28 protein-coding genes and 1 pseudogene (1 of these 29 running past the window's edge) are annotated in these 43401 nt (G+C 43.1%); 10 read left to right on the plus strand and 19 right to left on the minus strand.

The genetic code is table 11. The features are described 5' to 3' along the window. The 12 genes from galB to WFY05_RS19950 form a co-directional block, all read right to left on the minus strand. On the minus strand, positions 1-2304 hold the 5' portion of the coding sequence (galB, locus tag WFY05_RS19895) for a beta-galactosidase GalB (protein WP_340114684.1). The gene continues 135 nt to the left of window position 1, outside the view; the window shows 2304 of its 2439 coding nt (coding positions 1-2304); the start codon lies at positions 2302-2304; its stop codon lies beyond the left edge, outside the window. A gap of 144 nt (positions 2305-2448) precedes the next feature. Further along, a complete protein-coding gene (locus tag WFY05_RS19900; protein WP_340114685.1) occupies positions 2449-5265 on the minus strand; it encodes a glycoside hydrolase family 2 protein in 2817 nt (938 codons plus the stop codon). Between the two features lie 146 nt (positions 5266-5411). Next, positions 5412-6557, minus strand: coding sequence for a glycoside hydrolase family protein (locus WFY05_RS19905; RefSeq protein WP_340114686.1), 1146 nt, complete (start codon positions 6555-6557; stop codon positions 5412-5414). Between the two features lie 63 nt (positions 6558-6620). Continuing rightward, positions 6621-10163 (minus strand): malectin domain-containing carbohydrate-binding protein, encoded by a 3543-nt coding sequence (locus WFY05_RS19910; protein WP_340114687.1) that lies wholly within the window; start codon positions 10161-10163, stop codon positions 6621-6623. Then, positions 10160-11434 carry an MFS transporter gene (locus WFY05_RS19915; RefSeq protein ID WP_340114688.1) on the minus strand — a complete coding sequence of 425 codons (1275 nt, stop codon included), beginning with the start codon at positions 11432-11434 and terminating at the stop codon, positions 10160-10162. Before WFY05_RS19915 ends, WFY05_RS19910 begins: the two co-directional genes overlap by 4 nt. Further along, on the minus strand, positions 11435-12559 hold the full coding sequence (locus WFY05_RS19920) for a uroporphyrinogen decarboxylase family protein (protein WP_340114689.1): 1125 nt from the start codon (positions 12557-12559) through the stop codon (positions 11435-11437). Next, the gene (locus WFY05_RS19925) at positions 12556-13623 is read right to left on the minus strand and encodes a hypothetical protein (protein ID WP_340114690.1); all 1068 of its coding nucleotides are present in this window, start codon (positions 13621-13623) and stop codon (positions 12556-12558) included. The genes WFY05_RS19920 and WFY05_RS19925 overlap by 4 nt, the downstream gene beginning before the upstream one ends. 11 nt (positions 13624-13634) lie before the next feature. Continuing rightward, positions 13635-16367 (minus strand): alpha-d-galacturonidase, encoded by a 2733-nt coding sequence (locus WFY05_RS19930; protein ID WP_340114691.1) that lies wholly within the window; start codon positions 16365-16367, stop codon positions 13635-13637. Between the two features lie 311 nt (positions 16368-16678). Then, a complete protein-coding gene (locus WFY05_RS19935) occupies positions 16679-18262 on the minus strand; it encodes a RagB/SusD family nutrient uptake outer membrane protein (RefSeq protein WP_340114692.1) in 1584 nt (527 codons plus the stop codon). Between the two features lie 11 nt (positions 18263-18273). Next, on the minus strand, positions 18274-21546 hold the full coding sequence (locus WFY05_RS19940; RefSeq protein WP_340114693.1) for a TonB-dependent receptor: 3273 nt from the start codon (positions 21544-21546) through the stop codon (positions 18274-18276). A 151-nt stretch (positions 21547-21697) separates the two neighbouring features. Beyond that, a complete protein-coding gene (locus WFY05_RS19945; RefSeq protein ID WP_340114694.1) occupies positions 21698-22885 on the minus strand; it encodes a FecR family protein in 1188 nt (395 codons plus the stop codon). Positions 22886-22948: 63 nt separating this feature from the next. After that, a complete protein-coding gene (locus WFY05_RS19950) occupies positions 22949-23554 on the minus strand; it encodes an RNA polymerase sigma factor (protein ID WP_340114695.1) in 606 nt (201 codons plus the stop codon). 261 nt (positions 23555-23815) lie between these two features. Here WFY05_RS19950 and WFY05_RS19955 point away from each other — a divergent pair, with 261 nt between their 5' ends. From WFY05_RS19955 to WFY05_RS19995, 9 genes are all read left to right on the plus strand, one after another. Then, complete coding sequence (locus WFY05_RS19955; protein WP_340114696.1) at positions 23816-25324, plus strand: purine-cytosine permease family protein; 1509 nt, start codon at positions 23816-23818, stop codon at positions 25322-25324. Further along, on the plus strand, positions 25321-25512 hold the full coding sequence (locus WFY05_RS19960) for a hypothetical protein (protein ID WP_340114697.1): 192 nt from the start codon (positions 25321-25323) through the stop codon (positions 25510-25512). Before WFY05_RS19955 ends, WFY05_RS19960 begins: the two co-directional genes overlap by 4 nt. Positions 25513-25534: 22 nt before the next feature. After that, positions 25535-28189 carry a family 78 glycoside hydrolase catalytic domain gene (locus tag WFY05_RS19965; RefSeq protein WP_340114698.1) on the plus strand — a complete coding sequence of 885 codons (2655 nt, stop codon included), beginning with the start codon at positions 25535-25537 and terminating at the stop codon, positions 28187-28189. After that, positions 28179-30209 carry an aceric acid hydrolase gene (locus WFY05_RS19970; protein WP_340114699.1) on the plus strand — a complete coding sequence of 677 codons (2031 nt, stop codon included), beginning with the start codon at positions 28179-28181 and terminating at the stop codon, positions 30207-30209. Before WFY05_RS19965 ends, WFY05_RS19970 begins: the two co-directional genes overlap by 11 nt. Positions 30210-30548: 339 nt before the next feature. Further along, positions 30549-30755 (plus strand): hypothetical protein, encoded by a 207-nt coding sequence (locus WFY05_RS19975; RefSeq protein ID WP_340114700.1) that lies wholly within the window; start codon positions 30549-30551, stop codon positions 30753-30755. Positions 30756-30820: 65 nt separating this feature from the next. Further along, on the plus strand, positions 30821-31114 hold the full coding sequence (locus tag WFY05_RS19980) for an encapsulin-associated ferritin-like protein (RefSeq protein ID WP_340114701.1): 294 nt from the start codon (positions 30821-30823) through the stop codon (positions 31112-31114). 14 nt (positions 31115-31128) lie between these two features. Continuing rightward, a complete protein-coding gene (locus WFY05_RS19985; protein WP_340114702.1) occupies positions 31129-31938 on the plus strand; it encodes a family 1 encapsulin nanocompartment shell protein in 810 nt (269 codons plus the stop codon). Between the two features lie 13 nt (positions 31939-31951). Then, positions 31952-32308, plus strand: a complete 357-nt coding sequence (locus WFY05_RS19990; RefSeq protein WP_340114703.1) for a SpoIIAA family protein — start codon at positions 31952-31954, stop codon at positions 32306-32308. A 216-nt stretch (positions 32309-32524) separates the two neighbouring features. Next, on the plus strand, positions 32525-33943 hold the full coding sequence (locus WFY05_RS19995; protein ID WP_340114704.1) for an NAD-dependent succinate-semialdehyde dehydrogenase: 1419 nt from the start codon (positions 32525-32527) through the stop codon (positions 33941-33943). Positions 33944-33978: 35 nt separating this feature from the next. Here the strand turns inward: WFY05_RS19995 and WFY05_RS20000 are convergent, their stop codons facing one another. The 4 genes from WFY05_RS20000 to WFY05_RS20015 all read right to left on the minus strand — a co-directional run bounded on the left by WFY05_RS20000 (position 33979) and on the right by WFY05_RS20015 (position 37305). Continuing rightward, positions 33979-34644 (minus strand): ferredoxin reductase domain-containing protein, encoded by a 666-nt coding sequence (locus WFY05_RS20000; RefSeq protein ID WP_340114705.1) that lies wholly within the window; start codon positions 34642-34644, stop codon positions 33979-33981. An 18-nt stretch (positions 34645-34662) separates the two neighbouring features. After that, positions 34663-36075: a class II fumarate hydratase gene (fumC, locus tag WFY05_RS20005; protein ID WP_340114706.1), complete on the minus strand. Its 1413-nt coding sequence runs from the start codon at positions 36073-36075 to the stop codon at positions 34663-34665. Between the two features lie 39 nt (positions 36076-36114). After that, entirely contained in the window at positions 36115-36441 is a 327-nt protein-coding gene (locus WFY05_RS20010) for a 4a-hydroxytetrahydrobiopterin dehydratase (protein WP_340114707.1), read from the minus strand. Positions 36442-36711: 270 nt separating this feature from the next. Then, positions 36712-37305 carry a YceI family protein gene (locus tag WFY05_RS20015; protein WP_340114708.1) on the minus strand — a complete coding sequence of 198 codons (594 nt, stop codon included), beginning with the start codon at positions 37303-37305 and terminating at the stop codon, positions 36712-36714. A 476-nt stretch (positions 37306-37781) separates the two neighbouring features. On the opposite strand from WFY05_RS20015, the gene WFY05_RS20020 reads away from it, so the two are divergent. Beyond that, a complete protein-coding gene (locus WFY05_RS20020; RefSeq protein ID WP_340114709.1) occupies positions 37782-40598 on the plus strand; it encodes a UPF0182 family membrane protein in 2817 nt (938 codons plus the stop codon). A gap of 81 nt (positions 40599-40679) precedes the next feature. Here the strand turns inward: WFY05_RS20020 and WFY05_RS20025 are convergent. From WFY05_RS20025 to tal, 3 genes and pseudogenes are all read right to left on the minus strand, one after another. Next, positions 40680-41537, minus strand: a pseudogene (locus WFY05_RS20025) (NADP(+)-dependent, decarboxylating phosphogluconate dehydrogenase); the annotation flags it as partial. A 24-nt stretch (positions 41538-41561) separates the two neighbouring features. Next, positions 41562-42077, minus strand: coding sequence for an NAD(P)-binding domain-containing protein (locus WFY05_RS20030; RefSeq protein ID WP_340114710.1), 516 nt, complete (start codon positions 42075-42077; stop codon positions 41562-41564). Positions 42078-42173: 96 nt separating this feature from the next. Next, positions 42174-43307, minus strand: coding sequence for a transaldolase (gene tal, locus WFY05_RS20035; RefSeq protein WP_340114711.1), 1134 nt, complete (start codon positions 43305-43307; stop codon positions 42174-42176). Positions 43308-43401: the final 94 nt, after the last annotated feature.

Consider the following 43401-nt stretch of genomic DNA (forward strand, 5'->3'; position numbering starts at 1 on the left):
AAATGATTCCATGCTGGCCTGATAGCCATTGTCAACACCGGCATTAAAACCGGCTCCTGATACATCGAAATGCACCAGGTTATCGGCATAGGGAACCATGTTGCCATCCTTATCAAGGATTTTCACGGTTATGAATGACAGATCGCGACCGTCGGCAGTAATCGTTGAACGATCGGCAGTTAATTCAATTTTAGCAGATTCTCCGGCCGTTTTTATGGTCCTTTCAAGTACTTTTTCTCCGTCCTTCCAGGAAATGGTTTTCAAGGTTCCCGGTTCATAGTTCACCCGCCACATTACATGATACTTTCCATCCTCCTTACTTTTTTTGCCCAGTGATTTTCCGTTCAGGAACAATTCCACTTCATCGGCATTATTGTAATAAGCCCAAACGTCGATTTCCTGACCTTCCTGCCAGTTCCAGTGCGGAAAAACATGCAATACCGTATCGTTGGTCCAAAGACTTTTGTAGAAGTAATAAACATCCTTCGGGAAACCGCACAAGTCGATGATTCCGTAATATGAACTACGTGCAGGCCACTCATAAGGCACCGGCTCGCCAATAAAATCGAAACCCGACCAGATAAACATCCCTGCAATAAAATCGTGTTCCGAAACTACTTTCCAGGTATCCTCGTGATTCGATCCCCAGTAGGCATAAACATGGTCGTAAGCCGAAACCGTGTAATCCGGATTACCGACGAACTTCTGGTTATAGGCCGGTGGCCACAAACGATCCTCATCAGAAGGCATATCGTAATGTCCGCGGGTTGAAAGCGCCGACATATTTTCGGAGGCCAGCATCGCTTCGCCCGGATAGTTTTTTGGGAAATCGAGGTATTCCAAATGTTTGTAATTGAAGCTCAATACATCCAGCGCTCCCGACTGGTAAATAAAATTCTTTTCCGGGTCCTGTTCGGTCAGGCCACAGGTAACGGGCCGTGTATCGTCGATACTTTTTACAAGATCGGCCAGTTCGCGGGCAATCGTTGTTCCGGTACTATCGAACTGCTCACGGATCTCGTTACCAATGCTCCACATAAATACCGAAGGATGATTTCTGTCGCGCAGCACCATATCGGCCAGGTCAGCCTGGTGCCACTCTTCCCAATCGATGTTATAATCGTAGGTGTTTTTCTTTTTAGCCCACTGGTCGAAAGCCTCATCCATCACCAGAAATCCCATCTTGTCGCACAGATCAAGAAACTCGGGTGCTGGTGCATTGTGTGCTGTGCGAATGGCATTGCAGCCCATTTCTTTTAGAATTTCGAGTTGACGTTCGATAGCTCGAGTATTTACTGCGGCTCCCAAAGCTCCCATATCGTGGTGCTGGTTCACCCCATGAATTTTCAAGTGCTCGCCATTCAGGAAAAATCCTTTTTCGGGATCGAAATGAAATGTCCGGATCCCAAATTTGACTTCATAATTATCAGTAAGCTCTCCGTCAACAAAAACAGTAGTTTTTGCAGTGTAAAGATCGGGTTGATCAACCGACCATAGCTGTGGATTTTGAATATCAAATTGTTGTGTTACCGAATTACCTGAAGACAGATGTGATAACGTGGATTTTGCAAATGCAACTTCCTGCCCTTGTGGACCGGTAATTGTTGTTTTTAGCTGAACCTGCTTTGCATCAACCGTGGCCGACAACAACGAAACCTGCACCTGAACAGTGGCTTTATCGGCCGAAACTTCCGGAGTGGTAACAAACATTCCCCAATGATCGACATGTGTTTTCCCGGTTTTTATCAGCCATACATTGCGGAAAATCCCGGAACCTGTGTACCAGCGCGAATTAGGCTGAAGCGAGTTGTCCACCTTCACTGCCAGCACATTTTCTTCTTCACCAAAATTTAGAAATGGTGTGAGGTTGTAGCGGAACGAAGAATATCCATATGGCCTTTTACCCAAATATTTTCCGTTGATCCATACTTCGCTGTTGCGATACACTCCGTCAAAATCGATGTAGATCATTTTCGTGCTGTCGGCAGCCGGTATAGTAAAAGATTTGCGATACCAACCAATTCCCGTAGGCAGGGCACCTCCGGCTGTTCCTGCAGGATTATCATTGTTGAACTCGCCCTCAATACTCCAGTCGTGAGGCAGGATCAATGTTCTCCAGGCGGCATCGTCAAAATCGGGATTTTGCCAGGCCGGATCGTCGCCCAATGAAAATTTCCAGGCGGCATCAAAATCGAGTCGTTCCCGAATTGTTTCCTGTATCTCGCTGCAGGCAAACAATGATATCAGCATCAACAGTGATAATCCTGTTTTGAATAAGCGATATAGATATATTTGTTGTTTCATATTTTAACTATTGCTTTAAATCTCCATCTCCCCAACTCTCCCTCTTCTCCCTCTCTACGCGAAGAGAGGGACGATTGTGTCCCGATGGCTATCGGGATCGTAATCAGGGTGAGTAATTTTCTACAACACATATTTTTTCAACTTCTATTGATTGACACTAAAATCAAAATACAGTTCCATTATTTTACAACGCTTGCGCCAGTGATCGTAGGGACCAAAATCGAAAAACTGGTTCTTTCTTCCCGATGGTCCCATGTTCCACGGATCGTTGGTTTTACTTCCAATTGCCGGGATGCCCTGCATAAACGAGATATCACCATCCGGGAATGGCGGTGTTAATCGCGGATCGGCATCTTCCGGTTTATCCGGAGTGAAAAGTCGCAAGAACACATCTTCTGTTCCGGTAGCTACCGTAAACGACTGGTCTTTACTTTGAATTTTTGCCCAATACAGGTTTGAATGATAACCTTCGAATTCAGGATAAATCACCGGCGGAATTCCGGTCATGGTCGTATTGTAGTCTTTTTGGTAAACCCCCAGTTCAACACCCTGCGTGCGGTTTTTCCAAACACGGTATGGACCATGCCCCATCCATTTTACGCCTTCAACCAGTTCTTCGGGATACGAAAAATCAACACCCATATATTCATAATGAACATCATATTCTTCGGGCAGGTAGTAAATCCTGAGTTTTGCCCAGCCGTTTGGAAAGAAGGACCAGGTAAATTCTTTCATTCTTGAATCTTTCTCAAAAGTACTGGTGATTGTAAGTGTGTCTTCCACCATTTTTGCTGAAATTTCTTTAAAATCGGTTATTCCGGCTGAGATGACCGGTCCGTTGTTAAAAGGAATTTCGCCTTTCGCATTCTCCACTTTTTTCAGCATCCCATCTGATTTTCCGATGGTATATTTAATTCCACCTGCATTTACCTGATACTCGGAGCCGGATTCAGTAAAAGTTACGGCAGCACTCACTTTTGTTTTTGCCATCAATTCGTTAACCACATCTTCAGGCAGGGAAACCGGATAACTCCAGGTATACAATTCCTGTCCGTACTGATCGATTGCAGTGATGTAAAGCACATCGTAAGTCATCCAGTCCTTCGGCAAATCAAGTTGAATATGTCCCTTTTGCCGTGGTTCGAGATCAGGTGAAACAATAGTGCCCGACACTTCTTTTTCAATTTCGTTTTCAGCCGGAGTAGGTTCTTTCACGAGTTTCCAGCTAAACTTACAAGTGTTTAAATTCGTGTACAGATATCGGTTTTCAAGGTATATTTTCCCGTCAAACTTTTCGGTCAGGTTGCGTTCTTCGAGTTGCACCGGCGACCAAACTTCCTTGATGGCAAAATAGCTGCCTTCCGGTTCGTGATACGATCCCATAATTCCATCAGCACCTTTTGAATTGTAGGTATCCAGCTCGCCATTTTTATCCACACGAACCACTCCCTGATCGGCAAAATCCCAGATAAATCCGCCGGCTGCTACCGGTGTTTTCCAGATGAGTTCCCAGTAATCGTAAAGGCCGGCGCCTTGTCCGCCATCGTGCATTCCGTGTAAAAATTCGGTGGGCAGAACAATTTCGTGGCCATGCCAGAAAGTTCCGTTTCCGTAGTCGTAACTGCGGTAGTGCTCGGTAGAAAATCCATTAAACGTTTGCCAGGGTTGAAGGACTTCCCGTTTCTGAATATCGAATTTTGCATACAAAGGCAGCAATTCTTCGTTGTGCCCGCCTTCGTTGCCGTTGTCCCATAAAATTATGGAAGGATGGTTCACATCGCGGACGATCATTTCTTCAACCAGTTTTGTACCAACCTCGGTGTCGTATGCATCGTGCCAGCCGGTGAGTTCATCAAGAACGAAAAGTCCCAAAGAATCGCAGACATCAAGGAAATGCGAATCAGGCGGATAGTGCGCCATACGTACTCCGTTCATGTTCATGTCCTTAATAGTCAACACATCCTCAATGCTTCTTGCTTTGCTGGATGCACGCCCGGTTGTTGGCCAGAAAGTGTGGCGGTTTACGCCCTTGATTTTTATTTTGACACCGTTTACATAGATGCCATCGCGTTTACGAACATCGATTGTCCGGAATCCAAATCGTTCGGTAAACTGATGAACAATCTTCCCATCCTGCATCAGGTTAAAGTTGACTTTGTACAGATTCGGATATTCGGGATTCCACGATTTTATGTCGTTGATTTTACTTTTTAGAAAAACACTTTTATCGGATTTATTTACCGGGACGGAGAAACTTTCACCAACCGGTTCTCCGGCCAGCGTAATAACCTGGGCCACAATCTGGTCGGCATTTTTTATATTATTGAGAAAAACCTCAGCTGAGAAAGTACCGTCGCCTTTGGCGTCGATGGCTACACGTTTGATGTTTTCGTTGGGTTTTGCTTCAAGCCAAACCGGCCGGAAAATGCCACCAAAGATCCAGAAATCGGCATAACGTTCAGCTTTGTTTACCGATTCGTTAGCCGAATGTTTGTCGACCTTTACCTCCAAAAGGTTTTGTTTGTCAAATTTTAGCTGTGGAGTAATGTTGTATCTAAAGCGGTAATAAGCGCCCTGATGAATCGGGCCGGCCAGTTTGCCATTGATTTTTACTTCGGTGTCGGTCATCGAGCCATCGAAAACAATCTCAACCTGCTTTCCTTTCCATGCCGCAGGAACTTCAAATTCGTACTTGTACAAACCCGATTCCTTCCCTCGTTCTTCGTCTTTAGCATGCCCATAATTATACTTTCCAAATCCCTGTAATTCCCAGTTCGATGGCACCGGAATGGTGGTCCACTCGCCCGAGTTTCTTCCACCGGTACAGAAAAATTCCCAATCAACTGTGTTATCACTTCCTGTTCCGGAGAGGTAGATCTTCTGGGTTTGCTGCGCCGATATTGTCCCTGCAAATAATGCAAGAATGATGATCAGATATAGTTTTTTAAGCCTTTGAAGCATGGTCTTATTTTTAAATTTGATCCGATATTCTAGTTTAAATCTGAAAATTCATTAATTAAATTACCCCTAAATCCCCTAAAGGGGACTTTTCCGGCTCCCCTTTAGGGGCCGGGGGTATAATGAATAATTTTTTATCGCAGTCAACATTAATTTTTTAGTTGAAAACTTAACTCACTTTTGCCCAAATCTAAGGAAGTGGCCACTGCAATTCCACGTTGACTGTCTTTGTTTACAGCGCAGTAGAAATGGTACACTATACCGTCGTGTTTCACCACATACGATTTATGCGCGAACCAGTTGTCGTAAGATTCCGAAGGTGCGATCAGATCCACGCCGTCCCATTCTGTCCAGTTCACCAGGTCGTATGAACAGGCAAAACGGTTAAAGGCATCGTGATCTTTACGATCGGGCCAGAAAGCGCCAAAATAAAACATCACCCACACGTCACCCATTTTCTGGATAACGGCATCGCCTGAAATTCCCTTGTGATGATTGATCACCGGATTCTCGCCGAAACGCTGCCAGTTGACCATATCGTCAGAAACTGCCATACCAATGCGTTCAGCGCCATGCCCGGGATTGATGCTGTCGCCGCGCGCATTGTAGTACATCACGTATGGATACCCGGTAGTTTTACTCTCGTCGAGCAATACCCAGGTTTTATAAATCGTGCTGTTCTCCCACCAGCGGGCATCCTCATCAGTTGCTTTAAAAATTGGATGATCCAGACGATCCCACTCGTGCACCGTTGCCGGCGATTGGTCGGTGTAAGCCATTCCAATCGAAAGCAAACCATGTTCATAACCGGTAGAACTTCCGCCAAAATAAGGCATCCAGTATTTACCATCCACCTGATTTAACTCGTAACTACCTCCCCAGATCGGGTCCTGTAAACTTGGGTAACCAGCTTTTTGATTGGAATCCCAGTCAGTGGAATCCGAAAATGAAAGTACGCGCCCCATTTCTTCCCAATGAAGCAGGTCGTCGCTTTTGGCCAGCCAGGTCTCATAACCTCGACCATCGAAATAAAAATAGGTCATGTACCAACCGCCTTCGTACCGGAAAACCGTCGGACAGTCAATCATCAGCGAATCAACCGCCGGAGCCATAACAAGGCCATATTTAAAAGGCGTTTTCACCTCCTCGTAAACTTCCTGCATTTTTTCAGGCGAAACAGTTTTTGGTAATTCTGTTGTACAAGCCATAAGCAGGACCAATAACCAAAGGCCCCCTCTGACTCCCACGAGGGGGGAGGATAAGAACCTTAGAACATTATTCATTTCGTTTTTCATATTCTATTTCGTTTTTCTTTCTCTTTTTCTTCTCCCTCCCCTTTGGAGAGGCTAGGAGAGGCTTTACTGAACTTTTACCCAATCGAGGTATAATGGACCTTTCGATTTAGGAGTGATCTTTATCGTATAAGCTCCCGCATTGATCGTTGTTTGAGTATCGGTACGGAAGCTTTTCCATTTATTCGGAGTTGGCAGGAAGGTCCACTCACCCGTCCACATTTCACGACCATCGGCGGCAAGAATCTGAATATCGGCTTTTAACTCGCTACCCGACAGGTTGATATAGCGGAACTCCAGACCATATTTTGACGCCAGGCCGACTGAGAATTCAGGACCAATCGATCCCGTTTCGCCAGATGTCATCACACAAATTTTATCAAGATGATTTACCTGACGCGCACTGCCATAAAGTTTTCCGTCTTCGGCTTCCCAACGCGTCGACGTCCGCAAATCGATCGGATCATCAAGATTCGTTAGGGGCAAAACAGCTATCGGATACATTTTAAAATCAACCTCAGTAAGACGTTTCAATTGCACTTCAGTACTTTTATCAAAGCGTTTCTGATAAATTTGATATCCGGTTTTTCCTTCGAAAGTAGTAACCAGATATTTATTCAGTGGTTTCCATTCCTTTAGCCATGCTGGAAGATTGCTCAACATTGTATCGATTCCAATCCAAACATCAGCTTCAGCATTAATTTCAAAGGCAGGAATCTCCTCCCCTGCTTCGAGAACTGCAGGTGTTTGAATCCATTCAGCACCGTATAATTTAGGAGCAAGTTGGGCAAACTGACCTTTGGCATCAGTATATTGATCATTGCCGGTGTCCATCCATTTTTTTGCTGACCAACTGTTGTTGTTTGTATTTAATTTTGAAATGACACCTGAAGCAGCCGGAGCCGGTAGAATATCCTTGTTATCTGAAGAAATGGCGATTGCGGAGATCACTGCCTGTCCTGATAAGACCTGTGGAAAGGAGATCTTTAGTTCACCACCTTTCATTTCAGTTTCCACCGTTTTCTTAAGCAGCTTGTCATGACCGGCTTCGGCCCAGATATCCAGATCATCAATCAGCACTTTATCGTTGATGGCAACATCGAACACCCGCCAGTCAGTACAATTCAATCCGCCTCCGGTTCCGTACCAGGGTTCTGTAAAATAGAGTTCCACCTGGTATAAGCCATTGGGCAGCGGGAAATGATAGCTGAGTTTATTCCGTCCAAAACGGAAACTTTGCATTAACGGCCACTCGTTAGTTCCGGCAATAGGATCATGCGTTTGACGTTGGCTTCCGTAAAAGGCAGGGAGTCCGTCGTAATCGTCGGTCCACGAACGTGAGCCCCATGTTTCCTGATCGGTTTGATGCACATCAGCCATCCAAAGATTTCCCTGCCGATCGGTATAATCGTCGCCACCGCAGTTTACGCGGTAGATATAATTTCTTTCTTCTTCAGTCAATGGTTTTGTTTCACCTGACAGTTTTTGCAAACCCGGAGCTTCGGGCAGATGATGCAGCAACACCTGATCTTCGGCAACCGCTTTTCCATCAACATAGCCCACGGCATACAGCAGGTTGTTTTGCACATTCACATTATTAAATACGATATGGGTCCCGATCGGACCTCGCTTTTTTCTACCCAGCGAATTTTCTTTTACACCGTTGAACAGTTCCACCTCATCGCAATTGGTAAAAATGCGGATACCGTCTTTTATGCCTGGTTCCGTCCAGCGATCGGGCCAGGTATGCGAAACTATGTAAACCATCGGCTCGCTTTCTTTGGGTGCGTAGTTTGAACGGAACATGTAAAACAGGTCAAGTGGTTCACCCCAAATTGAGAGTGCACCTTTGTAATTCACGGGTCCAACACGGTCGATGTCGCGCATACCTTCACCACTTTGTGTGCGCCCGGGATTATCGTGAGACGCCATCAGCCAGTGATATTGTCCGCAACTCTGATCTGAAGCTTGCTCTCCAAGCCTGATCTTCGATTCCATCAAGAGGTTGATGCGGTCTTCACTGTAAATACCATCCTGAACGAAACCGCCTTCAGTGTGCATATCAATGCTGCGCCAGGCGCCGTATTCGCCATTCAGCAATTGTTCCGAAAGCTCGTTGGCATAATTATCGGGATCTCCACCATAGGTTCCCGACCAGTTCTGAATCACGTTCCAATCGGTGCCTGAACCACCGTTACAGGTAGTTACCAGTATCTGTGAAGAAGCTGTTGGATCCAGCTTGCGAATAAGTTCTGTGCATTCCCTGGCAAAATCTTCAGGCAAGGTACTTTCGTTCTCCAGCCCCCATAGAATAATGGACGGACTGTTTCGGCGCTCTTTGATCCAGTCAGTCAGCAATGTTTTAAAGTTTTCTCTGAATTCAGGATTATCAAACCAGATGTGCGCGGTCATCTGCGGCCACCACAGCAAACCGCTTTCATCCCAAACTTTTTGGTAACGCAGATTATGTGGCTGATGCCCGTCGCGGAAAGAATTAAAGCCCATGGCTTTTACCTGCTCTGTCCGGGCTTTCACCTGCTCGTCGGAAAAAGCATGTCCCTGCCCCATCATGTGTTCGTATTCGGCAGTCCCGTTAATGAAAACCGGCTCACCGTTCAAATAAAAACGATTGCTCGGATTCTCTCCAAAAATATCCCACTTAATGGTTCTGATTCCGTAAGGCGTTTCAATTCTATCAATCACTTTTTCATTTTCGAGGATTTCGGTTTGAACCGTATACAAATACGGATCATCGAGCGACCAAAGATGCGGATTCAGTATACCACTAAAACCCTGGGCGATTATTTCAGTCTCACCCGGATTTATTTCCACCACCGTTTCTGCAGTGGTAACTTTCTCTCCTGTTTTGTCCAGTAAAGTATTTTTCACGTGAATCGTTGATTGCTCCAAACCGTAGTTTTTCACTTCCGTTGTCAGGTTTAAGACCGCATTTCCGACAGAAATCGTGTTATCATTCCAGACATGAACACCAAAAGGTTCAATCCTCACCGGATCGGTGGCAATTAAAGTTACCGGGCGAAAAATTCCCAGCGGCTGACTGCCTTCGCAAAATCCCCACTCAAGGCTGCATCCTCCGCACACCCATGGCAGATCCCGAATATCGGCCGGATGATCGGCACGAACAGCCAGCAGGTTTTCTCCTTCAAACTTAATAAACGGGGTAACATCGAGAGTAAAAGTCGTTCTTCCTCCGGCATGATAACCTATCGAATCACCGTTCAACCAAATAGTGGCATAGGAACCAACACCTTCAAAAAACAGGAAATATTGTTTGGACAGATCAGGATTTTCAACAGTAAAAGTTTTACGGTACCAGGCAGTTCCGTGCAAGTTCCCGTGGCGCAGGCGGCGGTAACCACCGTAGTCGTCCCAGTTGTGAGGAACATCAACCTTTTCCCAACCTGCATTATCGAATTCCGTCTGTTCAAATCCAGTATAAGAATCGGATGAACCGGCAAAAGCAGTATTCCATCCCTCGTTCAGATTTTGGGTAAAACGGAATTCTTTTCGAGATTCCCGATCCCAGGTACATCCTACAAAAATAAGCAAGAAGAATATGGCTATTATTTGTATCCTCGGTACTTTCATTTTCCTGATTTTTTGATCGTTTCATAATCCGGCACCAAAGCTTTCAAAGCAAGCCAGCAAACCAGATAAGCAATACTGGCAATGGCAAAAACAACGTGATAGCTTCCGGTAAATTCGAGGATCAGTCCTACAGCCATCGAAAACAGAACTCCGCCGATTGCGCCTGCAAATCCTGACAATCCAACCACCGAAGCAACGGCGTTTTTCGGATAAATATCGGAGACAATGGTAAAAATATTGGCTGCATAACCCTGATGAGCGAAAGCTGCCATAGAAATAAACAATACAGCCAGCCACATACTCGAAATTCCCGACACAAAGTAGATCGGGACAACCAGCAGGGCCATAATAAATATGGTGAACTTGCGTGCCTTAACCGGATTTTTCCCTTTTTCGATCAGTCGCGACGAGATCCACCCGCCCAGCACCGAGCCTCCCATGGAAATTATATAAATCGTGATTAGTGGCAGACCTATATTCGTCAGATCAATGCCATAATTTGTATTTAAAAATTTAGGAAGCCAGTAAAGAAAAAACCACCAGATAGGATCGGTGACGAAACGTGCCAGGCTGATCCCCAAAGTTTGGCGATGCCGGATGATCTCTTTCCACGAAACGCGCTCCTGTATAGGTTCCTCTCCATCCTGTAAAATGAATTCTCGTTCCTTTTCACCCAGTTTCTTTTCATTTTCCGGACGGTTGTACGATATTAACCAAAAAAACAACCAAACAAAACCCAATGCTCCTGTGCTTATGAATGCCCATTCCCAGCCCCAGTTCAGTGCGATGAAAGGAATAAGGAGCGGAGTAACTATTGCACCCAGGTTCGGTCCGGTGTTGAAGATACCCGTGGCCAGTGCCCTTTCCTTCTTAGGAAACCATTCGGCCACTGATTTCACTGAAGCCGGAAAATTAGCCGACTCACCTATCCCAAGTGCAAATCTGGAAACAGCGAACGAGAAAACGCTTCGTGCAGCAGCATGAGCCATTCCTGCAATGCTCCAAACTATAATGGCTATAGAAAATCCGCGTTTTGTGCCTATCCGGTCAAGGATCGTTCCGGTGGTTAGCAGTCCGATGGCATAAGCAAATTGGAAAGCCGTGATGATGAAACCGTAATCTGCTTCCGACCAATTGAACTGATCCTGCAGATCGGGAGCGAGTATGCCTAATACCTGACGGTCGATATAATTAATTGTAGAAGCAAAGAACAACAGGATGATGATCCGCCACCTATAATTCCCTATTTTATCTGTTTTTGCTGCAATCATTTATCTGCAAATTTCTTTGATACTATCGTATGCTACTGTTTGCTCTTCAGGAGTTTCACAGTAAGTAACCACCACCAGTTTCATTTCGGGTGTCCACAAGCGTTTTACCTGCCGTTTGATGGTTTCGAGATCGCCTACGATCCGTGCATTCAATACCACTCCTGTTCCGGCAAAAGCATGAAAAGCCTCCAGTTTATCAGTTGCTCCGGGATCGGTTTCTGGCGAAAAAGCAGCATCAGCCATTCTTAATCCTTTGATATTCAGTACTGCATTTATCCATCCTGACCAATCGCCACAGGAATGAAAAGCCACGCCACCCAACGGATCACACACTTTCTTTGCCGACGGAACGGCCAGTTCGGTATATTGCTCAGGTGAAATCATTATCGCATTATCGTCGCTCAAGCCCATTCCTGACCATTTCTGCGACGAAGCAAATCCATGACCGGGAAGCACCAAAGAATCTCCTATCAACTTTTTTTGTTCTTGATTGAATTCAGTTGAAAGCTCAGCCAGCAAATCGAATAGCAACAAGATTTTGTCGGGATTTAGCAACACTTCGATAAAAAACTGATCGAGCGGAAGCAGGCTGGCCACGATGTTGAGCGGAGACTGCGAATCGGTGAAAGAAACCGGCAACCGGCCTTTTGTCTGCTCCATGAAATATTCTATCATATTCAGCGTGCGCCTTCCGATAGCCGTTTCTGCCACCGTTTTTTCCGGATAAGCAAGTACTTCATCCAGACTTTTGAAAGGCGGTTTAACTACCGGGGCATTCCCTTCCTTCCAGCTGTATTCGCAGCCAAAAGCACTTGCGATGGTTCCCAATCCATACCACGGTTCCAGAAAATTGGGAACATCGGCTTTGAACAGCATGCTTTTTTCAAGGGCGCCCAACTGCCACTCAAGCGACTGTTTCATATCGGAACAACCATACGAAAAGCACTCGGCCACACGCATCCGGCGGTAAACCACAACACTTGCATCAGACTGCCAGAAAGCTGCACATGTTTGATTCAGGTTAGCAGCATATTCCTCATATTTTTCAAAATTGAAGTTTTCGGGAGCGATAGGCGCAACCGCTGTCGCCTGCGAATCTGCCAGTTGAGTATTGAATTTCTTCATGCCGACACCTCCCTCAATTCTTCAACTGTCTTAAAAATTGTCTCAATTTTATCGTCTGACACTTTTTCGTCGATATTGATACAGCAAACTCCCGTGAGATCCGTGTTGCCGGAATCTTTTACGAGACGTGTGATGGTTTCCCTGATCTCTTCTTTAGACTGATGAATGATCTCCACCGGGCTCAAACGGATATTCAGGAAAGTATTTGGTAACTGTTTTCTAAGCACTCTAAGATCACCTCCCCAACCGACGTCAAGGAAGTCGAGTTTCGGAATTTTTGCAAACTGTTCAGCCATACGGTGCGGATCAGGTCCACAGTAATGAATGCCAAAGGGTCGGTGTTGCCTACTCCATTCAATATCAAAAGGCAGCAGGTATTCTTCGTAATCCTCGGCTGAGATCATGGTATGTGAACATTCGGAGTGCAAAAAAACAGGATCTTTAAAATGTCCGACCACCCGGTTTACTGAAATGGAGGTCGATTTGGTTTCATACTCCATAATCGAAGTAAATCGCTGGATGACCGAACCGATTTGTGTGAAATAACTCTTCACCTGATCGGGATCCATCATCATGTCCATAAAAATGTTTTCGCCTTTCAGGTCGAGTGCCAGGTTGAGTATTCCGCCCCAGTTGATATCGCCGGTAAGGTAACCATACTTTTTCCGTAGCTCCTCACTCAAAGCGATCATTTTTTTGAAAGCCGGTTTTTTAAAAGCTTCTTCCCCGTTAATTTCGAGCGAATCGAAGTTAGCAGGTATCACCTGCGGTGGATGATTTTCAGAATAATTCACCCTGCAGCCCAACATTTCAGAAAGTAAAAAACCGGCGGCCAGATGAACAGCGCCGATTTCAGGTCTCGCCTCGCGATGATGCTCTCCCAGTCCGTAATGCCCCCATCTTTCATAAAGAGCTTTTTCCATCTGCTGCTCAGCCTCCACCCGCCGGAGAGGATGATAAAAAAAATCCTCGTCGAAAGTCAGACCTTCATTGTGGAACCACCATTCGGGAGCCAGAACGATATCGACAGGAATCTTCTCTTTACTGGACAGCATCTCGCTCATAGTTCTTTAGATTAATAAAATAACCAGTCTACGGGTACTCCATCTTTTGTTTCAGAGATTCCGGCATCGTGAACCGGAATTTCCACATCGCCATCGATAAATCCAAGGATAAGTACCCGCCCTTTTCCAAGATTGAGTTCATTCACTCCCGGTTCATATAAATATGTGTATACATTTACGGGGTACAAACCATTAAAACGCATAGCGTTAGCGATTTTTATGTCGGCCTGTCCGCGGTCGTTGGCTGCGGCGTTAGTTTCAAGTGTTGGCGGACGCAGCGCCGAGTAACTGTTGGTATTGAAATAACCCACAACCACTTTTACCGGCTTATCGTTTTCAAAGCGAAGAACAGTACCATCTTCCTGCTGACTTTTATCCGAAAACTGAATGCCCTGCAGTAACTGCAGTTCATCAGCTACTTCTTCAATCACAGTGTTCTGATCGGAATAGGCTTTTTGCCCGGGCAACAGCGAATAGGTTTTAGCATTTTTATTCAGCACTTTTACTTTTGCCGGTTGAAGAACAGGAGCTTCCTGACCTCCTGCACCGGTTGTTTTCAAGGTTTCGATATTACGCTTAAAATTATCGAGTTCGTTTTGATAATGCGGCAGCATTTCAACCCAGGTTTTGTTTGTACCATCACGACCGGTGATCGGAATACGGCGTTGCTGGGTCTGCATGCTGTTCGCATACAAATATGTATCCTCTGTTAAATTCACCAGTTCTTTCCAGTAATCCACACTTTTTTCGAGGAAAGGAACCGCAGCTTCGAGATCGGCAACATCACTGGAATATTTATAACGCAAGACCAGTATAGCCGCCTTTACTTTTTGGTTGAAGAAATTGGCAAAAGCATCATAACAATGTACATCATTACGCAAACGTTCAAATTCTTCTTTGTTGAGTCCCACATGTGGTGCTGCTTTTTCAATGGCACCAACGGCGAGTTTTCCGTGTTCCACCACCTCTTCGATGATCTGAGTCGGCAGTTCTCCGTGATGCGCTTCACCCTTCCATTCTTTGCGTGCATAATTTACAAGTATCTCTCCTTCCGGTCCGTTCGACGAATAAAAATTATCGTAAACATGCCACTTGTAAGGATTAACCAACTGGCTCATAAACATTCCCAGCAAAAGTGTTTGCCGGTTACCATCCGATATTCCAAACCTGCGAAGTAACTTTGGTGCAATCTCCCCGGTTTGCTCGTAAGCATCCAGAATGTCTTTCCCATATTGACTACAACCGTAGAAATCTCCCAGTTGATCAATCCAGTAATCTATTTCATCAGTACGATCACGGCGGCAGTTCCAGGCGTAGCGTCCCCAGGCTCCATACCAGATCCAGTCGCGTTCCATTTCTTTCAGTCGTGGTTCTGTTTTATCGGCTGAATAAGGCCAGTCCCAGTAGGAGGCTTGCGGATACAGGTGCAGTCCGTTGGCGCCCTGAATGTCGTGCATAGCCTGTGTACTTTTTTGAATGAAATCGGGTGAACCATAACGGAAAGGTTCGAGATTGGCCAAAATATGGACGTTGGCAATGTGCACCGATCCCAGATCACTCAAACTCCGAGGAATGCTTTCCCATGAATCGCGTGGTTCGTAGGTGGTAAGCGACTCGCCGTTATATTTCGACATCGTGTAAAGATTCTTGTAAATGGGCAGCGCTGCTTTCATCACCTTTTCGGCATCGGTATCGTGAGCGCGCAGGACAATTGGCGGCTCACCGGAAATGCCAAGTTTTTCGAGTCCGTCTTTCACCCCGGGAAGAATGGTTTTTGTAAACCATTCCACATCATCGTCGATGGTATTCATGGCCTCACCCAAACAAACAAGCAGGCCCACATTTGGATATTTTTCAATAAACGCTGCCACTGACTTTTGAGTGTAATCGGCTACCAGCGGAATGATTGAACGACCACGATCCTGAGTTTTAATGTTGTTGTGCTCAGCAAATGGTTTTGAAACAATGATATTGTAGAACATCTGGATCACCCAGATACCTCGCTTGTTGGCTTCTTCAGTTAAGAAACCAAACATTTCTTCATTAAGCTTAAAAGTTTCGTCATCCACTTCTACTGCATATGGATAATCGTCGAGTTTTACCAGCGAGGCAAATGGATGTCCGTTCCACAAATACAACGAATTATAGCGGTTTTCCACCATCATATCAAGGTATTCAATCCACTGTTCTTTGTCGTAAAACCAGGGAAAATTCTCAGGCGTATACGGATATTCGTAAACATGGCGTCCGGGAAGGTATTCGGTTTTTTGAAGCCCGATACAGGTACCACGCAGTACCATTTCGGGTTGATCAGAGAAATCGATGGACCTTGGCAACTGGCCTTCTTTTTTGATTCGGTCAGCCAGTTCAATACATCCGTACAATGTACCACTATCATCGGCCCCTGAAACTACGATCGTATTTTGGTTCGACTGTATATGAAAGCCTTCTTTATTTGTATTGGGCTCAGCTATCCAGTCGAGATTGGAGACAGCAGCATCATTAGTGCTGCCGATAATGATTTTATAACTTTCCGTATTTGCCTCTTTTGTCTCCTCTGATGTCAAAATATAACCTGCATTATTTAGTTCCTCCGACAAACGCTCAAGGCCAAACTGCGTACGAACATTTGAGTTGGCAGAAACAAGAATTACTGTTTTTGGCTTACTGCACGAAGCAAGAGAAACCAAAGCCATTAACAGAAGTACAGACAAATGGGAAAGATTTCGTTTTCGAAAACTCATAGTTCACAAAATTTAGGATTACAAATGTATAAAAAAATGTTAACGTTTACATCGTTTCTATTGTTTAAATTTCAGGCAGTTTGACATTTTAAATCCATGAAATAATGCAAACGTTTTATCGTAAATCCGGTAGCTCTAAATTATTGTTCTGAAATTCATTACTGGCTTATACCGGAAATCTTAATTTACGTTTCAGTTATGAAGGAAATAATAGTTGAGAGCAAGCATAATTCAGAAGTAAAAAAGGGAGACAACCTGTCGATTGTCCCCCATCTAAACTAAACTATGAATATAAACCGGTTACAATCTCTTTAGTTATCCGGGTTCTGAACCAGAGCCGGATTTGAATCGAAATCGTATTGTGGAATTTTAAACAAAAAGTCTTTTGAAGGTACCATTTCAAGGGGAGTCTCTACATACATGTAAATTCCTTCGTCGTTACCATACTGAACATGCTTTTGCACGTTTTCACCAATACGGTCGGTACGAATCTCATCGTAATACAACTTGGCTTCACCAACCAATTCCCATCCCTGCTCGCGGAATATGGAATCGGCAAATTGCTCCTGCGATAAACCGGTCGGAAGGTTATCGAGGTTCGAACGGTTACGTACGGCATTTATGGCATCGTAAGCCGCTGTTGAAGGACCATTTACATGGTTTTCGGCTTCGGCAAAGTTTAGTAACACATCGGCATAACGTATTACATACATTTGAGCCTGAGGTCTTTTCAAGGTCGCAGATTCTGGAGTACGGTCGTAAAACTTAACATTTCCGGGTCCGGCACTTTTCCATCCGCGGGTACCCGGATAAAAACCTTTGTCTTCAGGAAGCCATACCAAAGTATCTAAAATGTTACTTGGATTTCCTTTTTCCGTTGTATTGAATTTGGTCAGGAAAGTGCCTTCTTTACGTGCATCGGTATCGCTGTAAGTGAGGTAATGCTGAATTGAAGGATGGAAACGGCGATACATGTAACAACCCAGTGTATATTCAGTAATGTTTACTCCGAACATTACATGATTATTATTATGCTGACCACTAAGGCCTGCAAACTGTATCTCAAAAACCGACTCCAATCCGTTTTTATTTTCCGTATTCCACCAAAACCATAAATCTTTAAAATCAGGTTCCAGGTCATATTCACCTGAACTCATTACATCTTCCAAAACATCCCTCGACAGGGTATAATAACTCTCATCTCCTGTCATATCGGCATACGTAAGGTAAACATCGCCCAGCAAAGATTGAGCAGCACCTTGTGATGCTCTCCAGATGTCGGTTGCATCGTACTCTGATTTTTTGGGCAGATTCTGAATACAGAACTCCAGATCCTTGATGATATAGTCGTAAGTGTCTTCAAATGACTCTCTTGGAATTTCCAGGCCATCCAATCCTTCAGTGAATGTTTCCGGAATTGGAACACCACCCCACATGCGAACCAGGTTAAAGTAGGTTGCTGCTCTTACAAAGCGTGCTTCAGCAAAGAATCTCTGTTTCAAAGCCTCATCCATTTCAACATCTTCACCGCGTCCGATAACCAGATTAACCCGGTTAATTACATCGTATGCATTGTCCCAGTTGGTAATTACCATTTTATCGGCGTTATTCATATCACTCCACACATTCCACAAGTGCATATTGTCTTTGGCATATGCGGGAGAACCAAACTCCGTCACTACTTCCAAGTACATTACATATTTGTTGTACCCGTCGAATGCATCGCGGTATCCGTCGTAAACACCGGCCAAAGCTGTACCCAGTTCGTCGGCATTGTTGTAGTAGTTATTAGGAGACAAGAAAGTATAAGGCTCCTCGGTTAAATCTGTACAATTTGATAAAATGAGAACTGTACAACCCAGTATGATATATTTTAGAAATTTCATTCGTTTCATGGTTTTAAAGTTTAAAATTTAGCACTGATTCCGAACAACATTGTCTTAGCAAAAGGATAGTTTGTATTTCCGTTTTCAGGATTATAACCTCTGTGATTGGCAGATGTAAAATAATTCTGAGCATTCACATAGAAATTCAACTCTTTCACCCAGTTTGCATTATCGATCAACGAAGAAAGATCGTATCCCAGTTTTATATTTTTCAATACGAAATACTTCCAGTCTCCGTTCGTTCTGTCCGACAGATAAATCTCCTGGGCACCTGCCCGCGGAAATGAGCCACTCTGATTACTTTCACTCCACATTCTGTCGTAAGCATATTTTGTCGGCAGGTAATTCCGGTTTTGAATCTGGTTTTCGCCATAACTCAAATAACCGGTACTGTTGTTGTCCTGAGCCGAAATTCCGGTAGCACCCTGTCCGTAGATATCAAGTGTGAAATTTAGGTACGAAAGATTAGTAGAAATTCCATAGAATACATCCGGCTCAGTCGATCCGATATTGATGTAGTCTTCGCTGTTAATCGTTTTATCATCGTTATGATCCATGTACATCTCCTCCCCAAACTGAGCAGAGGAACGTATCTCGCGGTAAGCATCCAATTCTGCCTGTGTGGTAATAATTCCGGCCGATTCACGTGCCCAAAGGCTGTTTACCGGCTCGCCAACTATTAAATAGCGGGCAATACCTGCTGTTGAAGATCCCAGGTTGATTTCCTCAACATCGCCATACAACTCAACAATTTCGTTTTTATTGGTCGACAAATTAGCACTTACATCCCATTTCAGTTCAGAATCAACCACTCGTGCATGCAAATTAAATTCGAATCCGACATTCTTCACCTCGCCAATATTTTTTAGCATGCTGTTGTAACCCGAGGTTGTTGGAATGGGTACATTATACAGCAAATCGGTGGTTTTACGCTGGTAATAGTCAACATTGAAATCCAGACGATTCCACAAGCTTAAATCAACTCCAATATTGTATTGCGTATTGCGCTCCCATTTTAAGTCGGGATTACCAATGGTTTCAACAAATCCTAAAAGAGGAACACCGTCGAACACATAATACGAAGGATTTAACGACGACAGCGACTGGTAGTTACCAATCTCCTGGTTACCTGTAACACCGTAACTCGTTCTCAGTTTTAAATTCGAAATTGCATCAGCGTTGTCCATAAATGATTCCTGGTCTATTTTCCAGCCTAAACCCAACGACGGGAAGAATCCCCATTTGTTATTTTCACCAAAACGAGAAGATCCATCGTATCTTCCGGTTGCAGTAAGCAGATACTTATCAGCATACGAATAAGCTGCTCTTGCAGTCCACGAAATCAAACGGTTGGAATACTTATCCGAGCCAATTGAAATACTTTCCTGGCTGGCATACGACATATCGTTTGCGCCTGTAGCATCGTTCTCGAATCCCGAACCACTGGCCGACAGACTTTCGTAAACATATTCCTGCCAAGAATAAACACCCGTTACAGTTAAGCGGTGTTTGTCCCAGGTATTTGAGTAGGTCAGAATATTTTCGGTCAGTTGACTGGTTTTCCTGAAGTAGTTTTGTTGTCCAACTCCGGTACTTCCCGAACCAATTCCTGCAGCCGACTTTGAAGTATAATATTGATAGTTTTTCTCGTTAGCAATATCAACACCATAATTTGTCTTAAACGTCACATTTTCAACAGGAGTAAAAATCGCATAAACATCTCCTAGAATCCTGTCGGTAGATAATTCATTGGTAACCTCCGACGCCTCTGCTGCCGGATTCCAGGTTCCTTCGAAATAAGAACTGATCGATGGATCTTCGGTGGCGTAGTACCAGCTTCCGTCGGGATTTTTAACCGGAACGGTTGGCCATCCATAACGGAAAATATTACCCGTTGCATTTTCTCTCACATCGCGCTGCGAGCGTCCAACCTGAAGGTGGGTTCCGATTGTTAACCACGATCTGAATTCATGTTCGAGGTTGGTACGAAGCGTAAATTTCTTGAAACCTGAAGCCTCCAACATTCCCTCCTGATCGTAAATATTTCCGGAAAGCATGTAGGTTGTTTTGTCTTTTCCACCGCGGAATGTAATCGAATAATCCTGTGTTGCAGAAGAATTTTTAATGATCTCATCCTGCCAGTCGGTATCGTAAGTCGGTGCCGGATTTGAACTGGAATAAACTGGATTACCTGATGAATAGGTATAAGCTTCATTGATAAATGTAAGAAACTCATCGCGTCCCAACATTTCAGGAACTCTTGCAGGGGTGGAAATACCATAAGAAGCTTTCACCTCAAGATCGTTCATTCCTTTTGCACCCTGTTTGGTTGTGATAAGAATTACACCGTTAGCACCTCTTGAACCATAAATGGCTGCAGAAGATGCATCTTTCAATACTTCCATCGATGCGATATCGTTGGTGCTGATGTCGTTCAAATTACTGTTTACCAGCGGAAATCCATCGACAACAACCAGTGGCTCATTTCCGGCGCTGATTGAACCAACACCGCGAATCCTGATGGTGGGTGTACTACCCGGTGAAGCGTCAGCATTAACAACTGCCACACCTGAAGCGCGTCCCTGAAGCGCTTCAATAGGATTGGAAGTTGAAACACTGGCAAGATCTTCCGATTTTACCTGAATAACCGAACCAGTCAGGTCGCTTTTTTTCATGGTACCATAACCAACAGCTATCACTTCTTCGAGGCCAATCACGTCTTCCTCTAGCTGAACATTTATTGTTGATTGTCCACCAACCGGGATTTCAGCGGTTTTCATTCCAACAAATGAAACAACCAAAACATCGGTATTCGAAACATTTTCAATGGAAAACGAACCATCGGGACCCGACAAAACGCCATTAGAAGTTCCTTTAATAATGATCGTAGCTCCCGGCAATGGATCGCCGTATGCGTCGGTTACCGTTCCGGTAACCACCTTGCTTTGAGGCAAATTATCTGAACTGACGACGGTTCTGCCGTCTTCTGCTTTCTCGCGAATGATTACCTGCCGATCCAAAATAAAATAATCGAGATTTTGCCCTTCCAACACATCATCCATAATGTCGTTAATTTGAGCATTTTCAACATTTACTGAAACCAGGCGGTTTTCGTCTACTTCGTTTGTTTTGTACAGGAACACAAATTCACTTTGCTCCTCTACCTGTTCAAACACTTCTTTTACAGTCTTGTTTGTAAGACTTAAGTTTAGTTTAGTTACCTGAGAATAAGTGGTTTTGGCCGAAACCGATACCACAAATAACAGAGACACCAGTACTGTTAGTTTAGTCATTCTCCACAATTGTTTTAGTCTTCCCGTTTCCGAGAAGATAGTTTTTAGTTCATTTTTCATACATTTGATTGTTAGTAATTATTAAATGTAAATAGGTTTAATATGTATCTAATGTCAGCCGGGAGATGAGCCACCATTTCCCGGCTTCTTTTTATTCGAATTTATATTTGTCAGGTCCAACTTCAGTAAACTTGCCATCGGTGAGTTTCTCGATGTATTCGAACACCCGTTGGCGCCCCACATTGAAATCGAGTTTTCCTGAAATCTGAATGTTCTTATTTTCCTTATCAACCACCTGGATATCGATGTTGAAATACCTTTCAATCTTACTGAAAACATCATCCAAAGTCTCTTGGTCAATGGTCACCAGTCCTTCTTTCCAGAGTGTGTAGTTTTCGTGTTCTACAGCCCCGATTTTTATTTCGTGGGTTTGTTTGTCGAAAGTTGCTTTCTGGTTGGGTACAAGCACTGCCTTTTCACCAAACCACCTGCGACCGTTTTCTTCAATCTGCACACTGCCTTCTTTCAGTACGGTTTCGATAGTTTCGTTTTCGGGATAAGCAGAAACATTAAACTCCGTTCCCAATACTTTCACTGCCATGGCTGTGGTGCGAACAAAAAACGGTCGTTCAGGATTTTTTTCAACATCGAAATATCCTTCACCTGAAAGAAAAACCTCTCTTTTCTTTGCTTCAAACCGACTCGGAAAAATCAGGCGACTACCTGAGTTTACCCAAACCTGGCTGTTATCGGGAAGCCCCAACTTCACTCTCCTTCCGAAAGAAACCACAAGTGCATCTTTTCCCGATTTATTCATTTTTTTCCGGTCAACTTCAATAGTGTCGTTCCCCACCACGATTTTATCGTTGCTCAGATAATCCACCCGGTAATCGGGTCCGGGCACGATTACGCTGCTGCCATCAGCCAGATAAAGCCGTGGCTCTACCATTGTTCCGATCAACAGCAAGTCTTCCGAAAACTGGTGATTGTGATCTTGCCCGGTAATAATATAATTAGCAAAGTATCCGCTGGCCAAAAGCAAAATAGCCACGGCCGCATATTTCAGCATCGACAGCACTCTTACATTCCCCTTATTACCTCTTTCCAGATCAATAATATCGGCCTGAATTTTTCGATAAATATTTTCAGGCAGATCGCTTGAATAAGATTTCTTTGAAAATTCGAACTGCAGCAATTGCTCCCGAATTTTGAGCATTTCCTCCTTTTCTTCCGGATCATGCATAAAATAATCTGCGTAATACTGCTCCGTTTCTTTATCGGGCTGGAACACCCATCGAATGAAACGTTTATCTTCTATATATTTTTCCAATGTGGTCATTTTTTTATCGTGACGTTTCCATATAATTGAATGGGAGACAAAAAAGTGGACAGATTTAATTGATTATTTTCTATGCTGTACAACATAGAGAAACAATTCAAGCGAAAAGCCATTGAGATTTTGCTTGATTTTTTTGATGATCCGGTAAACCTGCTTCTTAGCCGAGTCGGGATTTATCCCCAGAATCTCACCAATTTCTTTATACGATAAACTGTTGTAGAATTTTAAATAAAGTAATTCGCGTTGTTTCTGATCGAGTTCTCCCAAAACTTTTCTCAACTGTTTGTTTGATTCATCTTCAGACAGCTCTTCCTCGTTTTCAAGCTTAAAAATAAAAGAACCGCTTTCGGAATCGTCGCGGGCCAAACCGGAAAAAACCATCCTCCCTTTTCGACGCAAACGTTGATAGATTGTAAGTTTTAGCGATTTCAGCAGGTAGTATTCCAGGTTAACATCGTTGGCCAATTTGCTGCGTCGTGTGTACAACTGCAAAAAAAGTTCCTGTATGCTGTCTTCGAGAATTGAATTATCGTTTGTGAGTTTAGAACCATAAGCATGAAGCTTGTCGAAATAGGCCACATAAATACGATTAAATGCATCCATATCGCCCTCCTTGAATTTAAGCCAGGTTTGACGCCAATCCTTCACTTTATTGGTTTGTTTATTCATAGTTATACCGAATGCCAGATAATACAATATTACTGTCTTCAATACAATTACTGAAAAGCCTTATAATATTCGTATTTCCCCCTTCGATTACATCACAAACATACAAAAAAATGTTAACGTTTACATCCACTCTTTCTTTTTAATTTCAACAGGTTTGAGATTTTTTATTTTCTGAATAATGCAAACGTTTTATTGCAAATAAAAAGAATTAAAACTAGATTTGTTCCCTTTCAAATTTAAGTTTTACTAACCAATAAAATTATGAATTCAAACCAGGAACTTTCGGCGGGTAAGTCCAGCGTAATCGAACGGCTTGACGCACTGTATGAATACGACCGGGAACCCGTTTCCGAAAAGAAATTGCACGGCTGGAAAACATTTATTGCCATGTTTGCCGGCGAACACGTAGCCGGAACAGAGTTTGTTCTCGGACCGTTAATGGTGATGCATGGAGTATCGGCCAAAGATTTTATATGGGGTTTGCTGGTGGGTAACATCCTGGCCGTTTTAAGTTGGGCTCTCTTAACTTCGCCGGTGGCCGTAAAAACCCGACTCACTATTTACTGGCAGCTAAAAAAGATAATTGGCCCCTACCTTACCATTGCCTACAGTGCGTTTTACGCCATCGTACTGTGTCTGTTGGCCGGATCGATGGTAAATGTTGCGGTTACGGCCATTTCTATTCCGTTTGATGTACCCAATCCCAATTACGCCATGGGCGATGTAATCCCAACCATGCCCTGGATGATTATTGCACTGATTGTGGGAACTGTTATTGCATTGCTTGCTGTTCTTGGTTTCGAAAAAATAGCTCAATTCTCTAAAATATGTGCGCCGTGGATGGTACTTGTATTTTTTGCTTCGGCCATTGCAATTTTGGCTACGCTGAAAGCAGCTACACCCGAGCAGGGTTTTTGGCAAATCATGAGCGATCAGATTTTTACCGGAGAACCGATTGGAAATAATTCGAAATATACCTTCTGGCATGTAGCCGGATTTGCCTGGCTATGTAATGCAACGCAACATTTAGGCATGTCGGATGTAACTATTTTCCGTTATGCAAAAAGCTGGACACAAGGTTTTGCTTCGGCTTTTGGAATGTTTCTGGGCCACTTTGGTGCCTGGATCGCTTCGGGAATTTTGTGTGCCGCTTATCTTGCCGATGGCTTTACCAATCCACAACCCGGAACCATTGCACTTTACGGAGCCGGTTTTGCCGGAGCCGTTGCCGTTGTAATTGCCGGATGGACAACTGCCAACCCGACCTTGTATCGCGCAGGTTTGGCCATACAGGTAGCAACACCAAACTGGCAGCGCTGGAAAGTAACTTTTGCTGCCGGTGCATTCATGATCGTCACCGCCTGCATCCCCGCAGTTACGGCTAATCTCGATAGAATTGTAGCCTATTACGGACTGTTCTTTGTTCCGCTGGGCGCTTTCATTATCCTCGATGTATGGCTGTTCCCTCGAATTGGGTTGATCAGCGACTTCACCGAAAAATCAGGCAAGACCTTTAGCTGGCCATCGGCAATTGCCTGGTTCGGACCTTTCCTGATCTCGATGTTTATATATGGAAAAGACAATCTCGCCTTTTTGCAACAAATGACTGACGGAAAGCTGCCCGACTGGCTCCACAATTTAAAAATGGACCTGACTTTTCTGGTAGGTCCTGAGTGGATACTGGCAGCCATATTATACCTGGCATTTAGCTATTATCAACAGAGACAAAAAGCAAACGTTCAACTTATAAGAAAAGGAGGATTATCATGAAAAAGCTGTTAATTTTAATATCCTATATTGGACTGGCATTTACTTTCATTCCTTCGATACTTGTATTAAAAGGTGTTGTTACGCTACAAAATCACTTTTGGCTAATGGTAGTAGGAATGGTGTTATGGTTTGCAACCGCCCCTTTCTGGATGAAAAGCAAATCGCTGGACGAAGCTGAAGAAGAATAGAAACTGTATTTAATTAATTGCCGTGTTAAAAGTTAATGGATTAGTAAGCGAGTATCATCAAAATCCGCTCGGGATCGACTGTCAATCTCCCCGGCTGAGTTGGAAACTGGAATGTGACGGTGAAAACATTGTACAAACAGCTTATCAGATCCGTTGCGCATATTCAGTTGCTAATCTTGAAAACAACACGAATCTGGTTTGGGATAGCTCAAAAATTACTTCGGATAAGTCGGTTCATGTTGAATACAGCGGAAAAGAACTGCAATCAGGCGACCGGATGTACTGGCAGGTGAAGGTATGGAATAACCTCGGCGAAGAATCAGAATGGAGTGATCCGGCTTTCTGGGAAATGGGTTTGCTTAGTAAAGATGACTGGAAAGCACAATGGATTGAACCGGAGCTCAAAGAGGATTCTACCAAATCAAATCCCTGCCCGATTCTTCGAAAAGAATTTAATCTGGACAAAGCTATTCAACGTGCCCGGATTTATGCCACAGCTCACGGTTTGTACCAGCTACAAATTAACGGCGAGAAAGTAGGTGACGAAGAATTTACTCCCGGCTGGACCGCGTATCAAAAACGAATACAGTACCAGGTTTACGATGTTACTGAACAGGTAAAAACGGGAAAAAATGCCATTGGCGCAATTTTGGGCGATGGCTGGTACCGTGGCTATTTTGGCTGGCAGGGCAAGAAAAACCATTACGGCGAAAAAACAGCTTTGCTGATGCAGCTGCACCTCACTTTTTCGGACGGAACAGAAGAAACGATCGTAAGCGATAACAGCTGGAAATCATCTACCGGCGCTATTCTGGAATCGGAAATTTACCACGGTGAAGTTTACGATGCCCGACGCGAAAAAACAGCCTGGGATAAAACAGGCTTTAATGATGAATCGTGGACAAATGTAGTTGTAAAAGCATATGGTTTCAGGGAACTTACAGGATCAACAGGATCAAAAGTAAAAGTAACCCGGGAAGTCAAACCAATCAAAAAAATATGGACGCCCAAAGGCGAAACTGTTCTTGATTTTGGGCAGAATTTAGTCGGCCGGATCCGCTTCTCACTAAAAGGAATAGCGGGAGAAAAGATCAGCATTTATCACGCTGAAGTGCTCGACAAAGAAGGTAATTTCTACACCACCAACCTGCGTCCGGCAAAGCAACGCATAGAATACACTTTTAACGGTGAAGGTATAGAAACTTACTCTCCGCATTTCACGTTTATGGGCTTTCGCTACATCAAGATTGAAGATTATTCGGGCCAAATCAATCCTGAAGATTATACGGCTGAGGTGATGCATTCGGATATGGAATTTACGGGAAGTTTCGAATGCTCCGACCCGTTGGTGAATCAACTTCAGCAAAATATTCAATGGGGACTGCGCGGTAATTTCCTCGATGTACCCACCGACTGCCCGCAACGCGATGAGCGCATGGGCTGGACCGGCGATGCACAGGTTTTTGCTCCAACCGCTTGTTTCAATGTAAATGCCGCTCCGTTTTTCTCGAAATGGATGCAGGATCTGGAAGCCGAACAGCGGGAAGACGGAAATGTACCGTGGGTGGTTCCTAATTTAATTGAAGACGGAGGAGGCACCGGTTGGTCGGATGGTTTTGGCGGCACCGGTTGGGCCGATGCTGCGATTATAATTCCATGGGTGGTTTACGAGCGCTTTGCTGACAAACGCATCCTCGAACGGCAATACAACTCCATGCAGGCCTGGGAAGAATTCATGATAGGAGAAGCCGGTGAAAGCTACCTGTTCAACACCGGCTTTCATTTTGGCGACTGGCTGTCGTTTGCTGAGTATTCGAGTTACATTTACAATGCCCCCGATTATGGTTTTGCAGGCGCTCATACCGAAAAAGATTTGCTGGCAACGGCTTATTTTTACTATTCAACCAAAATTATGCAGCAAACTGCTGAGATTCTGAGGAAAGAAGAGGATGCTAAAAAATATGCCAACCTTCTTCCGAAAATAAAAGCTGCATTTAAAAACGAATTTATCACGCCAAACGGACGGCTGCTCTCAAATACACAAGCGGCTTATGCCGTTGCACTTTCTTTCGGGATTATTCCTGACGAATACCTTGAAAAAGCGGCTGACGAACTGGCTAAAAACGTAGAACATTTTCAGCATCTTACGACCGGATTTTTGGGTACTCCCGCACTTTGCGATGCTCTGACCGATATCGGTCGCCCGGACCTCGCCTACAAACTGCTTTTCAATAAAAAATACCCATCGTGGTTGTATCCGGTAACCATGGGTGCCACCACTATTTGGGAACGCTGGGACGGCATAAAACCCGACGGCACGTTCCAAAATGAAGGGATGAATTCCTTTAATCATTACGCTTACGGTGCTATCGGAAACTGGCTTTATACTAGGGTCGCCGGATTACAAACCGATAACAGAACTCCGGGATACAAAAAGATCGTAATAAAACCAATAGTTACAAAGAAACTTGAATTTGCAAAAGCAAAGCTTGATACGATGTATGGCCCGGCTACATCAGAATGGAACTGGAAAGACGATAAACTGGAACTGAAAGTCGTTGTTCCACCAAATACAACGGCAACTGTTTCTGTTCCGATGAAAAATGGATTTGAAATTCATGAACTTGGTTCGGGTACTTACTCGTTTAATTCTAATTTGACAAAAGATGAAGCATAATCTGATCATACTAATTCTCGCGTTCGTAACTTTGAGCGGAAACCTTTCGGCACAAGATAAAGCACTTACAAATACCCAAAACAGCAAATTTGCAAAGCTCAAAAGCACCAATATCGGCGATGTACACTGGACCTATGGGTTTTGGGCCGAACGTTTTGATGTTTGTAAGAACTCGATGGTGCCCCACATGATGGGCTGCTACCTCGATGACGAGATCAGCCATGCCTATAAAAATTTTGAAATCGCCGCCGGTCTCGACACCGGATCGCACGTTGGACCACCATTTCACGATGGCGATTTCTACAAGATGCTGGAGGCCGAAATTATGGTTTATGCCATTTCGAAAGACCAGCAAATGGGCGAACAGATCGACGAGATCATAAGTATGATTGGCAAAGCGCAACGCGACGACGGGTATATCCACACTCCTACTTCGATTAAAGAAATTAACGATCCGAGCATTAAACATGAGTTTGCCGATCGGATGGATTTCGAGACTTACAACATGGGCCACCTGATGACAGCAGCGTGTATTCATTATAGAACAACCGGAAAAAAGAACCTGCTCAACATCGCTATAAAGGCTACGGATTACCTTAACGATTTTTTTGAGCGGGCAACAGCCGAACTGGCGCGAAATGCGATCTGCCCGTCGCATTATATGGGTGTGGTAGAAATGTACCGAACCACCCACGATCCAAAGTACCTCGAACTGGCTGAAAACCTGATCAAGATCCGCAGTCTGGTTGAAAACGGCACCGACCACAACCAGGACCGCATTCCTTTTAATCAGCAAACCGAAGCCAATGGGCACGCTGTGCGAGCCAATTACCTGTATGCAGGTGTAGCGGATGTTTATGCCGAAAGTGGCGACGATTCGCTGATGATTGCACTCAATAACATCTGGCACGATCTGATAGAAAGAAAAATGTATATTACCGGTGCCTGTGGAGCATTGTATGATGGCGTTTCGCCTAATGGAACCACTTACGATCAACCTTCCATTCAACAGGTGCATCAGGCTTACGGGCGTGACTACCAGCTTCCGAATATCACCGCCCATAACGAATCATGCGCCAACATCGGTAATTTGTTGTGGAACTGGCGCATGCTGCAAGTTACCGCCGATGCCAAATATGCCGATATCATGGAAACCGTGATGTACAATAGTCTGCTGGCAGGTGTGAGCCTCGATGGCAAAGGATATTTTTATACCAATCCGCTGATGGTTGCCAACGAATTGAGCCACGATCTACGCTGGTCGAAAGATCGCGAACCTTATATTTCGTATTGCAATTGCTGTCCGCCAAACACCATCCGTACCATTGCACAGCTGCAGGAATACGCCTATTCTTTATCTGATAATGGCATTTATATAAACTTTTATGGTGCAAATTCCCTTGAAACAACTTTACCCGACGGTCAGAAAATAAGAATCACACAAACGACCAATTACCCCTGGGATGGAAATATCAGAATTTCTCTGGATGAAATCCCCAAAGACTTTAATGTTTATTTGCGTATTCCCGGCTGGGCAAACGATGTAAATCTACAAGTCAACGAAAGTACATCTACAAAAAAGATCACTTCAGGATCTTATGTGGAACTGTCAGAAGCCTGGCAAAATGGTGACTTGATTGAACTGAATTTCCCGATGAAAGCCAAACTGATAGAAGCCAATCCGCTTGTTGAAGAAACCCGCAACCAGGTTGCTGTGCAACGCGGTCCGGTGGTGTATTGTCTCGAATCGCCGGACGTTGAAGAAGGAAAACGCATATTTGACTATAAAGTCCCGTCTGATGTTGAGTTTACGCCCAAAGAGATTGAAGTTGCCAATTCGAAGCTAGTTGTGCTGGAAGGTGATTTTATTACAGATGAACCCGCCAACTGGGAAAATAAATTGTACCGCGAAGTTTCAACGGAAAACATTTCCAAAACAAAAATTAAACTAATTCCCTATTACGCCTGGAACAACCGAGGTAAATCGGAAATGACAGTTTGGATTCCGTATACCAAATAAATTATCCAGATTAACTCCCAGGCTTTTACAATTGATTCGCACTAAAACAGGCGATCAATCTTTTGCTTTTTTTATGGCTCATCAGGCATTACCGTGTTGCAAAATGCATGCATAAATAAAGCTGTTGCATTGTGCCCTTTTTCCGCATTTTGTGAAACCACTCCACACCAATAAATACAAGCTCTCATAATTCCTCCATCCTATATTCTTTACCAGGCCCTGACCACAGGGCGAATCAGGAAGAATCACTGAATTGTATGAAGATATCGTGCACAGTGGCATATTTATGGCCGTTGTAATGATTTGTATGAACATAAGTATCAAATAAAAACAACAGTCATGAAATCAAAAAATTCAATAAAAAACAACTGGACAGAGATTAGACTCCAACTTAAAAAGAAATATCCGCAATTAACCGAGGCCGATTTGAAATATGTCGACGGTTATGAAAATGAGATTTTTCACAATCTGGAGATCAAATTAGGAATGAATCGCGAACAGTTATTGACCATAATGAACAGTATGCAAATGGAAGAAAGCATGTAAACAGTTCGACAAACACACATTAGACAACAAAGAATTTAATTCACTAAAATTTAAATCGTATTCACATGGAAAATTATCACGAACCACCATCCGAACTTTCAACAGAAACACGAGATTTTATACGCGCTCTGGTTACACTCAGGGAAGAAATTGAAGCCATCGACTGGTACCAGCAGCGTTTAACCGTTACATCCGATCAACATTTGAAAAAGATACTTCGGCACAATCAGCTGGAAGAAATGGAACATGCTTGCATGGCCCTTGAGTGGTTGCGCAGAAACATGGATGGATGGGACGAAAAAATGAAACAATATCTGTTTACTGAAAAAGATATTGTAAGCATTGAAGAAAACGAATAATAAAAATAACAGACATGAATATTTTAAGAAAATCACTGGCTCCGGTTTGTGATGCAGCCTGGAAAGAAATAACAAATAGAACAAAACAGGTATTGGAAAACTATTTAACCGCAAGAAAATTTGCAGACATCAACGGTCCCAACGGACTGGAAATGGGAGGTATATCAACCGGCAGACTTACAGTACCGTCACACCAGGATGAGAAAGGTGTAAATTTCGGATTGCGGGAGTTTTTGCCATTAGCCGAAGTTAGAAAACCATTTGAACTCGACCAGTGGGAACTCGATAACCTGGAACGAGGAGCAAAAGACATTGATTTATCGCCTCTTGAAAATGCCGCCCGTGAGCTGGCCGGTTTCGAAGAAAATGCCGTTTATGAAGGTTTTGAACCTGCCATTATTAAAGGGCTCGAAGAATCTGCGGAAGGCGATTCCGTGTCGCTCCCAAGTGATCCGAATGCCTTTCTTAAAGAAATCGGGAATCAAATTATCCATTTTAAAAGCAAGGCAGTTCAGGGACCTTACACCTTAGTTATAAATGAAAGAGAATGGCTGGAGTTGATCAAATTATCAGAAGGTTATCCCATTCAGAAACAGCTGAAATCTGTTCTTGGCGGAAACGTTCTGATCAATCATTTCAGTAACAATTCTTACCTGCTCTCGCAGCGGGGAGGAGATTATGAATTGATAATCGGACAGGATTATACGATTGGGTATGACAGCCATACTTCAGAAAAGGTGAAATTATTTCTTACCGGATCATTTACATTCAGAGTGCTAAGTCCCGAAGCCATTTTAGTATTTAACCAGCGCAACCGCGCATAAAAACCATTTAGCTATGTTTAAAATTCTTGATATTACAAAAAGTGAATTAATCGCCATTAAAGTAGATGGCAAGTTGAAAAAAGTTGACTATGACAAAGTCACCCCGCTCATTGAAAAAGCGGTGAAGGACTTTGGGAAAATAAAACTTTATATCCAGCTGAACGATGTGGAAGGAATTGAACCCAAAGCATTCCGGGAAGATGTAAAAACTTATCTGAAGCATTTTAACGACATGAAAAAAATTGCAGTGGTAGGAAAAAATCGCTGGGAAAAAATGTGGTCCGATCTGGCCAGTCCATTTATTTCAGGAGAAGTCAAATATTTCGATTACACTGAAATAGAATCAGCCCGTGAATGGGTCCAAAAATAAAACTCTGGTTTCCATGCGTTTCGGTATGCCAACACTCTGGTAAAATATGTTGATATTTTACACACCCCCAACTACACAAAAATAAAATAAAACACACAATATTCGGCGAATTAATCTAATTATCAATCCATTGCAAAAACAACCTCACTACTGCTGGTTCGTGGTATAATTTTGGGTTCTACAAAAGGTAAACGTGAAAACTAAAATTATTACACCATGAAATTAAAAAGTATAAATCCTTATAACAATAAGGTCATTGAAACATTTGAGTCGTACTCAGAAAAAGAGATCAATAAACGAATTTCCCGTTCTGAAACTGCTTTCGAAGCCTGGAAACAAACATCGTTTGATGAACGAAAAGCATTGATGTTAAAATTGGCCGATTTGCTGATTGAAAACACAACAGCTCTGGGCGAAATCGTTACTGAAGAAATGGGAAAACCATTAACAGAGGCAAAAGCCGAAATTGAAAAGTGTTCGTGGGTTTGCGAGTATTATGCCAACGAATCGGAGATTTTCCTTCACCGCGAGGCGGTGGCTACCGAATCGCACGGATCTTACATTGAATACGAACCACTGGGAACAATTTTGGGAGTTATGCCATGGAATTTTCCGTTCTGGCAGGTCTTCCGATTTATTGCGCCAACTTTAATGGCCGGAAATGTAGTTCTGCTCAAACATGCTTCCAACGTTCAGCGCAGTGCCAGGGCCATTCAGGAATTACTGGATAAAGCCGGTTTTCCCGAAGGAGTCTTTCAGAACCTGGTGATCGGTGCCAAACAGGTGAAGAAAATAATTGGACACCCAGCAATAAAAGCCGTAACCTTAACCGGAAGTGAACCGGCGGGTAAAAGTGTGGCCACCGAAGCTGCAAACAACATTAAAAAGTCGGTACTTGAACTGGGCGGTAACAATGCCTTTATTGTTCTTGATGATGCCGATGTGGATAAAGCGGTTGAGATCGGTCTGAAGGCACGGATGCAAAATGGCGGACAAAGTTGTATAGCAGCTAAACGCTTTATTCTTCACGAAAAAATTAGTGAGAAATTTATAGAGAAGTTCACACACAGCCTGAATAAACTTGTGGTTGGCGATCCTTTAAAAGAACAAACTGATATTGGCCCACTGTCGAGCATCGAGCAGGCCGAGAAAGTAACAGAGCAGGTCAATCGCTCGGTTGAAATGGGAGCCAAAATCATTGCCGGAGCCCCGGCAGAAGGTGCGTTTTTCTATCCTACACTAGTTGTTAATGTAAAACCCGGAATGCCTTTGTTTGACGAAGAGGTGTTTGGACCCGTAGCACCAATAACCATTGTAAACAGTGTGGAAGAAGCCATCGAACTGAGTAACAAATCGGTTTACGGACTTGGTGTTTCGTTGTTTACCAATGATCTGAAAAAAGCACAGGCTTTAGTTCCTGAATTTGACGATGGAGCTGTATTTATAAATGCGCTTGTAAAATCTCACCCGCGTTTGCCTTTTGGCGGAACAAAGCACTCGGGATACGGCCGCGAATTATCAGTGGCAGGAATTCGTGAATTTGTAAATATTAAAACGGTTTACATCGACAAATTGAACGACACTAATAACAACAAAAATAAACGCGTTGCCATTAGTGTCGGCAGTCCGGGCTAAAACCGGAACAATATAAAACCGGAGTGTTGTTCCACTTACAGGCTGATATTTACCAGGTCATCACCGGCGCCAAGTTCCTTTAGGTAACCTTTAATGTCATCGGCAAAATTCTCGGGGCCACATAAATAAAACGGCTGGTTAAAGTTATCGATTTGATTCTTAAGGAAGTCTTTATCGATTCTCCCGTGTAAAAAACGCTCCGCTTCTTCCTGGGTAAGCACATTGATAAAATTGTCGCCCAGCATTTCTTTAAACTCCTGATAAAGAAAAACATCCTTCTCGGTTTTATTTGAAAATATCAGCTTGCTCCCATTCACCTTACCATCCGCTTCGAGCTGGCGCAACAGCGCAATAAACGGAGTTACACCTGTTCCACCCGCAATAAAAACACCGGCTCCCTTGTTTTCAAAAGAGTCCCACGGATCGGTAATAATAAAATGGTCACCTTTCTCCAGTTTCGAAAGTGCCAGGGTCATCCCCTTATGTTTCGGATACGATTTTATGGTAAACTCCAGGTAATCGTCCTCGTTTAAACTTGTAAAAGTAAACGGATGCCAGTCGTCCTTAAATTCCGGAGTATCCAGTGTTACTTCAACGGCCTGACCGGCACTGTAACTAAATCCTTCCGGTTTCACCATGGTAAATTGCATAACATCGTGTGTGAGCCACTTCTTCTCAAGTATCTTTAATTTATGTTCCATATATTTAAAATTGAATATTTATATTTTTTTGACGGATACATTCGGACCTGTCATTTTGCCCGGATCTATCCATTTATCAAATTCTTTTTCCGAAATCAGATCAAGTCTCGATGCTGCCTTTTTGAGGCTGCAGTTATTTTTATGAGCATACTTTGCAATTTTGGCGGCATCATCGTAACCAATATAAGGTGTTAGCGCCGTTACCAACATGAGTGAATTGTTAAGATACGATTCAATTTTTTCCTCATTCGGTTCTATTCCTTCCAAACAATTCTTGTTGAACGAACTGCACGCATCAGCCAGTAGCGTTGCCGATTGCAGAAAATTTGCAATGATAATGGGCTTAAAAACATTCAGCTGAAAATGACCGTAAGAATTGGCCACCGAAATGCATACGTCGTTACCCATAACCTGAGTGCAAACCATCGAAAGCGCTTCGATCTGCGTAGGATTTACTTTCCCGGGCATAATGGAAGAACCGGCTTCATTTGCGGGAATTTTCAATTCGCTCAATCCGGCTCGTGGTCCCGAAACCATGACGCGAATATCGTTTACAATTTTAAGTAAAGCCACGGCCAGCTGCTTTATGGCACCATGCGTATGTACAAACGCATCGTGTGCCGCAATTAATGCAAATTTATTTGGGGCAACTTTAAACGGTATTCCTGTTTGCCGGGCAATTTCATTAACCACTTCAGCATCAAAGCCGGGCGGGGTGTTCAGGCCTGTTCCAACTGCAGTGCCACCAAGCGGCAATTCCTGCAAATCGGGCAAGGTATTTTTTATGGCATTTAGTCCCTTTTCAACTTGTGCTGCATAAGCCGAAAATTCCTGGCCCAGGGTAATGGGCACGGCATCCATAAAATGGGTTCTGCCTATCTTCACAAGCGAATTAAATTCCTGAGATTTTTGACTGAAAGTATTTTTAAGTTCGTTAAGTACCGGGATCAACGCGTTCTTAATTTTTGTGTAAGCAGCAATGTGCATGGCCGCAGAAAATGTATCGTTCGATGATTGCGATTTATTCACATCATCAATCGGGTGAACAGCTATTTCATCCTTCGTAAAGTCATTTTTTGTTAGCTGTTTGGCGCGGTTGGCAATCACTTCGTTGCAGTTCATATTCGTGTGTGTTCCCGAGCCGGTTTGCCAAATTACCAGCGGGAAATGCTCATTCAGTTTACCGTTTAATATTTCATCACAAACCTGTTTGATCAATTCCTTTTTGTTGGTCGATAAAATGCCGGCTTTGTGATTGCTCGTGGCCGCTGCTTTTTTAATTATCGCGAAAGACTCAATCAACTCATAAGGCATGGAAGCCGGTGCCCCGATTCTAAAGTGCCGAAGCGATCGTTCTGTATGCGCTCCCCAAAGTTTGTTTTTGGGAACCTTTATTTTACCCAATGTGTCTTTTTCAACGCGATAATTCATAACATTTTATTTTACATTTTATCCATTTTCATCCTTCGGTTATAGCTCGTCGATTTTGGCCGCCAGTATAAAGTCATTGGCTGACAAGCCGCCAATCTTGTGCGTGCTAAGTTCCACATTAACTGAACTGTAGTGAATACACATGTCCGGATGGTGATTTTCTGTCTCCGCAATTAGCGCAACATTTTGTGCAAAGGCCATCCCTCTTTTAAAATTCTCGAAAGGAAATTCCTTTGTTATTTTCTTATTGTCCACTACTTTCCAATCATCGCTGACCTCTTCCTTAAATTTTCCAATTTCATCAGCTTGAATGGGTGTAGTTCCTTCTTCGCAGGGTTTACAATGTTTTTCTTTTAAATCTATCATAATATTTCTGTTTATATTTTCAGGAAAATGCCTGACATGCCTCTTCTTTTGAAAAGAACATGCCACAACATAATTAACTGATAATAAGCTTCGAGTGTCGAGTAAATTGTGTGCTATTTCCCCAATTGGTGGAACCATACCACAACCTCTTAAACAAAGCTTGTAATTTATATGTAACGCCGTTACGGAAAAACCGTTGACGATTTTTATACACGGCATGATTTGAAATCATTTGTTTTAATTTGAGTTGATCCAAATTGAATCATTCTGTTATTGTTCCTTTGCTTTATTAAGTTCGATGTCACAAATAATTTTGACTTCCTTGCTTACTACCAGTCCGCTTGTAAAAGTCTTGTTCCAGTCAACATCGTAATCAAAACGATCAATAGAACCCGTTAGTTTAAAACCTGCGCGCACAGCACCCATGGCTTCAACGGTTCCTTTATGCTGAACATTTAAACTCACCGGTTTTGAAACGTCCCTGATCGTTAAAACGCCTTCGAGCGTGTGTCCCGGATCTTTAATATTCTTTTTAAGCTCGCCGGTAAATGTAATTTCAGGATATTCTGCTACCCCCAAAAACTCATCCGACCGTAAATGATCATCTCTGTCGGCATTGCCTGTTTCAAGGCTATTCGATTTAATGGTAACCTTAACTTCGGCGCCATTAAAATCATCACCATCGGCAAAAACTTCAACAGTGTAATCGTTAAACTGCCCTTCCACCTCGGAAATGGCCATGTGAATGGCCGAGAATTTTATTTTAGTGTGAGCTTTGTCAGCAACCCATTTTGTTTGCTGTGCAAGCAGGTTTGTTACCAATAAATTTAATGTAAAAAAGAGAATGTACTTTAGTGTTTTCATAACTTGTTTCTATAATTTAAATTGTGATGACTGAACTTCAATCATTATCATAATTTTTTAATCTTATAATTCTACGAATGAAGGAATCAATGAACATGCCAGCAACATCCTTTCTAATCATCTTTTAAGTACTGGCAATTAAACACTACTATCCAGGCAATTACAGATTAAATGTTTCCGCCACTTCTTCTAAGCAGGAATGCTCGTGTGGTTTAATTACTCCTTTTGAGCAATATTTCCTCAATTATTCAAATTCGACAAACAGATTATATCCCGATCGGTTAATTCTGATTAAGGCTGGTGACTTAAAACTCTAATTTCGTATTTAACTGATAGAATGCCAATTACAAAACACTTCGATTTACTATAGAATTCAGCGAATAAATATTTATGCTGTTGATTAGTAAAAAGGCAACAACTTTAATTTACTGGCACAAAATTGTATGTATCAGTTGTACTACTAAAAACAAACTGAAATGTATACTGCACTATTTCTTGTATTTATCGCACTGGCAATTTTTCTGATTTACAAAGGCGTAACAGCAAAAAAAGTTTCTGTAATTGCCACAGGAGCTGTTATCGCCCTAATCACATTATTATTTTCTGGCTTCATGGATTTTTGGGGCGAAAAGCTTTGGTTCGATCAGTTGGGATACAACGATCGATTCTGGACGGTTTGGTTCACCAAAATAGGCTTGTTCATTGTAGCTTTTATTGTAGCTGGACTTTATGTTTACCTGCTCACTTTTTCGCTCAAAAAAGGCAACCAAAAACTTATCAGGTACCTCACAGTTCTTATCAGTGCTATTCTAAGCGGGCTTTGGCTGTATTCCGACTGGGAGGTGGTATTAAAATTTCTATTCAGAATTGATACCTCCATCACCGAACCTGTATTGAATATGCAAACCGGGTTTTACTTGTTTGTTTATCCTTTTCTCGAGTTAATTTACAGTACTTTTATTTCGCTCACCGTTTTTGCATTAATTGCTTCGGTTATTGCCAGTTTTAAGAAACAGCAGGACGGAAATTCGCAAATTACATTTCGTGAAGATTTCAACGAAAACAAATCGCTGTTTGTAAGTATTGGCGTACTTTTGATCGTACTTGCCTGTGGTAAATTTCTCGATCGTTTTGGCTTGCTGTATTCAACTGAAGGTGTTGTATCCGGCCCGGGCTGGACCGATGACAACATCCGCTTGCCGCTACTCCTCATTATTTCAATATTAACGGCAATCGCAGGAGTTAGCCTCATGGTACCAACCGTTCGTAAACGTATTTCCGGAATATTCGGAAAAAGCAATAGATTTTGGGGAATACAGGAAACTGTTGTTATACCACTTGCCGCATTTATTTTTTGGCTCGTAACGCTTTCAATTGTGCCCTCACTTTTTCAGTGGCTTAAAGTAGAACCCAACGAAATTACGGTTGAGAGACCGTACATCGAAAATAACATTGAATTTACCCGCTACGGTTTTCACCTCAACAAAGTAGAAGAAAATGAATTTCCGGTATCGGAAAATTTTTCACAGAACATAGTAAGCTCCAACAATAATCTTCTGAAAAACATTAGATTATGGGACTACCGGGCGCTGGATGCAGTGTTTAAACAGTTCCAGGAAATAAGGCTCTATTACGAATTTACCGATGTCGATATTGATCGTTACGTGATTGACGGCAAATACAACGAAGTAATGATTTCGGCACGTGAAATGGAAACACGAAACCTGCCGGCTGAAAGCCAGACTTTTGTAAACAAACGTTTTAAATACACACACGGCTATGGAATTACCCTGAATCGGGTAAATGAATTTACTTCAGAAGGATTGCCTAATTTACTGGTAAAAGATATTCCGCCTGTGAATAAATATGATGAACTGGAAGTGAAAAGGCCCGAACTGTATTATGGCGAACTGGCCAACGATTTTGTGGTGGTAAATACCGATGAACAGGAGTTTGATTATCCGAGCGGCGAAAATAATATTTACACCCGTTATGAAGGACAGGGAGGAGTACCCTTATCCGGTTTGTGGCGAAAGTTTCTGTATGGTTCGAAATACGGTGGCACACGCTTATTACTTTCGGGGTACCCCAATCCCGAAAGTCGAATCTTATTTCACCGTAACATTAAAGAACGTGTAAAAGCACTTGCCCCATTCCTCGATTTCGATGATGATCCTTACATCGTACTGAATGACGGACATTTGTATTGGATCATGGATGCTTACACTACATCAGGGTATTATCCTTACAGCGAACCATTTTCGTCGATGGAACGCATAGGTTATAACCGAGGGAGTACCGACCAAAGTCTTTTCAGTCATGTAAGCAGAAACCTTCGAGGTAAAAATTACATCCGCAATTCGGTAAAAATAACAGTGGATGCCTACACCGGGGCAGTTAATTTTTATGTTTTTGAAGAAGAAGATCCGCTGGTTCAGGTCTATCAGAAAATCTTTCCGGGATTGCTTAAAGATAAAGCCGATATGCCTGAAGGATTAACAAACCATGTTCGATATCCGGCCGATATGTTACTTATACAGGGCTTGGTTTACGCCAAATACCATATGACCGATCCGGCAGTTTTTTATAACCAGGAAGATTTGTGGGTAAGAGCCACGGAAAAGTATTACAACAATGTACAACCTGTGGAGCCATATTATATTATGTGGCAGCAATCCGGGAGCAATAAAATGGAATTCTCGCTAATCCTTCCGTTTACGCCTAAAGACAAACAGGTGATGATTGGATGGATTGCAGGCCTATGCGATGGTGAAAATTACGGTCGCTTTCTGGCTTACAAATTTCCAAAGGAGAAACGCATTTTGGGTACCCAACAGGTAGAAACCAAAATCGATCAGGACTCTTACCTATCCGGACAACTCACACTCTGGGACCAACGTGGTTCGAACGTGATCCGCGGAAATGTGCTGGCTATTCCAATCGATGAAACAATAATTTATGTGGAACCTATCTACCTGCAATCAGAAACTTCGGCATATCCTGAATTAAGACTTGTAGCTGTGATGCACAACGACAACCTGAGTTATGCCGAAACATTTGATGAAGCGCTTGCCGGTCTCTACAAGGAAAGTGAATCGAAAATACAGAGAACATCGGATGAATCGGCAGAAGCCGCTGCTCCACAAACGATCAAAGAGCTGATTAAGCGGGCAAACAATGCATTTGAAAATTACCTGGAGTCGATGCAGCAAAAAGATTTTAATGATGCCGGAAAAGCATTGGAAGATTTACAGCAATCGTTGCAACAATTAAATGAAAAAACTGAAAAATAATTAATTAATAAAATACAGTCAATTCACAAGGTAATGTATTGATTTAAAATAAATTAATTTTTGCTTGCTTTGTTTTGAATCTTACCAGTCGGTATGAAAAACACCCTCTTCACCAATACGCTGGTACATATGTGAGCCAAAATAATCGCGCTGTGCCTGAATCATGTTTGCTGCCAGGTGTCCGCTGCGGTAGGCATCGAAATATTCAATTGAAGACATAAAACAGGGAACCGGCAAACCGATTTTTACAGCCTGAAGAACAACATCGCGCACTATCTGTTGTGATTCGTTGGCTGTTGCTGAAAGTCGGGCATCGAATATCAAATTGGGTAGCTCGGGAACGTTCTCGTAAGCCTTCATAAAGTCATCGAGCATTTCGGAGCGGATAATGCATCCACCTCTCCAAATTCGCGCCACCTTGTCGAGATTTAAGCCAAAATCCTTTTGTTCGGAAGCAATACGCAGAAATTCAAATCCCTGGGCAAAGGTAATCAGCATTCCGAAGTACAGAGTATCCTTCATTTTTTCGATAAAAGTCGTCCTATCTTCTTCAATGCGGCCCACCGGGCCTTTCAGCATAGAATCTGCCTTTACTCTCTCTGTTTTAAATGCGGATAAATAGCGCATAGAAACAGCCGTATCGATGGTAGGCACCGGGGCCCCAAAATCCATGGCTAGTTGCGACGTCCATTTTCCTGTTCCTTTTTGCTGAGCACTGTCCAAAATATGATCGATAAGGAAACCGCCTTCGCGTTTGTCTTCTTTTTCCAGTATATCCGCTGTTATTTCCACCAGGTACGATGCCACCGAACTGTTGTTCCATTTTTTAAACATGGCACTCATATCAGGGTTATTCATACCAAGGCCATTTTTAGCCAGATTGTAAATTTCTGCAATCAGTTGCATAATTCCGTATTCAGTGCCATTGTGTACCATTTTTACAAAATGTCCGGCAGCCCCTTTTCACAACCAGGTAACACAGGCCTCGCCTTTTGCCTCGGCTGCAGCATCAGTAAACACATCGTAAACCAATTTGTACGATTTCTTGTTTCCTCCGGGCATCATACTGGGGCCGTGTCTAGCACCTTCGGCACCTCCCGAGATACCTACACCAAGGTATCTGAATCCTTTTTCTGCAATGTTTTTTTCGCGGTGCTCTGTGTCGTTCGGGTGCGAGTTTCCGCCATCGATTATCAAATCGTCTTTTTCGAGCATCGGAAGCAGTTCATCCAATGCCTTATCAACCACGTCTGCCGGTACAAGAAGCATTATTTTTCGCGGTTTGGCAAGCCCCGAAATAAAATCCTCCAACGAACTCACGCCTTTCACCTTAAACTCGTTGGCCTCTTTGTTCAAGGCATCCACCTTTTCCTCATCCAGATCGTATCCCAATGCAGAATGGCCTTTTTCCGCAATGTTCAGAATAAAATTTCTGCCCATTACACCTAATCCCAATAAACCAAAATCATATTTTTCCATAGCTGTGTTTCTTTCTTATTTTTCTAATGCTCCGGAGTTTATTTTGCTTTCAATTTCGCCTTTTAAAATTAACCTGAGTACTCTCCGCGCAGTTATCTATTTGGGCGCGAATTTATTTTGCTTCCTTTCAATTGTTTTTAGCAACTCGTCGTAAGGCTCAACAAACTTGTCAATTCCCTCTTCCACCAGTCGGCCGGTAATTTCTTCCAAACTCAATTCAATGATTTCTAAATCGCGGTAAACCCGGTATGCTTTTTTTACATCTTCTGTGATTGTGTTTGGAAGTAGTTTTCCATGATGCGCAAAAGCTTCGATGGTTTTATCGGGCATGGTGTTTACGGTAGACGGGCCAATCAGTGGTTCAACATATCGCGTATCGCTGTAACCTTCTGTTTTATTGCTTGTACTTGCCCAGAGTGGCCGTTGAACATGCGCTCCTTTGGCAGCGAGTTTTTCCCAGCGGGTGCCGCTAAAAGTTTCGAGGAAACTTTGATAGGCAATTTTTGCCGTGGAAATGGCAGTATCGCCCAATATATTACCGGCTATAATTTTCTTTTCGCCTGTTTGCCGGGGAATTATTTTATCCAATAGAATTTTATCGGTAAGTACATCGATACGACTTAAAAAAATGCTGGCAACTGATGCTATTTTATCAACGGGCCTGCCTTCGTCTACCCGGCGTTCCAATGCTTTCAGATATGCTTCAGCAACCGCTTCGTAGCTTTCAACCGAAAACAGCAGTGTGATATTGATGTTAATGCCTTCGTAAAGCATTTCTTCAATGGCCGGAATTCCTTCTTTTGTTCCGGGAATTTTAATAAGGCAATTTGGGCGATCAACTGCTTTAAACAAGCGTCGGGCTTCCGACTTGGTTTTTTCAGTATCTCTTGCCAGGTATGGCGAAACTTCAAGGCTCACATATCCATCCTTGCCATTTGAAGCCTCAAATACTGGTCGCATCAAATCGCAGGCTTTTTGAATATCATCAATCGCCAGTGCTTCGTATATTTCTTCCGGTTTTTTCCCTTTAGCGGAGAGCGCTTTTATTTGATCATCATATAAATGACCACCGGAAATGGCTTTCTTAAAAATCTTCGGATTCGAGGTAATGCCTCTTAATCCTTCTTTTTCTATTCTTTCTTCCAGTTTTCCATTGGTGATTATTTCTCTCGATAAATTATCGAGCCAGTAACTTTGACCATAATCCAGCAGTTTTTCAAATTTCTCCATAGTAAAGTTTCCTTATTTTAACGTCAGTTCGACATAAGAAACACAATAATTTATTAGAAAAGAAACAAGGTTTTGTTTATATTTAAGTATCTCA

It is taken from the genome of Maribellus mangrovi (assembly GCF_037646455.1).
In the GTDB taxonomy this organism is placed as follows: domain Bacteria; phylum Bacteroidota; class Bacteroidia; order Bacteroidales; family Prolixibacteraceae; genus Draconibacterium; species Draconibacterium mangrovi_A.

Coding starts and splice junctions, on each gene's coding strand:
- WFY05_RS19960 (WP_340114697.1), top strand. CDS start 25,321: ATGAAAAAGCTGTTAATTTTAATATCCTATATTGGACTGGCATTTACT.
- WFY05_RS19910 (WP_340114687.1), bottom strand. CDS start 10,163: ATGAAAGTACCGAGGATACAAATAATAGCCATATTCTTCTTGCTTATT.
- WFY05_RS19930 (WP_340114691.1), bottom strand. CDS start 16,367: ATGAGTTTTCGAAAACGAAATCTTTCCCATTTGTCTGTACTTCTGTTA.
- WFY05_RS19940 (WP_340114693.1), bottom strand. CDS start 21,546: ATGACTAAACTAACAGTACTGGTGTCTCTGTTATTTGTGGTATCGGTT.
- WFY05_RS19985 (WP_340114702.1), top strand. CDS start 31,129: ATGAATATTTTAAGAAAATCACTGGCTCCGGTTTGTGATGCAGCCTGG.
- WFY05_RS19995 (WP_340114704.1), top strand. CDS start 32,525: ATGAAATTAAAAAGTATAAATCCTTATAACAATAAGGTCATTGAAACA.
- WFY05_RS19935 (WP_340114692.1), bottom strand. CDS start 18,262: ATGAAACGAATGAAATTTCTAAAATATATCATACTGGGTTGTACAGTT.
- WFY05_RS19925 (WP_340114690.1), bottom strand. CDS start 13,623: ATGAGCGAGATGCTGTCCAGTAAAGAGAAGATTCCTGTCGATATCGTT.
- WFY05_RS20030 (WP_340114710.1), bottom strand. CDS start 42,077: ATGGAAAAATATGATTTTGGTTTATTGGGATTAGGTGTAATGGGCAGA.
- WFY05_RS19990 (WP_340114703.1), top strand. CDS start 31,952: ATGTTTAAAATTCTTGATATTACAAAAAGTGAATTAATCGCCATTAAA.
- WFY05_RS19920 (WP_340114689.1), bottom strand. CDS start 12,559: ATGAAGAAATTCAATACTCAACTGGCAGATTCGCAGGCGACAGCGGTT.
- WFY05_RS19950 (WP_340114695.1), bottom strand. CDS start 23,554: ATGAATAAACAAACCAATAAAGTGAAGGATTGGCGTCAAACCTGGCTT.
- tal (WP_340114711.1), bottom strand. CDS start 43,307: ATGGAGAAATTTGAAAAACTGCTGGATTATGGTCAAAGTTACTGGCTC.
- WFY05_RS19905 (WP_340114686.1), bottom strand. CDS start 6,557: ATGAAAAACGAAATGAATAATGTTCTAAGGTTCTTATCCTCCCCCCTC.
- WFY05_RS20010 (WP_340114707.1), bottom strand. CDS start 36,441: ATGATAGATTTAAAAGAAAAACATTGTAAACCCTGCGAAGAAGGAACT.
- WFY05_RS19900 (WP_340114685.1), bottom strand. CDS start 5,265: ATGCTTCAAAGGCTTAAAAAACTATATCTGATCATCATTCTTGCATTA.
- WFY05_RS20020 (WP_340114709.1), top strand. CDS start 37,782: ATGTATACTGCACTATTTCTTGTATTTATCGCACTGGCAATTTTTCTG.
- WFY05_RS19970 (WP_340114699.1), top strand. CDS start 28,179: ATGAAGCATAATCTGATCATACTAATTCTCGCGTTCGTAACTTTGAGC.
- fumC (WP_340114706.1), bottom strand. CDS start 36,075: ATGAATTATCGCGTTGAAAAAGACACATTGGGTAAAATAAAGGTTCCC.
- WFY05_RS20015 (WP_340114708.1), bottom strand. CDS start 37,305: ATGAAAACACTAAAGTACATTCTCTTTTTTACATTAAATTTATTGGTA.
- WFY05_RS19955 (WP_340114696.1), top strand. CDS start 23,816: ATGAATTCAAACCAGGAACTTTCGGCGGGTAAGTCCAGCGTAATCGAA.
- WFY05_RS19980 (WP_340114701.1), top strand. CDS start 30,821: ATGGAAAATTATCACGAACCACCATCCGAACTTTCAACAGAAACACGA.
- WFY05_RS20000 (WP_340114705.1), bottom strand. CDS start 34,644: ATGGAACATAAATTAAAGATACTTGAGAAGAAGTGGCTCACACACGAT.
- WFY05_RS19975 (WP_340114700.1), top strand. CDS start 30,549: ATGAAATCAAAAAATTCAATAAAAAACAACTGGACAGAGATTAGACTC.
- WFY05_RS19915 (WP_340114688.1), bottom strand. CDS start 11,434: ATGATTGCAGCAAAAACAGATAAAATAGGGAATTATAGGTGGCGGATC.
- WFY05_RS19945 (WP_340114694.1), bottom strand. CDS start 22,885: ATGACCACATTGGAAAAATATATAGAAGATAAACGTTTCATTCGATGG.